The sequence below is a fragment of the Ancylobacter sp. genome (assembly GCF_965229075.1).
In the GTDB taxonomy this organism is placed as follows: domain Bacteria; phylum Pseudomonadota; class Alphaproteobacteria; order Rhizobiales; family Xanthobacteraceae; genus Ancylobacter.
On sequence record NZ_CBDDIO010000001.1, the window covers coordinates 158,777 to 214,698 of the forward strand.

A 55,922-nucleotide genomic window follows, 5' to 3' on the forward strand; every position below is an offset into this window, starting at 1 on the left:
GAGCTCTCCAAGGAGCTGCGCTGCATGGTGTGCCAGAACCAGTCCATCGACGATTCCGACGCGCCGCTGGCGCGCGACCTGCGCCTTCTCGTGCGCGAGCGCATCGCCCAGGGCGAGAGCAACCAGCAGGTTCTCGACTATCTCGTCGCCCGCTATGGCGAGTTCGTGCTGCTGCGCCCGACCTGGCACGGGGCGAATGTCATCCTCTGGCTGGCGCCCTTCGCGGTGCTGGTGTTCGGCGGGCTGGGCCTCGTCGTCGCCTATCGCCGCCGCGCGGCGCAGGCGGGGGCGAGCGAGGCGCCTGCCACGGTGCCGCTGTCGGCGGAGGAGGAGGCCCGGCTGCGGGCCGCGCTGGCGGAAGCGCCTGACGAAACGGCACGCGACGTTACGAAAGTTTAACCCGCGCGCCAGACTGCGTTAAGGCGACGGTCTCTAGGTTCTCGTTCAACGCTCCCGGTGGGGAGAGTGATTTGTCGAACGAGGAACGACACATGTCGCGCACCGCGCCCAACACGACCCGCACCCCTGCCTCCACGCTGCGCAAGAGCCGTTCCCGGCTGCTCGCCGGTGTGTTCACCCTGGCTCTGGCCGGCGGCACCGTCGGCGCCTTCGTGCTGCCCGAGATCATCACCCCCGCCCAGGCGCAGCTGACCACCAACCAGCCGGCCGGCACCTTCTCCTTCGCCGACATCGTCGAGAAGGTCTCCCCCGCCGTCGTCAGCGTGAAGGTGAAGAAGGACGAGGACAAGCTCGCCGCTAATGACGAGGAAGGCATGGGCGGCCAGAACATTCCGCCGCAGATCGAGCGCTTCATGCGCCGCTTCGGCTTCGGCCCGGGTGGCCCCGGCGCTCCCGGCGGCCCGGACATGGGCCCGCGTCGCGGCCCCGGCCATCGCGCCGTCGTCGGCCAGGGTTCCGGCTTCTTCATCTCCGCCGACGGCTATGCCGTGACCAACAACCACGTGGTCGACGGCGCCTCCGAGGTCGACATCACCACCACCGACGGCAAGACCTACACCGCCAAAGTGATCGGCACCGATCCGCGCACCGACGTGGCGCTGCTCAAGGTGGACGGCAAGTCCGACTTCCCCTGGGTGAAGCTCGCCGGCAAGGCGCCGCGCGTCGGCGACTGGGTGGTCGCGGTCGGCAACCCGTTCGGCCTCGGCGGCACGGTCACGGCGGGCATCGTCTCGGCGCGCGGCCGCGATATCGGCTCGGGCCCCTATGACGACTTCATCCAGATCGACGCCCCGATCAACCGCGGCAATTCCGGCGGCCCGACCTTCGGCCTCGACGGCGAAGTGATCGGCGTCAACACCGCCATCGTCTCCCCCTCGGGCGGCAATGTCGGCATCGCCTTCGCCATCCCGTCCGAGACCGTCTCCGAAGTGGTCGAAGCGCTGAAGGAGGGCGGCCAGGTGGCGCGCGGCTATGTCGGCGTGCAGATCCAGCCGGTCAGCGACGAGGTCGCCGAGGCGCTGAACCTGAAGGAAGCCGAGGGCGCCCTCATCGCCCAGGTGCAGCCCGGCACGCCCGGCGAGAAGGCCGGCCTCAAGCCCGGCGACGTGGTGACAGGCATCGACGGCCAGACCGTGAAGGACTCCCGCGAAATGTCGCGCGAGATCGCCCGCAAGAAGCCGGGCGTGACCGTGAAGCTGAGCGTGCTGCGCGACGGCAAGTCGATGACCATCCCGGTCACGCTGGAGCAGCTGCCGACCGATGTCGCCTCGGCCGACAAGGCCAAGGCGGACCAGGGCGACCAGGAGGACGGCAAGGGCATTCCGCGCCTCGGCCTGTCGCTCGCGCCCGCCAAGGGCGTCGCCGGTGCCGGTGACATCGGCGTGGTCGTCACCGATGTGGACCCGAACGGCCCGGCCGCCGAGCGCGGCATCAAGGCGGGCGACGTCATTCTCGATGTCGGCGGCAAGCCGGTGATGACCCCCGCCGAAGTCCGCGACGGTCTCGCCACCGCCAAGAAGGACAACCGCAAGGCCGTGCTGATGCGCGTCAAGTCCGAGCAGGGCACGCGGTTCGTGGCCATCTCTCTGGGCGACCAGAAGGGCTGAGCCTAAAGGTTCCGGTTGCGGCTCGTTCCGTCGCCCCTTGGGCTGCGGCCGGTTCGGTGGCGCGGGGAGTCCGGGAGGATTCCCCGCGTCATTACTTTTCAGGGGCACCCCGGCGGGATGCCACGATAGGCGCGAGGCGCGAAATGACGTACATGGAGACGAATCCGAATCGTACCGTTGCCTCCGATTCCGCGCGGGGCCGAGAGGGCCCGTTCATCGAGCTCGCGGAGTTCCGGAGAGCTGCCCGCAAAAACGCCGACGAGTCCCCCATGCGCCTGCTTATCGTCGAGGACGACCGCGACGCCGCCGACTACCTGCGCAAGGCGTTCCGCGAGGCGGGCCATGTCGTGGACCTCGCCGCCGATGGCGAAGAGGGGCTCATTCTCGCCCGCGACGGCGGCTATGATGTGCTCATCGTCGACCGCATGCTGCCCCGGCGCGACGGTCTGTCGGTGATCGCCGATCTGCGCGGGCGCGGCGACAAGACCCCGGCGCTCATCCTTTCCGCCCTCGGCCAGGTGGATGACCGCGTCACCGGCCTGCGCGCCGGCGGCGACGACTATCTGCCCAAGCCCTACGCCTTCACCGAATTGCTGGCCCGCGTCGAGGCGCTGGCCCGGCGCGGCGGGCCGCAGGCCGCCGACACGGTCTACCGCGTCGCCGATCTCGAACTCGACCGGCTGGCGCATCGCTGCACCCGCGCCGGCCAGGAGATCGTGCTGCAGCCGCGCGAATTCCGCCTGCTGGAATATCTCATGCGCCACGCCGGGCAGGTGGTGACCCGCACCATGCTGCTGGAGAATGTGTGGGACTATCATTTCGACCCGCAGACCAACGTGATCGACGTTCACGTCTCGCGGCTGCGCGCGAAGATCGACAAGGGCTTCGATCCGCCGCTGCTCCACACGGTTCGCGGCGCGGGGTACATTATTCGTGACGGCGCTCGGTAAGCTCATCCGCACCACAGCGTTCAAGCTGCTCGCGGCCTATCTCATCATCTTCGCGCTGTTCGCTGGATCGGTCATCGCCTATCTCGGCTGGCACACCCAGCGCCTCGTCACCCGTCAGGCGGTGGAGGCGATTGAGGCCGATACCCGCTTCATGCAGGCGCAGTTCGAGCGCGGTGGCATCAACCGGCTGGTGAACCTCGTCAACCGCCGCGCCGGCGCACCCGATGCCGGGCTGTTGCTGGTGACCAGCTTCAACGGCGACCCGCTCGCCGGCAATATGATGAACCTGCCGCTCAACTTCCTGGACAAGCAGGGCTGGCGGGAAATCGACTATGTCCGCACCGACGATTCCGCCGCGCCGCCGAGCCGGGCGCTGGTGCATGTCGTCTTCCTGCCCGGCGAGTACCGGCTGCTGATCGGCCGCGACGTGGTCGAGCGCGAAGAGCTGCGCCAGATCATCATCGGCCCCGCCGTGTGGGGGCTGGCGCTGCTGGTGGTGCTCGGCATGGCGGGCGGGCTGTTCATCACACGGCGCGTTCTCAAGCGCATCGACCAGATGACGGCGATCTCCGACGGCATCATGGCCGGCGACCTCTCGGGGCGGCTCGCTGTCTCCGGCACCGGCGACGAGTTCGACCGGCTGGCGCTGAGCCTCAACGCCATGCTCGACCGCATCGAGGCGCTGATGGCCGGGCTGAAGCAGGTGTCGGACAACATCGCCCATGACCTGAAGACGCCGCTGACCCGCCTGCGCAACCGTGCCGAGGACGCCCTGCGCACCGCCGCCTCCGACGACGAATGGCGCCTCGCCACCGAGCGCACCATCGAGGAATCGGACGGGCTGATCCGCACCTTCGACGCGCTGCTGATGATCGCCCGCGCCGAGGCGGGACAGGCGAGCGCCAAGATGCTGCGCTTCGACCTCGCCGAGACGGCGGCGGGAGTGGCCGAACTTTATGAGCCGGTGGCGGATGAGAGCGGGCTGGAGCTGAAGGTCGACATCGCCGGCCCGCTGCCGATGCATGGCGTGCGCGAATTGTTCGGGCAGGCGCTCGCCAACCTTCTCGACAACGCCATCAAATACAGCGCCCCGGAAACGCCGGGGGAGCGCCGCGAGCTCGACCTCAGCGCCAGCCGCGTCGGCGACCGGCTGCGCCTCGTGGTCGCCGATCGCGGGCCGGGCATCGCGGAGGCGGATCGCCCGCGCGTGCTGGAGCGTTTCGTGCGGCTGGAAGCGAGCCGGACGCGGCCCGGCTTCGGTCTGGGCTTGTCTCTGGTGGCAGCGGTGGTACGGCTGCACGGCGGCACACTGTCGCTGGAGGGCAACGATCCGGGGCTGCGGGTCGTTATCGACCTGCCGCTTGATCTCAGCGATGAGGCGGAGGCGGCGTAGGACGGCCCGAAGCGGACGGGCACACAAATGAAGGGGGCGAAGACGGCATGGCGGCAGGACAGAGCGGAACGCAGACGGCCCCGGACGGGAGCCTCATCGCGGGGCTGCGGCGTGCGGAGGGCTTTCCTGTTCCGAAGGGGATGCCGCCAGCGCTGGCCGATGCGATCACTGAAGCGCCCAAGCCTGTCCGTGCCCGGCTCGACGCTCTTCTGGCCGCCCATGACGAGGCGCGCGCCGTGCTGGCGGCGGTGGTGGAGCGCTCGCCCTTCCTGACCGATCTCATACGCGTCGATCCCGTCCGGCTGCTTGCCTTGCTGGAGGCGGAGCCGGTCGCCGCGCTGGCGCAAGCCCGCGCCGCGACGCAGGCGGCGGTGGAGGCCGCGTCGGATGAGGCGGAGGTGATGGCGGCGCTGCGGCGGCTGCGGGCGCTGACCGCGCTTACCGTCGCGCTGGCGGATATTGGCGGGGTGTTCGACCTCACCACCGTCACCGCCGAACTGACCGCGACCGCCGATGCCGCCATCGCCATGGCGGTGGCGTTTCTGGTGCGCGAGGGAATCGCGAGCCGCAAGCTGCGCAAGACCGGGGTGGAAGGCCTCGGCTATACCGTGCTCGCCATGGGCAAGCACGGCGCCCGCGAGCTCAACTATTCCAGCGATGTCGACCTGATCGTGCTCTACGATCCCGAAGTCGCGCCGCTAGCGAAAGATGTGGAGGCCGGGCCGTTCTTCGTGCGGATGACCCAGCGGCTGGTGCGGCTGATCCAGGAGCGGACCAGCGAGGGTTACGTCGCCCGCGTCGACCTGCGCCTGCGTCCCGACCCTGCCTCGACCCCCGCCGCGCTGTCGCTGGACGCGGCGCTCGACTATTACGAGCGCGAAGGCGCCACCTGGGAGCGCGCGGCCTATATCAAGGCGCGGCCCATCGCCGGTGATATCGCGCTTGGCCACGAATTCCTGCGCCAGCTGGCGCCCTTCGTCTGGCGCCGGGCGCTGGATTATGCGGCGATTGCCGATGTCCACGCGATGAAGCAGGACATTCATGCCTTTCGCGGCCATGAGGCGATCGCGGTCGAGGGTCACAACGTCAAGCTGGGGCGGGGGGGCATTCGCGAGATCGAGTTCTTCGCCCAGACCCAGCAGCTCATCGCCGGCGGCCGCGACCCGCGCCTGCGCACCCCGCGCACGCTGGAAGCGCTCGCCGTCCTGGCACAGACCGGCTGGATCGGCGAGGGCGCGCGCGAAGAGCTGGACGAGGCCTACCATTTCCTGCGCCGGGTGGAGCACCGGCTGCAGATGGTGGGCGATGCGCAGACCCACAGCCTGCCGGAGGATGAGGAGGCGCTGGCCGGCTTCGCCCGCTTCATGGGCTATGCCGACCGCGAGAGCTTCGCCCAGGCGCTGACCCAGCGCCTCACCCGGGTGCAGCACCATTATTCCAAGCTGTTCGAGGATGCCCCGCCCCGCGCGGCGGTGGAGGGGCGGCTCGCCTTCCCGGAAGGCGCGGACGACCGCGAGACGCTGGCGACGCTGCACCGGCTCGGCTATGCCGACCCCAAGGCGGCCAGCGCCACGGTGCGCGGCTGGCTGGCGGGCGAGCCCCGTGCCCTGCGGGTCGAGGGCGTGCGCGAGGAACTGGAAGCCATCGTGCCGCTGCTGGTCGACGCGCTGGCGCGCGGCGGCGCCCCGGATGCCGGGCTGAACGCTGCCGACCGTTTCTTCCGCGAAATGCCGACAGCGCAGCGGCTGCTGGCGGCGCTGCGGCACAATCCTGATCTCGTGCGCCTGCTCGCCACCATTCTCGGCACCGCGCCGCGGCTCGGCGAGATGCTGGCGCACCGGCCCTCGCTGCTCGACGCGCTGCTCGACCCCGCCTTTTTCGGCGCGCTGCCGGACGAGCCGGAACTCACCGCGCGGCTCGCCGCCGATCTTGCCCAGGCCGAGAACGAGGAGGACCGGCTCGACCGTGCCCGCCGCTTCCGGCAGGAGCACCATGTGCTGATCAGCGTGCGCATCCTCTCCGGCACGCTGCCGGCCGCCCGCGCCGGTGAGGCCTTCGCCCGCCTCGCCGATGTGCTGATCCGCTCGCTGGAAGAGGACGTGATCGCCCGCTTCCGCGCCGCGCATGGCACGCTGCCGCAGGCCGAGGTGGCGGTGCTCGCCATGGGCAAGCTCGGCGGCCGGGAGATGACGGCGGGCTCCGATCTCGACCTCATCGTGCTGTATGATTTCGACGAGGAGCACCCCGACAGCGACGGGCCGCGCCCGCTCTATGGCGGGCAGTATTTCGCCCGGCTGACCCAGCGCATCGTCAACGCTCTGACCACCCCGACCAATGCCGGCCAGCTCTATGAGGTCGATCTGCGGCTGCGCCCGTCCGGTCGCTCCGGCCCGGTGGCGACCAGCCTGACGCGTTTCGAGCTTTATCAGGCCGAGGAAGCCTGGACCTGGGAGCATATGGCGCTGACCCGCGCCCGCGTGGTGGCGGCCTCGCCCGCCTTCCGCGCCCGGGTGGAGGCGGCGATCGGCGAGGTGCTGGCGCGCGAGCGCGACCCGGCCCGGCTTGCCGCCGATATCCTCGACATGCGCGGCGCCATCGCCGACGAGAAGGGCGAGGACGAGCCTTGGGACCTGAAATATGCGCGCGGCGGGCTGGTCGATATCGAGTTCATCGCCCAGTATCTCGTGCTCGCCCATGCCGCGCATGAGCCGCGCATCATCGACACCTCGACGCTGCGGGTGATCGAGACCGCGCAGCGGGTCGGGCTCATCGACGTGCAGGACGGGCAGGTGCTGGCCGATGCCTGCCGGCTGCTGCACGATCTGACGCAGGTGCTGCGTCTCGCCATCACCGAGCCGTTCACGCCTGCGGAAGCGAGCCCGGCGCTGCGCCGCCTGCTGGCGCGGGCCGGGGCGATGCCGGACTTTTCCACGCTGGAAGCGCATCTGTTCGAGACCCAGCGAGCGGTGCGCACCACTTTCGAGCGGCTGCTGCGCGCCGAACCCAAAAGGCGGCGTAAGCGGGCCTAACCGAGCTTTTCCGCCACCAGATCGGCAATGGCGAGGCTGGCGGTGAGGCCGGGCGATTCGATGCCGAACAGCTGCACCAGCCCGGCAACGCCGTGCGTCTCCGGCCCATCGATGCGAAAATCCGCCGCCGGCGCGCCGGCGGGCACGATCTTCGGGCGGATGCCGGCATATCCGGGGTTCAGCGCCCCGTCCGGCAGCGCCGGCCAGTAGCGGCGGATGGCGGCATAGAACGCCGTGCCGCGCGCGGGATCGACCGTGTAGTCCGGCGCGTCGATCCATTCGGTGTCCGGGCCGAAACGGGCCTGCCCGCCGAGATCGAGGGTGAGATGCACGCCGAGCCCGGCCTGCTCCGGGACGGGATAGATCAGCCGGCTGAACGGCGCGCGGCCGGAAAGGGTGAAATAGGAGCCCTTGCAGAAATAGGCCGGCGGGATCGCTTCGACGGGAAGGCCGGCGAGCGCGCGGGCGAGCGGCACCGCGCCATGGCCGGCGGCATTGACGAAGCTGGCGCAGGACAGCCGCATCGGCTCCGTGCCGCCGACATCGAGGACGATGCCCGTCGCCGTGACCTCGCCGGCGAGGATCGGTGCGTTGAAGGCGATCATGCCACCGGCGTCTTCGAGGTCGCCGCGCAGCGCCAGCATCAGCGCGTGGCTGTCGATGATGCCGGTGGAGGGCGAAAGCAGGGCTGCCTCCGCCCTCAGTGCCGGTTCCAGCGCCCGCGCCTCGGTACCTGTCAGCGGCTGGAGATCGGTGACGCCGCAGGCGCGCGCATGGGCGTCGATGGCGGCGAGCTTGTCGATTTCCGCCGCGCTGCTGGCGACGATGAGCTTGCCGGCGCGCCGGTGCGGCAGCCCGCGCGCCTCGCAATAGGCGTAGAGCGCCGCGCGCCCTTCGACGCAGAGCCGGGCCTTGAGCGTGCCGGGGGCGTAATAGATGCCGGCATGGATCACCTCGCTGTTGCGGGCGGAGGTGTCGGAGCCGACGAGGCCCGTTGCTTCCAGCACCAGGACCTCATGGCCCTTCAGGGCGAGCGCGCGGGCGATGGCGAGGCCGACCACGCCGGCGCCGGCGACGACGCAGTCGACGGCATGTTCTTCAGGGCTGTGCATGCAAGGCTACTCGGCGACGGAAGGGCGGCCGGTACGGTATTGCAACGCCGGGCGGCCATTCAAGGGCAGGCGGATCACCACCGTGGTACCGACGCCCTCGGAGGAGCGGATACGCATCGAGCCGCCATGCAGTTCCACCAGCGACTTGGCGATGGCAAGGCCGAGGCCCGAGCCCTTGTGCGTCTTGGTGAACTGGCTTTCCACCTGCTCGAAGGGACGGCCGATCTTGGCCAGCGCGCTCTTGGCGATGCCGATGCCGCTGTCCTCGATGACCAGCAGCGCCGCATGCTTGGAGCGCCGCGTGCGCAGGCTGATGCGGCCCTGCTCGGGGGTGAACTTGATGGCGTTGGAGAGCAGGTTGAGGGTGATCTGCTTCAGCGCCCGCTTGTCGGCCTCCACCGTCACCGCGGTATCGGATTCGTCGACGATGGTGAGCTGCTTCTCGGCGGCCCGTACCGACATGACGCGGATGGCGTCGGTGACCACCTCGTCCAGCTGGACCGATTGCAGGTTGAGCTGCACACGCCCGGCCTCGATGCGCGACATGTCGAGAATGTCGTTGATCACGTCGAGCAGGTAGCGGCCGGAATCGCGGATGTCGCGGCAATATTCGTTGTACTTGTCATTGCCGAGCGGGCCGAACAGGCCGCTTTCCATCAGCTCGGAGAAGCCGATGATGGCGTTGAGCGGCGTGCGCAGCTCGTGGCTCATATTGGCGAGGAATTCCGACTTGGCGCGGTTGGCGTCCTCGGCCTTGGTCTTCTCGTCGGCATAGTTCTGCGCCAGCTCGGCGAGCTGCAGCGCCTGCAGCTCCAGCGTCTGCTGCGATTTGCGCAGATCCGCGACCAGCGCCATCAGCCGCTTCTCGCTTTCCATCAGGCGCTCTTCATGACGCTTGAGGGCGGTGATGTCGGTGCCGACGGAGACGTAGCCGCCATCCTTGGTGCGCCGCTCGGCGACCTTGAGCCAGCGTCCGCCTTCCAGCTGCGCCTCGAAGGCGCGGGCGCCTTCCTCCGGCCGGTCTTCGGTGCGCAGCGGAATGCGCACCACCGGCTGGCGGGCGAGCGAGGCGATGGTCTCGAACTCGGTGCCCTGCGTCACATGCGCGTCGCCGATGCCGTAGAGCGACTGGAAGCGCGAATTGCACAGCACCAGCCGGTTGGCCGCGTCCCACAGCACGAAGGACTCGGAAATGCTCTCGATGGCGTCGCGCAGGCGCATGTCGGCGGTGGCGGTGCGCTCGGCGAGGCGGCGCTCCTCGGTCACGTCCACCGCGATGCCGACGAGATGCGGCGGCTCGCCATTGTGCTGCGGCACGACTTCGGCGCGGGCACGCAGCCATACCCAATGGCCGTCGGCATGCTTCATGCGGAACACCCGGTCGATGGTGCGGCCGGGCTTGTCGGCGATCTCGCGGGCGATGTCGTAGAGATTGGTGTCGTCGGGATGGACGAGGCTGGTCACCTCGCCGAAGGAGATCAGGTCCTCGCGCGGCTCGTGGCCGAGCATCTCGAACATCGATTCCGACCAGAACATGCGGCCCCGGCCCATATCCCAGTCCCACAGGCCGCAGCGGCCGCGCGAGAGGGCGGTGTCGATGCGGGCGCGGACCGTCTCATAAATGCCGTCGGCCTCGCGGGCCCGCGTCGCCTGCCAGTGGAAGGCGAAGCCGAGGATCAGCAGCACCGCGCCTGTCGTGGAGAGCAGGGTGACGGTGAGGACGGTGTCGGAGCGCCAGGTGGAGAGCGCCCCGGCGAGCGGCTGCACCACCACCAGTTGGAGCGCCCCGCCCGGCAGGTTGCGCACCGTGGCGAGCGCGGCGCTGCCGTCCGGCATCACCACATCGAGCACGCCGGCATTCTCGGCGAAGATGGTCAGCGCCTGGGTGTTGGCGAGCAATTGGGTGATCTGGTCGGCGGCGGTGGCGGTCTCGTCATGGGTGGCGAGGATCTTGCCATTGCCGTCGATCAGGCCGTAGCGGCGGCCATCCTCGGCGGCGCGCGGCGGTAGGCTGTTTTTCAGCAGCGTGTCGGGGGTCGTCGCGCCGGGCGGCTGGCGTCCGGCCTCGCTGGAAATGGCGGCGGCGAACAGCGCCAGCTCGTCTTTCGCATTGGCGATGGCGTCGGCGCGGTAGGCGTGAATCTGCACGATCGCGGCGATGGCGACCGAGGCGATGAACGCCACGATCAACGCCGGGACGGCCTTGCGCATGAAAGGCTCGGCGTCGACCAATCGCTGATAAGCAGGTCGCGCCACGCTGCGTGCAAGCCCTCGCATGGCTTGTACGCGCACGGACGCGCCTGCAGCGTTGGCGCGCGCCATCGCCGGCCTCCCCCGAAGTCCCAAAACCCGTTCCCATCACGACAGGAGCGATGTGCCGCATCTCTCCGAATCACTCCGATTTGAATCGAACCGACCCCTCCCTGTCCAGAGTCCCGGAGAGTCAAGTTAACGATTCAGCAACCACCGGCGGTACCGGGGGTGCCAGGGTGTGTGGCGGCGCGGGACAAGGGGGGTGACGCTTGCCGACAACCACGCCGCATGGACGGCGCGCGGGCCCTGATGCTATGCGCTTTTGCCCGGCTGGCGGGTGGCGGCAGAAATAAAGAGGTTCACATGAGCGACATCTGGTTCCGCACCGGCGAGGCGACCGTGCTCGCGGCCGAGGGTCAGTTCACCGACGCGATGCCCGAAGTGCTGATCGGCTCGGTGCGCGGTCCGGCCGGGCAGGCCTTCGCCTCGATGATGGGGCAGGTGCAGGGTCACACCCGCATGTTCGTGGTGCGCGACCTGAACCAGCAGGTGCGCCCGGCGACGATGATGACCACCAAGGCCACCATCCATACGCTGGAATATGTCGACCTGCTTGGCGGCGTGGTGCAGGGCGCCATTGGCGACGCCATCGTCGACGCGCTGGCCGAGGGCATTCTGCCGAAGGACCAGGCGGACGAGCTGTGCATGATCGTGATGGTGTGGCTCGACCCGCGCTGCGCCGAGGACCCGAACCTCGACAAGGCGGATCTCTACCGCACCAATTACGAAGCGATGAAGCTGGCGCTGGAACGCGCCATGACCGGCAAGCCGACGGTCGATGAGCTGATCGCCAACCGCAAGACCGTCAAGCACTACGCGCTCGACGGCGTCGTCGAATACTGAGCCGCGCGCCCCGCGCCGTCCCGCCGGGCGGGTAAGTGCGGGGCGTCCGGGCGCCTCATTCCAACGAGCGGCCGACGATGTCGCTCGCATCGGGCGACAGGCCGGGCGTGGCGGCGACGCGCCGCAGCGCCGCCTCGGCCGAGGCCCGCCGCACCGGCTCCAGCGAGCGCCAGCTCTTGAAGGCAGCGAGCAGCCGGGCGGCGAGCTGCGGATTGCGCCCGTCAATGTCGATCACCGCCTCGGCCAGCAGCGCATGGCCAGCACCGTCCGCACGGTGGAACTGCGTCGGGTTGAGCCCGGCAAAACTCCCGATCAACGCACGCACACGGTTGGGGTTGGTCCAGGCGAAGGCCGGATGGCGGGTGAGGCCGCGCACCCGTTCCAGCGCCTCCGGCTCGGCGATCTGCGCCTGCAGTGCCAGCCATTTGTCGACCACCAGAGGATCGTCGCGGAACCGCTCGTGAAACGCCGCCAGCGCCGGCTCGCGCGCCTGTGGCGCGGCATGGGCGAGAACGGCGAGGGCGAAGAAGCGGTCGGTCATGTTGTCGGCCGTGTCGAAATGCGCCTGCGCCCGTGCCAGCGCATCGGGCGTTCCGCCGGCGGCGAGAAGATCGAGGCAGCTATTGCGCAGCGCGCGCCGGCCGGCGGAGGCGGCATCCGGGGAATAGGTGCCCGCGGGGGCATGGCGGTCATAGGTCGCCGCCAGTTGCGCGGCGAGCGCCGCGCTCACCGCGCGGCGCAGCCGGGTGCGGGCGAGATGGATGGCGTCGGGGTCGACATCCACCCCGATCTCGCGGGCGACATCCGCTTCGGACGGGATGGAGAGCGCCTGCGCCACGAAGGCGGGGTCGAGCGCGCCGTCCGCCAGCGTCGCACCCAGCGCCTCGACCAGCGCGTCGGGCACCGGCAGATCGGCGCCGGCGCGGGCGGCGGCGGTCGCCGCCACGAGATGGCCGAGGGCGATGGTCTGGGCGGCGTCGAAGCGGTTGAACGGGTCGCTGTCATGGCGGGCGAGGAACAGCAGGTCGGCAGTGGTCAGGTCGCTGGACAGCTTCACCGGCGCGGAAAAGCCGCGATTGAGCGAGGGCACCGGCCGCTCGGCGATGTCGCGGAAGACGAAGCTCTGACGCGGCTCGGTAATGCGCAGCACGCCCCGCTCGGCATTGCTGCCATCGTCGAGGGTGAGCGGCAGGTCGCGGCCATCCGGCCCGACCAGCCCGAGGGCGAGCGGGATGACCATGGGCTGCTTGTCGTCCTGCCCGGGGGTGGCGGGAAGGCTCTGCGCCACGTCCAGCCGGTAGCGGTGGGTCGCGGCGTCCCATGTGCCGCTGACGGCGAGCTGCGGCGTGCCGGACTGCGCGTACCAGAGTGCGAACTGGGTCAGATCGACTCCGTTGGCATCGGCGAAGCAGGCGAGGAACTCCTCTACCGTTGCGGCGTCGCCGTCATGGCGGTCGAGATAGAGGTCCATCCCGGCGCGGAAGCCCTCTTCGCCGAGCAGGGTCTTCAACATCCGCACCACTTCCGCGCCCTTCTCATAGACGGTGGCGGTGTAGAAATTGTTGATCTCGCGATAGGTGGACGGGCGCACCGGATGCGCCAGCGGGCCGGCATCTTCCGGGAACTGGTGGGATTTCAGCAGCCGGACATCGCTGATGCGCTTGACCGGGCGCGAGCGCGCATCGGAAGAGAACTCCTGGTCGCGGAAGACCGTGAGGCCCTCCTTGAGGCACAGCTGGAACCAGTCGCGGCAGGTGATGCGGTTGCCGGTCCAGTTGTGGAAATACTCGTGGGCGATGATCGTCTCGATATTGGCGTAGTCGGCATCGGTGGCGGTCTGCGGGCTGGCCAGAACATATTTGTCGTTGAAGATGTTCAGCCCCTTGTTCTCCATCGCCCCCATGTTGAAATCGGCCACGGCGACGATGTTGAACACGTCGAGGTCGTACTCGCAGCCGAACACCTCCTCGTCCCAGCGCATGGAGCGCTTGAGCGCGTCCATGGCGTAGCCCGCGCGCTCGGTCTTGCCGGGCTCGACATAGATGCCGAGTTCGACCTTCTTGCCGGTGGCGGTGACGAAGTCGTCGGCGATGCGGTCGAGCCGGCCGCCGACCAGCGCGAAGAGGTAGCAGGGCTTCGGCCAGGGGTCGTGCCACACGGCATAATGCCGGCTGGTGCCCTCCACCGGCCCGCTTTCCACCGGATTGCCATTGCCGAGCAGAACCGGCGCCTCCTCGCGCTCCGCCTCGATGCGGGTGGTGTAGACGGCGAGAACGTCCGGCCTGTCCGGGAAATAGGTGATGCGGCGGAAGCCCTCCGCCTCGCACTGGGTGCAATAGGTGCCGCTGGAGCGGTAGAGGCCCATCAGCTTGGTGTTGGCGGTCGGGTTCACCACCGTCTCGATCTCCAGCGTCAGCGGGCGCTGGGGCGGGGCGAGCAGGGTCAGCGCCTGCGGGGTGACGACATAGGCGGTGCCGGCGAGCGGCGTGCCGTCGAGGTGGAGCGCCTTCAGCTGCAACTCGTCGCCGTCGAGCACGATCGGTGCCCCCTCCCGTCCCTCCGGGTTCGGGCGCAGCGCCAGCCGGGCGCGGATGCGCGCGGCGGTCGGGTGCAGATGCACATCGAGATGCACGGTGTCGACGAGCCAGTCCGGCGGCCGGTAGTCGCCGAGACGGACAGGCGGGGGCACAGCATCGCGCGACATGGTCGACTCCGGGAAAGCGTCTGAACGTCAAGAGGTAGTCAATTCCGGCCCGCGCCGGAAGCCTGAAGCGGCGGCGCCGGCGGTTCAGCGATGGCGGGTGATCTCGACCCCGGCGTCGCGGAAAATGCCGGCGATCGGCGCGGAAGGCTTGTGCAGTTCCACCCGCACCTTCTCCACCCGGGGATAGCGGCTCAGCACCGCCTCGGCGATGGCCTGGGCGAAGGCTTCGAGAATGTGGAAGCGGTGGCTGGAGGACACTTCGTGGATGACCTCGAACACTTTCTCATAGCCGACCGTCTCGGCGTAATTGTCATGGGCGGCGGCGTCGCCGGCGTCGAGCCACCAGTCGATATCGACGATGAAACGCTGGCCGAGCCGCGCCTCCTCCTCATGCAGGCCGTGCCAGGCGTGCAATTCGACGCCCCGGAGGAAAATGCGGTCGGACATGAGCGGAATTCCCGTGGGTTCTTCGGTGGGTCAGGCAGCGTCGAGCGCAGCGGCGAGCAGGCCGACCGCCACGGCCGGGGCACAGTCCGCCGCCTGGCGGGAGAGGGCGGGATCGTCGGTCAGCACATCGGCAAGGTCGAGATAGGTCAGGTCGCGCCGTTCGGCGAGCCGCTGCGCCATGAAACGGCCGACGCCGGCGCCGACCAGCATCTCCGGCGCGCTCTCCTGCGCCGAGGCGACACAGTCGAACGCGCGCCCGATGCGGCTGAGCTGCGCTTCCGCGAGGTGGCGCGCCAGCGCCTTTGCCTGGGTCAGAAGCGGCGGCGTGAAATCCTGTCCGATCATCCGCAGCAGGCGGCGGGCGCTGGCCTCCACCGTCTTCGGCCCGCCATCGGCGCTCGGGTAGAGGTCGGCCTCCTCGGTCAGGTCGCCGGTGAGCCGGTGAATGTCCGCCGTGGTGGCGAAGAGTTCGGCCATCAGCGGCAGCCAGCGGCCCGCGAACGGTGCTTCGGCCGCCAAGGCCATCACCGGTGTGCGGGCGGCACCGGTGTAGACCAGCTCGTTGCTGGCGAGGCGTTCGGCATCAGAAAAGCCGCGCGCCGTCACCCGCCCGGCCTCGAAGGGGATGAGGTCGGCGGTGGTCGAGCCGATATCGACCAGAATGCCGCCGGGCAGGAGATGCGCGAGCACGGCGGCGGTGGCGTACCAATTGGCCGAGGCGATGCGGTCGGCATGCTCGGCCGCGCGCTCGGGCGGCACGAAGCCTTCCGGCCCGGCGAACAGCGCCAGCGGCGCGCCGGCCAGCGCCTGCATCAGCAGACCCACGGTGCCGACCACGCCGGCCGGGCGGTCCGGCCACAGATCGGCGCCCTCAGCCGTCATGGTGACGGCGGAGGGCACGCCGGGCTCGAACTCCGCCCGTAGCGCGCGCAGCGTGGCGGCGAGTTCCGCCTCGCCCTTCCACACCGGGCAGGGCGCGATGCGCACGGCCTTCAGCCGTCCGTCCTGCCCGAAGGCGGCGAGCTTCACATGGGCGCCGCCGACATCCCATCCCAGGCGGGCAATTCTCTTCACGGTCATTCCTCAGGCACGATGTCGACGGGGAGGGCGGGCGGCAGGTGCGGCAGGTCCGGCACCGCGCCGTCGCGGATGAATTCGCTCAGGAAGGCCAGCGGGTTGACCGCCAGCGACCGGCGGAGGCCGGCATAGGAGGTGGTGAGGCGCGGATTGACCTCCACCGCCACCGGGCCTTCCGCTGTGGCGATATAGTCGACCCCGATGAGGCCGTGCAGGCCCGGCAATGCCGCGCCGATGCTCTCCCCGAAAGACCGCAGCGCCTCGTCAACTGGGAACGCGCCGACGGTGACGCCGGTAAAGCGCAACGTCCCGTCGCCATGCGCGATGTGCTGGCGGTTGGCGGTCAGCACATGGGTGCGCCCATTCTGGCACAGCAAGGTAAGGCTTGCCGCCTCGCCCGCGACCAAAGGCTGGATGACATGGGCCGGCGGGTAGGGCGGCGTCGGGCGCTGGTCAATGACGCGCAGCCCGACACCGCCGGCGCCGTCATCCGGCTTCACAACGAAAGGGCCGGGAACTTCCGCCGGCAGCGCATCGAGCGGCCAGGTGGGCACCACCTTAACGCCCGCCTGCTCCAGCGCCCGCGCGGTTTCCAGCTTGCTGGCGCAGAGCGCAATGGTCTCCGGCTCCGGCGCCACCACGCGCCGGCACTGGGCGCGCAGGTCGCGGACCAGGCGTTCGAGCACGCCCGCGCTTTCCGGTGCGATCGGCCAGCAGCAATCGGCCTCCCGCGCCATCAGTCGCCACACCGAGGCGGGATCGTCGCCGAGGCGCAGCGCCGTGCTGGTGCCGCGCGGCGGGGCGGGGAAGCGCACATCATGGGTGGTGACCACCCGCACGCCGGGAAGATCTTCGAGGTCGCCGATCAGCGTGTCGCGCATCAACGCGCCTTCGGCTATCAGCGAGGCCGGCAGTTCCGCACCGAGGGCGCCGCCCCCGGTGACCGTTTCAACGACAAAGACCAGCATCTACCCGCGTACCAGAGAGGAAGGCCGAAGGTGGAACTTATACCGGTGATCGACCTGATGGGAGGTGCGGTGGTCCACGCACGGCGCGGCGCCCGCGACGCTTACCGGCCGATCGAAACGCCGCTCTCCGCCAGCGCCGCCCCGCAGGCCGTGGCCGACGGGCTGCTCACGCTTGGCCGCTTCCGCACGCTCTACATCGCCGATCTCGACGCCATCGCCGGGCGCGGGGGGCATGATGCGCAATTGCACGCCCTCGCCGGGCGCCATCCCGGGCTCACCCTGTGGGTCGATGCGGGGGAGGCCTCCCCCGAAGCGCTGGCCCGCCGTGTCGCCGGGGGGCCAGGCCGACCGGTGATCGGCAGCGAAAGCCTCACCGACCGCGCCCAGGCGGAGGCGGCGCTGGCCGCCGGCGCCGGGCTGCTCTCGCTCGACTACGGACCGGAAGGCCCGCGCGGGCCGGAGGGCCTGCACGACACTGCGGCGCTGTGGCCGGAAGCGGTGATCGTGATGACGCTGGCGCGGGTCGGTGCCGGGCAGGGGCCGGATCTGGAACGCCTTGCCGCTATTCTCGCACGGGCGGAGGGGAGGCGCGTCTATGCGGCGGGCGGGGTGCGCGACGTAGAGGACCTTCATCGTCTGGCCGGGCTCGGCGTCGCCGGTGTGCTGCTGGCGAGCGCGCTGCATGACGGGCGCCTGTCCAAGGCGGATATCGCGGCGTTCATGGGCTGAGCAGCGCTCGCGCGAACAGCGTCGCGACGGTGAGGTCGGCGCTGGTGCCGGGGTTGAGGCCGCGCGCCTTCAGGCTTGCGTCGAAGGCGTGGAGCGGCGCGCGGCGGGTCGCGGCCGGGGCGCGGAAGTCGACGGTCTCCGCGACGGACATCGCCTCGCGGCGCACCTCTTCGGCGGCGGCGTCGCCGAATTTGCGGGCGATGTGGCTGTCTGGGAACGCCGCCATGAAGGCAAGATGCACCGCCTCGGTGCGCGCTTCAGGTTCGGCATCGGCGAGGGCCGCGAGGCGGGGGAGGCCGATCTCGAACACATCGGCAAAGCCGGTGACATATTGCCGGGCGATCCGGTCGCGCCCCGCCGCCTCCGCCATGGCTTCGACCAGGCCGATACGGGCGGGCGCGCCGACGTCATGCGCCCCGTGCCGGCCGAGCCCGCCCGGATTGGCCGCAGCGATGGCGCGGAAGGCGGCCTGCGCATCGGTGATATCGAGACCGGCGAGCACGGCATCGAGTGACGCCCGCAGCGGGCCGGGCCTCTCCGCCGCCACCGCCAGAGGCGCGCAGAGCAGGAGGATGCCGAGATTGGTGTTGAGGCCCGTCGCCGCCAGCGAGGCCGCCACCGCATTCTCGATCCGCTCGCCCACACGGGTGCCGGGTGCGGTGAGGCAGGGCGCTGCCGCTTCGGCCGCGCGCTCGAAATGCGCGACCTCCATGCCGTGACCGGCGCTGAAGCGGTGGACATTACCGGCTTTCAGCGCGTCGAGCTCGGCATGGCAGGCAGCGCGGAACGCGGCCGCGATGGCGTTGGCGTTCATGCCGCCACCGTCACCGCCAGTGTCGCGGCCAGATGGCGTGCCAGAGCATGTGCGATGTCGAGCCCCGTCGCCTGCTGCAGTCCCTTCCAGGCCGGCATGGAATTGACCTCCAGCACCTGAAATTGGCCCCGCGCGTCCTCGATCAGATCCACCCCGGCATAATCGGCGCCGACCGCCGCCGTGGCGCGGATGGCGAGGTCATGCGCCTGGGCATCGCACGGTGCCGGCACACCGACGGCGCCCTGGTGGATATTGGTGATCCACACCGGCGAGCGGCGGAGCATCGCCCCCGTCACCGTGCCGCCGATGACGAAGACCCGCCAGTCCTGGTAGCTCTCGGCGGAGGGGGCGGCGACGAAATCCTGCAGATAGTAAAGGCCGCCGACCTTTTCCGGGTCGGGCAGCAGGGCGCGCGGTGAGAGGCGACGGATGCCGCGCCCCTGCGCGCCGAACAAAGGCTTGAGCACCATATCGCCCGGCGCGGCGTCGAGCAGCGCCTGCATCGCCGCCCGGTCCTCGCCGACGAAGCTGCGCGGGGTCGGCAGGCCGGCCTGGGCGATGAGGAAGCTTGTCATGGATTTATCGACGCAGCGTTCGATGGCGCGGGCATCGTTCATCACCTTCACCCCCAGCGCGGAGAGCGCGTGCAGCAGCCCGAGCCGCGCGGTGATCTGCTCGGTCGAGCCCTTGGCGATGAGGCGCACGAAGGCCGCGGCCGGAAGTGCGTCGCCGAGCCCCGGCAGCAGCAGCCCGTGGGCGGTGCCGCCAATGGCGAAGCCGCAGTCGTTGAGGGAGAGCACGAGAACGGGAAAGCCCTCGCGCTCGATCGCCGCCTTGAGGCGGCGCGTGTGCCAGTCGGCATCCTCGGTGAAGATGACGACCGTGTCGGAGCGTTCAACGCTCATGCGAAGGAGCGCTCCAGAATGTCGTCATGGAAGGCGCCGAAGGTGAAGCTGCGGCCGGTTTCCAGCGCCGTCACGGTGACGCGGGCGGGGCTGAACAGCATCGGGTCCATGGCGTAGAAATCGCCCTTATAGGCGGTGAAAATCTCCGCGAAGGTGCGACCATGGTCGCGCGAGGAAGAGCTGGGCAAGCCTTCCGCCAGCGCGCGGGCCTCGTCCTCCGGCCCGGTGACGAAGAGCTGCACGTCGCCGCCATAGAGCGTGGCGTCGTTGGTCCGGCCCATGGCGGTGACGAAGTCCGGCGCCGGCGGCGGCAGGGGCGAGGCGCCGATGCCGTCCACCACCCGGTCGAGCGGGAAATGCAGCGCATGCGTCTTGTGCAGCGCCACTTCCAGCACCCGGGCGACGATCTGCACCGTGCCGGCGAGGCTGGAGGTGGGGGTGAGGATGAGGGTGAGCTTTTCCGGCGCGATGCCGCATTCGTCGGCGATGCGCGCCACCAGCACGTCGGGCGGAAGCTTGTCGACTTCCAGCACGAGACAGGCATGATCGGCGCGGTCGCGATAGCCGAGTTCCTGGAAAAGTGCCTCCTTCGCCCACAGGGCGCGGGCGGGGCCGGAGCCGAGGGCGAAGAAGTCGCCTTCCGCGAGGCTCCAGCCGGCATATTGGCTGCCGAGACAGGCGAGGACCGGGTCGGTGGTGGTCACCGTCACCATCGTGCCCCAGCGCGCGAACCGCCCGCTGGTGGAGAGGCTGACCGAACCGAGGCCGCCGAGGCAGATTTCGGCGATGCGCCGGCCGGCTTCGAGCCCGCCGCGCGCGGCGATGCCGGCATCGACGAGGCGGGCGCCGCAGGGGCTTTGGCTCACAGCGAGCCGCAGCGTGGCGGCCTTGGCCAGCAGGTCCTCGACGAGCGGTGCCGACAATGCGGCCACGCTCAGTCCCGGCGCGTTCTGGAGGGGGGTCGACATGGGAGAGTTACTCCGCAGCAGCGCGGCCGGCTGTGCCGAGCGCGCGCGAAAGATGATCCATGCGCCGCGCCAGAACGGCGCGGGCGTCGGCAAGGTCGCGTCCGGTCGCCAGCACCGTGCAGACGGGGTCTCCCGCCGCGATGCGCGTGCCCGGGGCGGGACGGTCCGCCGCCCAGTGGGGCAGGGCGTCCCTCACCTCGATGGCGGCGGGTGCGTAAAATAGGCCGGCGGCCCGGGCTTCCACGCCCGCGCCGGGGACAAGGAGCGGAAGCTCCGGCAGTTCGCCCGCACAGGCGTCGAGGTGCAGGCGCAGAAGCGGCGGGAGCGGCGGCGCGTCGAAGATGTCGAGGGTTGCGCCGGGCCGCGGGTTGATCTCGATGAGGTGCCACGCCCCCGGGCCGAGGATGAGATCGGCGCTCGCCAGCCCCTTGAGGTCGACGCTGGTGGTGAGGCGGGACAGCGCGGAGTCCATTTCCGCAACAAGGCGAGGTTCCAGTGCGAGCGGGCCCGCGCAGCCGCCATAGCGGAAGGGCGCGGCCTCGGCCGGTGCGCACCATTGTTCGGAAAAGGCGAGAATCTGGGCTGCCTTTCCATTGCCGAGGAACAGGGCCGAGACGGCGCGCCCCTCCACCCGTTCCTGTAGATACCAGCCCGGCCCGCGCGCCTGTGGCGACGGGCGGACATGCCCCCCGCCGGAACCGCCGACGCGCTTTTCCAGTGTCGGAACACCGTCCGGGGCCGGGCCGGAAAACACCCGGGGATGCGGGATGCCGAGCGCGGCCAGGCGCTCGGCGAAATCGAAGGGCTGCTTGAGCGCGGTGATGGTCTCCGCCCCGCTGCCGGCGAGGCGATAGCGCGCGCCAAGCCGGGCAACGAGGTCGGGCGTGTCCTCGAAGCCGGTGCCGAGAACGAGCGGTGTGTCCGGACCCGCATGGCGGGCGAGCTGGCCGAGCACGTCGTCCGGGTCGAGCGCGAGCCCGTCCCGGCGATACAGCTGGAGGCTGCGTGCGGCCAGCGCGCGCGTGTCCTCGTCCGCGAACAGGTCGAGGACGAGCGCGTTGAGGCCGGCGCGACGGGCGCTCGCCGCCAGCCCGCGCGCGGCGATGCCGACAAGGACGACATCGAACGCGTCCTCAGGCCGTGAGCGATCGCGCGAGCAGGAAGGCATCTTCAAACCCGATCGTCATCGCCGCCGGGGCGACGCGCATGCGCTGCAGAAGTTCATGCTGCACGCGGTATTTGAGATGGCCGATGGTCAGGGCGCCGATGCCGAGCGCGCCATGGGCGAGCGGCGTGCCATTGGCATGGGCGTCGATGCCGGCAATGCCCGACGGCGGCACGGCGTTGACATCGGCGGCGACCTTGAGATGGGGCGCGCCGGCCAGCACGTCGGCCGAGAGGATTTCGACGCCGGCGCGGCCGCAGGCCAGCACCACCTCGGCCTCCGCCACCAAGGCCCGCTTGTCGTCCTCGCTCTTGCCGGAGGCGCTGGCGAGATCGACGCCAAAGCGCTGCTTGAAATCGCGCGCCTTGGCTTCCACCGCCTCGATTTCGCGGTGGCTGACCAGCGTCACCTCAGCACCCGCCTGGGCGGCGATGACCCCGGCGATGCCGCCGACGACGCCCGTGGCGCCATAGACCTGCACCTTCACGCCCTTGAGACCTTCCGGCCGCGCGGGGCGCAGCTTCAGCTCCACCTCGGCCACCATGGCGGCGGCGGTGGTGAAGGAGCCGGCGGGATCGACGAAGACGGAAATCTCGAAGGGCGGGAACAGGACGCTCTTCGCCTTGTTCGCCATGTCGAGCGCGAGGCCCGCATCCTTGCCGCCGATGAACAGGCCGGTGCGTGGGGCGGCGTCGGGATGGCGCGAGAACATCATGTCCTGCGTGAGGTCGCCGACCTCGTCCAGCGTGACGCCGGAATAGGGGAGAATGGTGGTGTAGCCGGCATCGACCGCCATGTTCACGTCGAACGGGCTGACATGGCGAAGCGGCGAGATGATGTGGAGGATGGGGGCGATATCCGCCATGGCGTGCGTTCCCTAGGTCAGAATCGGGCCTTGCGGCCTCTCTTGCGGAAGAGGAAGGGAGCGACGCGGGCGTTACGCCAAAACCGTCGCTAGCACTGCTCGACGCAGGCAAGCCATTCGATCCGCGCCCCGGCATTGCTGCCGCGCGCGCAGTCGAAAGCCAGAGCGGGCCGGTCGCCGAAGCGGACCCGGGCCTCGCTGAGAAGCTGGTCGGCCTCCTCGGGGCTGCCGACAATGGCGAAACCCGTGGGACCCCAGGAACTCTGGCCGAGGCCGCGCAGACCGCGCACCTCCAGCCACTCCATCACCTCGGCGACGGATGAACTTGTATAGCGGCCACCTTGGGCGCTCGCATAGTGGTCTCCGAGCAGTCGCTGCATTTCCCCGACCGCGGCGGCGAAGTAATCCACATCGCCTTCCGCCAGCGCCGGCAGCGCCACCATGACCGCGAGCCGCGCCATGTGCCCGGCCAGCGTGTCGGCGAAGGGCGGCAGCCCTGCCATCGCCTGCACTTCCTCGGGTCCGCTAAGTCCCTGATGGCCGTGGTCATATACCAGCAGGATGCGCCAGTTCTCGGGAAAGGGCAGGCGCGAGAGGATGGGCGGCGGGGCGTCGGAGCCGCGCTTCTTGCCGCCATCGAGGATCACCCCGCCCTCGGTGAAGGCGCCGATGCCGATGGCCGAGCGCGCGCCGCGACCCAAAGCCGCGCCGACCTCGCGCGGGGAAAGCTCCAACCCGTTGATGAGGCAGAGCCCGGTCGCCACGGCGAGGCCGAGCTGGGTGCCGGAGCCGAGGCCGGAATGCGGCGGCAGCGCCGCTTCGACCGTTACCTCCACCCGCGTGTCGAGGCCGAAGCGGGCTGCCGCTTTCTCAACGGCGACAAGGGCTCGACCGGCATCCGGCCCGCTGGCGGAAAGTGTGGCCGCGCGGCGCAGGCGCACGACGGTCGAGGGGCGGTCCAGCGTGATGCCGAGGCTGCCGAAACGCCGGCCGAGCGTGCCCGCGAGATCCAGGAATCCCAGATGCAGGCGCCCCGGCGCGGTGATGCGCACCGTCGCCCGGTCTTGGGGCTCGTTTGCCGAGCGCAATTGGCGTGTCGTGGTGTTCACCAGCGTTTCCTCGTCCGCCATCGTAAGGCCCGGACGCCGTCGGGGACAAGCGCGGTGATGATTTCCGGGTTTGCCGGATGCCGCGCTTGCGTGCTACCGAATCGTTAACCGACGCCCGCAGCAGAACGGGCACATGCCGCCAGGAGGACGCCAGGGATGGCGCTGGATCCCAAAAAGACCTTCACCGACAAGGAGGTGGAGGAACGCCTTGCCGCCTGCCTGCCGCAGTGGAAGCTGCAGGAGGGCTGGATTCGGCGTACCTATCGCATGTCCAGCTGGAAGGGCACGCTGATGGTGATCAACGCCGTCGGCCATCTGGCGGAGGCCGCCTGGCACCATCCTGACATCACCGCTTCCTATGCCTGGGTCGAGGTGCGGCTGATGTCGCACGACGCCAAGGGCATTACCGAGCGCGACTTCCAGCTGGCGAAGAAAATCGAGGAAGTCGTCGGCTGGCAGCCGGGGACCGAGCCCGACAGCGCGCTGGAAGGCACGCCGCGCGGCGACCTGCGTTTCGCCTACATCAAATACGACTGATTTTTCAGGTAATTAGCAATGGCCGATGTTCAGACGATCGAGAATGTGGCCTGCGGCTTCTGCGGGCTCGGCTGCGACGACCTGACCGTCGAGGTCGAGGGCCGGCAGGTGCGGGCCAAGGCCCCGGTCTGTCCCGAGGCGGCGCGTCTTCTGCGGCGTCTGGATACCGCCGATCCGGTGGCGCGCGTGGCCGGTGAGACCGCCAGTGAGACCGAAGCGACCGACGCGGCCCGCCAGATTCTGGCGGCGGCCCGCGCGCCGCTGATCGGCGGGCTCGGTGTCGACATGGCCGGCGCCGGGGCGGCGGTCGATCTCGCCATCCGCTTTGGCGGGGTGCTGGATCATTACGCCTCCGAGGGGCTGTTCCGGAACTATGCCGCCGCCCAGCGCACCGGCTGGCTCTCCACCACGCTGGCGGAGGTGCGCAACCGCTGCGACCTGCTGATCGTCGTCGGCGACGACCCCAGCGCGACCTGGGGCCGGCTGTTCGAGCGCTTCTTTCCCGCGACGCCGCTCTTCGCCGGCGCTAACCGCCGCGTGGTGTTTCTCGGTGCCGCGCCGGGGGAGAAGGCGCGCGGGCAGCTTGCGGGCGCGCAGGTCGTCCACCACGCCACCGAGGACCCGGTGGCGGCGCTGGAAGCGCTCGGCACGCTGGTGGCCGGCCGCCGCCCGCCGGGGGAAAGCTTCGGCGGCATCGGCGCCGACACGCTCGCCGCGCTGGCCGAGGATCTGCGCAACGCCCATTACGCGGTCGTGACCTGGAACGCGGCGGAACGTGCCGATGGCGATCTCGTCGCCACGCGCGCCACCGCGCTGGTCGACCGGCTGAACGTCACCACCCGGGCCGGCGTTTTTCCGCTCGGCGGGCGCGACAACCTCATCGGCGTCAACCAGCTGATGCTGTGGCGGCTGGGCTATCCGCTGCGCACCGCCGTGCGCGGGCAGGCGAGCACGCATGACGGCACGCTGTTCGCCACCGAGGCGGCGCTCGCCGATGCCGATGTGCTGGTGTGGATTTCCGCCTTCCGGCCGGAGCCGCCGCCGGCCTTCGCGGGCAAGATCATCGCTCTTGCCCATCCCGAGACAATATTCGACAAAGAACCGGATGTTCTGATCCCCGTGGGCACTCCCGGCGTCGACCACGCCGGCACCGTGTTCCGCATGGATTCCATCGTAAGCCTGCCGCTCGGCGCCTTGCGCGTCGCGACGCTCCCCAGCGTCGCCGAGGCTGTGCGTCGCATAGCGGAGGGGTAAATGAGACTGCGGCTGAAGGGCGGGCGTGTGCTCGACCCGGCCAATGGCGAAAACGGTGTCGCCAGCGGCGCCGTGCGCGATATCGAGATCGAGGATGGGCGCATCGTCGCCGCCACCGATCTCAAGGCCGATGCGGAATACGACCTTGGCGGCGCCGTCGTCATGGCGGGCGGCATCGATCTGCACAGCCATATCGCCGGCGGCAAGATGAACCTCGCCCGCCTGCTGATGCAGGAAGACCGGCGGGCCTTCCCCGAAATGCCCGGCAATTTCTGCGGCTGCGGCGGCGGCCGCGCGGTGCCCACCGCCCACGCCACCGGCTGCCGCTACGCCGAACTCGGCTACACCACCGTGTTCGAGCCGGCCATGGTCGGCGCCAATGCGCGCGGCGCGCATCTGGAAATGGCCGACATCCCCAATCTCGACACCGGCGCCTATCTGGTGCTGGGCAATGACGATTATTTCCAGCGCCTGCTGGCCGCCGGGGCCGCGCAGGAGCAGGTGAACGCCTATGTCGGCTGGATGATCGAGGCGACGCAGGCCTTCGCCATCAAGATCGTCAATCCCGGCGGCATCAACGCCTTCAAGTTCAATGCCCGCAAGATGGACCTCGACGAGGCCAACCCGCATTACGGGGTGACGCCGCGCAAGGTGCTGACCACGCTGATCCAGGCGGTGACGGAACTCGGCATTCCGCACCCGATCCATCTGCATGGCTGCAATCTCGGCGTGCCGGGCAATGACGACACGACGCTCGCCACCATGCTCGCCACCGAGGGGCGGCGGCTGCATCTGACGCATCTGCAGTTCCATTCCTACGGCACGGAAGGCGACCGGCGCTTCTCCTCCTCGGCGGCGCGCATCGCCGAGATGGTCAACGCCAACCCGAACATCTCCGTCGATGTCGGGCAGGTAATGTTCGGCCAGACCATCACGGCTTCCGCCGACTACATGTCGCAATACCGCAATCGCGGCCTCGCCAGCCCGAAGAAATCCATCGGCATGGATATCGAGCTGGACGCCGCCTGCGGCGTGGTGCCGTTCGAGTACAAGGACAAATCCTTCGTCAACGCGCTGCAATGGGCGATCGGGCTGGAACTGTTCCTGCTGGTGGAAGACCCCTGGCGGATCTTCCTCACCACCGACCATCCCAATGGCGGGCCGTTCACCACCTATCCGCACCTCATCCGCCTGCTGATGGACCGCGATTTCCGCAACGCCCAGCTGGCGACGCTGAACAAGGCGGCGCAGGCACACACGCTGCTGGGGCAGATCGCCCGCGAATATACGCTGGAGGAGATCGCCATCCTCACCCGCGCCGCGCCGGCCCGCATTCTCGGGCTGACCGACAAGGGCCATCTCGGCCCCGGCGCGGTGGCGGACATTGCCGTGCACACCGAGGACGCCGACCGCGAGGCGATGTTCTCGACCACCCGCATGGTGTTCAAGAACGGCCGGCTGATCGTCAAGGACGGCGTGGTGGTGGAACTGGCGCAGGGCACCACCCATGTCGCCCGCCCCGAATTCGACCGCTCGGTTGACAAGGACATGCAGCGCTGGTTCGACGAGGCGGTGGGGCTGAAGGCGCAGCATTTCCGTATCAGCGACGGTGAGCTGCGCAATGGCGCCGGCCCGACCATCCTGAAATGCGAAGGGGGTGCGTCGTGAGAGCGATCGACGGACTTCTCACCTCTCCCCGTGGGGGAGAGGTCGGCGCGGAGCGCCGGGTGAGGGGGCACGCGCTCCGCACGTCCGGGCGTCCCGGCCCCTCACCCCAACCCTCTCCCCGTCGCGGAGAGGGAGCAGGGCGGAATGATTGCCGCGTGCTGTCGACGCTGCGGGAGGGCGCCCGATGATCCTCAATGGCGTCGAAATCCGCGACACTTTCGCGGAAGCCTTTCCGATGGTGGGCACGCGGCTCATCGTCACCGCCGACACGCCGGAATGGGCGCTGATCGCCGGGCGCACCACCACGGGCTTCGCCACTTCCGTCATCGGCTGCGGCTGCGAGGCCGGAATCGAGCGCACGCTCGCGCCCGAGGAGACGCCAGACGGGCGGCCGGGCGTGTCCCTGCTCATCTTCGCGATGGACTTCGGCTCGCTGAAAAAGGTGGTGCCGCTGCGGCTCGGCCAATGCGTGCTGACCTGCCCGACCACGGCTTGCTATGCCGGCATCGAGGGCGGCAAGCGCGTGCCGCTGGCGAAGACCATCCGCTATTTCGGCGACGGGCACCAGATTTCCAAGAAGATCGGCGATAAGCGCTTCTGGCGCGTGCCGGTCATGGAAGGCGAGTTCGTCTGCGACGAGGACACCGGCTCGGTGGAAGGCGTCGGCGGCGGCAATTTCCTCGTCCTCGCCCGCTCGCGCGGTGAGGCGCTCAAGGCCGCCGAGGCGGCGGTGGCGGCCATGGTGCAGGTGCCGGGCATCATCCTGCCCTTCCCCGGCGGTGTGGTGCGCTCCGGCTCGAAGGTCGGCTCGAAATATAAGGGCCTGTTCGCCTCCTCGAACGATGCCTATTGCCCGACGCTGCGCGGCACGGTGCCGAGTCAGCTTCCCCCCGAGGTCGGCTCGGTGCTGGAGATCGTCATTGACGGGGTGAGCTTCGAAGCGGTGGCGGAAGCGACAAGGGTGGGCATCACCGCCGTCTGCGCGCTGGGCGCGGAAGCGGGGGTGGTGGCGATCGACGCCGGCAATTATGGCGGCAATCTCGGGCCGTTCCATTTCAAGCTGCGCGAGATCATGCAGGGCGCGGGAGAGACGGCATGAGCGGGGTTTCTCTCAAGCCGCGCGCGCCTTTCGAGGCCCGCGTCGACCTCTCGGGCCTGACGCCGGAAGTGACCTGCCCGCTGCCGCTGCGCGAGCTGGAGCACCTTGAGGTGCCGTGCGGCGGGCGCAGCGTGAAGCTGGCGGAGCTGTTCTTCATCGAGGGCGCGCCTGACGGCGTGCTGCTGATCGAGATCGGCGATATCAGGCTCGACGGCGTCGGCGCCGGCATGACGACGGGCGAACTGATCGTCGACGGGCGGGTCGGCGCCTTTGCCGGGCGCGGCCTGAGCGGCGGCGTGCTGCGCATCGCCGGCGACGCCGGGGATTTTCTCGGCAGTGAAATGTCCGGCGGGCGGATCGAGCTGGCCGGCAATGCCGGCTCGCATGCCGGCGCGGCGGGATCGGGTTCGCGGCGCGGGCTTTCCGGCGGGGTGCTGGCCATCGGCGGCGATGCCGGCCCGCGCGCGGCCGAGCGGCAGCGCGGCGGGCTCATCACCATCGCCGGCCAGGCCGGGGAAGGGCTCGCCACCGACATGATCGCCGGCACGGTGAGCGTCGGCGGCGCCATCGGCCCGTTGATGGGGCGCGGCATGAAGCGCGGCACGATCTTTGTCGACGCCGTGCCGGAATTGCCGGCCGGCTTTGTCGACACCGGCGCGCATGAACTCGTGGCGCTGCGCCTCATCGCCCGCCGCGTGCCGGAGCTTTCCGCCCGGCTGGAGGGCTGGAACTATGCCCGCCGCATCGTCGGCGACACGCTGATCGGCGGGCAGGGCGAGGTGCTGGCGCGGGGGTGACGAGCCGGGCGCCTGACGATGCCGGGCGAACCCACACTCTCCTCATCCCCGGGCTTGACCCGGGGATACCTTATTGCGTCGGAGGCCATCCGTCTCTGGGTGACCGGGACAAGCCCGGCCATGAGGGCGCGCCTTACAGCAGCGTGCCCTTGAGGATGACCAGCGCGACGGTGAAATAGATCACCAGGCCGGTCACATCGACGAAGGTCGCGACAAAGGGCGCCGAGGCGCTGGCGGGGTCGAAGCCGAGCCGGCGCAGCACGAAGGGTAGCATCGAGCCGATCAGCGAGCCGAAGGTGACGATGGCGATCAGCGCCGCGCCCACCGTTGCCGCCACCAGCATCCAGCGCTCGCCATAATCGTGGAAGCCGGCGACCTGCCAGACGGTGATGCGGGTGACGCCAAGCACGGCCAGCATGGAGCCGAGCGCGAGGCCGGAGGGCAGCTCGCGCAGGGCGACGCGCCACCAGTCCTTCAGCTTGATCTCGCCCAGCGCCAGCGCGCGGATGATGAGCGAGGTCGCCTGCGAGCCGGAATTGCCGCCGGAGCTCATGATCAGCGGGATGAACAGCGTGAGCACGATGGCGCGCTCCAGCTCGTCCTCGAAATGCTGCATGGCGTTGGCGGTGAGCATTTCGCCGAGGAACAGGATGGACAGCCAGCCGCCGCGCTTCTTCAGCATGTTGAAGAAGCCGATTTCCATATAGGGCTCGTCCAGCGCTTCCATGCCGCCGAATTTCTGCGCGTCCTCGGTGCCTTCCTCGATGATGGCGTCGATCATGTCGTCGACGGTGACGATGCCGAGCACATGCTCGTTGGCGTCCACCACGGGGACGGCGAGCAGGTCGTATTTGGTGATGAGGCGCGCGACATCCTCGCGGTCCATCAGCGGGTCGGCGGTGATCGGGTCGTGCTTGGGGGCGACGGAGAGAATGGGGTCGTCGGGCTCGCCGGTGATCAGGCGGCGCAGCGTCACCGCCTTGAGCAGCTTCTGCGTCGCGGGGTCGAGCACATAGATGGCGTAGATGGTCTCGCGCGTGCGCTCGATCTCGCGCAGATGGCGCAGCGTCTCGCCCACCGTCCAGCTCGACGGAACGGTGACGAATTCCGTGGTCATCAGCCCGCCGGCGCTGTGCTCGGGCCAGGCCAGCAGCTTGTTCAGCTCGACCTGCGTCTCGTGCGGCAGGCGGGCGAACAGATGCGAGCGGGCCGGCTCGTCCATCCAGCGGAACAGGTCCGCCGCGCGGTCGGCCGACATGTCGGAGACGAGGCGCACCGCCTCCTCGACCGGCAGCGCCTCGATCAACTCGCTGGTGAGATCGACATCGGGGCCGTCCAGCACCTCCACCTGCTGCTCGCGCGGCAGGCTGGCGAGCAGGGCCGAGGCGGTCCTCGGCTCGTGCTCGTCCAGCGCTTCGGCGATATCGGCGGGGTGTTCCTCGGCGAGTTCCGCCGCCAGGGCCGCGGTATCCACGAGCGCGTCGTCGCGGCGGTCTTCCGTCCGTTCGTCCATTTCGGCTCTCTTTCCGCTGTCCGGCCCTTGGCGGGCGGCGCGGGGAGCCGAAACCGGGTCAGGCCCGATGCCGGATCACAGCGCCGGCCGCGGCCGGCCGGACAATCGACTGGTACTGTCGCTGGGCATGGTTAGGGGATTCCAATTGCGCCGCGGTGACACGCGGCGGGCGGGGGAATGAACCTGCAAGGTGGTAAAGTCAAGGCGGCCGCGTCATCACCCCGCGCCCTGACCGAGCCGTCATCCCCGACGGTCCGTCAGGGCCGATCCGGGATCGCGTGCCGAAAACGATTGGTGGACGATCCCGGCTCTCCGCTGCGCTACGGCCGGGATGACGGCGCCGCGCTAATGGTCGCTCGGTTCGCGCAGGCGGGCGTGGACCTGGCCGAGGCGCGCGGGGTCGAGCGTGCCGGTGCGCCCGCCCTCGCACAGCGCGCCGCGAAAGCCGAGATAATCGGCGCCGACGCCCACCAGCGCCGGAATGTCCTCCAGCCGCAGCGAGCCGGCGAGGCCGGTCATCAGCCCGTGCCGGCGCGCCTCGGCGACGAATTGGCCGAGGGTGAGCGGGTCGAGATGGGCGGTCAGCGGGCCCGCCTTCTTGTCGGCGGTGTCGATCATCACCCCGGCGAAACCGGCACGCCCCAAGGCGGCGAGCACGGCGAAATCCGGCGCTTCGTCGGCGAACAGCACGCCGATCAGCCGCACTCGGCTGGCGAGCGGGGCCAGCGCCTCGATGCACTCATTGGCATGGGGGGAGACGAACAGGCCGACCTTGACCAGCGGCACGCCGGTGTCGGACACACGCTCGGCGGCGGCGCGGATGAGGCCGGGCACCATGGGCTGGTCGCCCACCGTGGCGCTGAGCGCCGGGCGCCCGGCCGTGCCGAGCTGCTCGCCCCAGGCGCTCCACAGCATGACGGCGGCGGTGAGCGCCTGCGTGCTCCAGGCCCCCAACGCGCCGAAGGCCGGCTGCTTGAGATCGACGATATCGGCGCCGCCGGCCCGCGCCAGCTCCATTTCGTGCAGATCGGTGACGCTGGCCAGCAGGCCGGGCGCGGCCGGGCTCACGAGGCGCGCCGGCGGCGGTGTTCCGCCACGGCCTCCAGCATCCAGCCCCAGGCTTCCAGCTCGTCCGGCCCGGCGGTCTTCTCCACCGCGATGGCGAGATAGGCCATCTCCTGATCGACCTTCTCATCCGGCAGCATGTTCAGCCGGCTGACCAGCACGGCGGCTTCCAGCACCGCCGCCTTGGCGCGGTTCATGCCGTCGAAGCGGGTGTGGCCTTCGGAATGATAGGTCTTGCAGAAGAATTTCGGCCGCTGCGGGTCGTCCTCCGCGCGCTCTACCGTCACCTCGTCATGCGAGAGGGCGTCGGCGAGGCGGGGGCAATCGATATAGGTCGCCTTCTTCACATCCACATTCAGCCGGCGGCCGACGACGCAGCTGGCGAAGATGCGCACATCGTCGGTGAAATTGACCACGGCGATGCGGGTGCTGGCGAGATTGTCCAGCGTGCGCGAGGGGCGGAAGGGCATGAGCAGATAGCCGCCCTCGATCACCGTCGCGCCCATTGGGGCGATGTGCGGCTCGCCATTGAGCGAGCGGGTGGTGACGATGGCTTCACGGATCACGGCGTCTCTCCGGCTTTCGGCGCGGCCTTGCTGCTCGCTTTGGCCTGCAAGGTCGTGCCGGCCTCCTTGAATGTCAAACGGTGAGCCGCCTCCGGGCTGCCGGCGATCTCGCCCGCCGCGCCCCATTTCAGCCCCTCATCCTGCGCGTAGCGCTTGCCGAGCTTGGAGGCAATTTCCGCCCGCGCGGTCTCGACGCCGAGATAGAAGGCATGCGCGCCGTCCGCCTCCACGCCGAGATGGGGAAACAGCGCGAAGGGCTCGCTGGCCACATGGTGGCCGTCGCGGTTGTAGATGTGGATGCCCGCCTCGGTGACATCGATGCGGAAATTGCGGTCGCGCACCTCGCCCGCCAGCCGGGCGATCTCCTCGGGCGAGGCGGCATAGGGCTTGCGGTCGCGCAGCGCCATCAGCCCGCCACCGAAGCCTTGCGGCAGCGCGCCGGCCTGGCGGGCGGCGAAATATTCCCGCCGCGCCCGGTCGAATTCGCGCACCGCCGTGCGGCAATGCGGGCTTACCTGCACCGCCAGCACCGCTTGAATGCGCAGCTCCGAAATCATCCCCATGAGAATGGCGTTGATGCCGGTCGTATCGGCGTCCGTCAGCTCGGTGACATTGCCGATGCCCATGAGCATGGGAATGTCGGGGTAGCGGCGGCGCAGCTCGGCATAGCGCACCACGGAGGCGGTGTAGCCGTAATGGATCGGGTCGAGGATCGGGTCGGCATAGAAGCGCTGGCCGGAGGAGAGGCAGGCGTCCACCGCGCGGCAGAGCGAAGAAAGATCGCCCTGCGTCGCCGGCACGAGAATGGGAATGGCCGGGCCTTCCTTGGCCACATCGAGCGTAGTCTCGTTGAGGCTGAGCAGATAATCCGCGCCGGCGCGGGTGGCGCGGGTGAGTTCCGTGAGATCGAAGGAATCGACGCTGACCTTCAGCCCCTGTTCGTGCAGGGCGGCGATGGCCTCTTCCAGATGCGGGAAGGGCGTGTCCGGCAGGCAGCCGAGATCGATCACATCGGCGCCCTCGCCCTTGAGGAACAGGGCGCGGGCAATGAGCGCGTCGATATCGAGCACGGTGGCGTCGACGATCTCGGCGAAGATGGTGACATCGTGCTGCGAGAGGTCCGCCGCGCGGCGCTTCTGACCGAAATAATCCGGCAGGTCGGCCATCTCGTCCGGGCCGCGGGTGAAGGGCACGCCGAAAAAGCGCTCCAGCCGGTCGAGATCGCCGCGGAAGCGGCCGGGCATCAGCACGCGGTCGGTGCCCTCGGGCAGCTTCAGCCGGCGCTCGACGATCTCCGCCGTCATCAGCGCCGCGACCTTGACCCCGACATTGACCACCACCGGGTGCAGCGTCGCGTCGGTAATCTCGCCGGCGATCTTCGTCAGGCGCGGCTCGGCCAGCGAGCCTGTGACGAGGGCGACCTTTTCCGGCCGGCCGGGCGGGGCGGGGTTCTCCGCCATGTCAGGTGGCGGCCTTTTCCGCGAGGTGGAGGCGCCGCGCGGCGATGGCGGCTTCGAGATCGCCGATGGATTCCACCACCACCGTGTCGTCGAATTCCTTCAGCTTGGCGGTGTTCTCCAGGTCGATCCGGCGGGGATAGACCGAGACGGGGCCCTTCGGCGCCATGGTGATCATCTCAGGCGCGGTGTCGCAGGCGAAGACGATAGCGTGGACGCGGCACTTGCCGGCCTGAGCGAAGCAATTGGTCACCAGCGTGTCGGAAATGCCGAACACCGCCTTCGCCACCGTGTTGGAGGAGGCGGGGGAGACGATGAGCGTGTGGTACAGCCCCTCGTAGAACCGCCCGACCGGGGCGGAACTGGCCGTCGTCTCCTTGAAGATGCGGGTGTCCTTGGGCAGGTCCTGCTTGTACATGCGCAGCACCTCGTCCGCCGCCTTCGAGACGAACAGGTCCACCGCGTCCAGCGCTTTGATCAGGGCGATGGATTCGGTGAAGTAATGGCCGGAGCCGGTGAGCGCCCAGGCCCAGCGCGGATAAAGTCCCTTGGTCGCGCTCATGCGGCGATGTCCTTCTGGGCGGAGGCGGCGGTGAGCGCCGCCGGCAGGGTCACCTCGACCGGGCCGCCGAGGCGGGCGGCGAAGGCGGGAAACAGCGGATCGACCAGCCCCGCCGCCGCCCAGTCCGCCGGGCCGCTGCCGGTGGGGGCGGGGGCCGACTTCACCAGCGTCAGCCGCGTGGCGTTGAGGGCGTGGGCGAGCCAGGCGGCGAGGCTGTCGGACGTCAGCTCCCAGCTTTCCGGCAGATCGCGGGCGGCCAGCGCCATCGCGGCGGGCAGCCACAGCGCGGCGCGGCCTTGGGCGTGCGCCTGCGCGATCTCTGCCGGCGTGGCGGCAAGAGCGAGGCCGGGTGCGAGATCGGCGAAGGCGTGGGCGGTCTGTTCCATGGCGAGGATCGCCATGCGGTGGCAGGCGGCATCGGACAGGCCGAGGCGCGGCTGCAGCGCCCGCACGCCATCCGCCAGCGGGCCGCCGCCGGCGACGAGAACGAGCGGCGCGCCCCGGCCGGCCAGCGCCGCCAGCAGCGGCGTCAAGGCGGGGTCGCGGACAAGGCTGCCGCCGAGCTTGATGACGGCAGGGCGGGGAGGGGGGAGGTGGTCCGGCATCGTTCAGCTTCCGTTCGGGCCGTCGGGCCGGCCGCGTCGCTCAGGCGTCAGCCTAAGCGGTTCCGCCGTCCGGCCAAGGGCACGCCGCGCATCTGCCGCCATACCAGCAAAAGCGCTGCTGCCAAAGCGGGCGGGGCCAAGAAAAAAGGCCCGAGGACATGCCTCGGGCCTTTGGAAGTTGACGATCAATCAGACGGCGTGCCGCCTGTAGAAGTGCAGCTGAGGATGCGCCTCGGCCCCCGAATTGTCGAGCGTTGATTCGCTTCTCACGCGTGGTTTACCGGCCACGCGCAAGCGCGTGTAGCGCGATACCGCTCGTTGTCGCGACATTGAGGGAATCGAAGCCGCCGCGCATGGGGATGCGGATCGTGCGGGTGCGGGCGAGGATGGAATCGGGCAGGCCCGGCCCTTCGGCACCGAGCAGCAGCGCGGTGCGCCGGGCGGGGCGCACCTCGTCCAGCGTCGTCGTCCCGGCGGGGCTGAGCGCCAGAATCGCGAAACCGGCGGCGGCGAGGAGGTCGAGCAGCGCTTCGGCCGAACCCTCGCGGGCGAAGGGCACGATCAGGCTGCCGCCGACCGAGACGCGGATCGCCTTGCGGTACAGCGGATCGCAGGAGGCGAAATCGAACAGCGCCGCATCCGCCCCGAAAGCGGCGGCGTTGCGCATGATGCCGCCGACATTGTCATGATTGGTGATGCCGAGCGGCACCACGACCAGCGCCTCGTCCGGCAGGGCCGCGATGGTGGCCGCCATGGACGGCATCTCGCCGCGCAAACCTATGCCGAGCAGCCCGCGATGGATGTGAAAGCCGGTGATGCCGTCGAGGATCGCCTGGCTGGCGGTGTAGACCGGCAGGTCTTGCGGCGCCTGCGCCAGCAGCGGGCCGAGCGCCTCGATCCGGCTTTCCGCCAGCAGCAGCGATTCCAGCGCGAATCGGTTGCGGGCGGAGAGCGCGACATCCAGCACCGTGCGGCCCTCGACGATGAAGCGCCCGCCGCGCCCCACCAGATCGCGCTCCTTGATGACGCGGTAGGCGTCGATGCGCGGGTCGTCGGGGGAGGTGAGGGGGATGAGGCGGGGCATGGCGGGTTCGGGCGTGTTCGACAAAGACGCCTGCGCGGGGGGCAGGCGCGGGAAGGGTGTGCGTCCTTCGAGGCCCGGCTGCGCCGGGCACCTCAGGATGACGAAGAAAGCTCAGGTCTTGTAACCCGCGCTCGTCATGCTGAGGAGCGGCGCGCCGCGCCGCGTCTCGAAGCACGCCGGCTTCAGGCCCCACGCAGAGGGGTTCACCCCTCCAGCTCTTCGCGCCGCATTTCCAGTTCCAGCCATTCTTCCTCGGCCTTGGCGAGTTCGGCCTGGGCCTTGGTCAGCTCGGCGGTGGCCTTCTGGAAGCCGGCGGGGTCGCGGGTGTAGAAATTCGGCGTGTGCAGCGTGTTGTTGAGCCGGGCGATGTCCGATTCCAGCTGCGCCATGCGCTTGGGCAGCTGGTCCAGCGCGTGCTTTTCCTTGAAGGAGAGCTTGCGCTTGGTGCCGGAGGCCGCCGGGGCGGCGCCCGCCTTGGCGGGGGCGGCTTTCGCGCTGGCCGCCGCGGCCGCCGCCTTCGCCTTCACCCCATGGCCGCGCTGGGCCACCATGTCGGAATAGCCGCCGGCATAGACTTCCCAATGACCGTCGCCCTCATAGGCGATGGTGGCGGTGACGGTGCGGTCGAGGAAGTCGCGGTCATGGCTCACCAGCAGCACCGTGCCGGCATAATCGTCGATCATCTCTTCCAGCAGGTCGAGCGTCTCCAGATCGAGGTCGTTGGTCGGCTCGTCCAGCACCATGAGGTTGGACGCCTGCGCCAGCGCGCAGGCCAGCAGCAGCCGCCCGCGCTCGCCGCCCGAGAGCTTGGAGACGGCGGTGCCGGCCTGTTCCGGCGTGAACAGGAAGTCCTTCATATAGCCGATGACATGACGCGGATTGCCGCCGACGAACACCTGGTCCCCGCGCCCGTCGGTGAGCGTGTCGCGCACCGAACGGTTGGGGTCGAGCGCGGCGCGGCGCTGGTCCAGCGTCGCCATCTCGATGTTGGTGCCCATCTTGGCCTTGCCGCTGTCGGGGGCGAGTTCCCCGGTCAGCATCTTCAAGAGCGTGGTCTTGCCGGCGCCATTGGGCCCGACAATGCCGATGCGGTCGCCGCGCTGGATGCGGATGGACAGATCGCGCACGATGACGCGATCGCCATAGGCCTTGGAGATGTGCTCGGCCTCCATCACCAGCTTGCCGGAGACTTCCGCCTCGGTGGCGGTGACGGAAATGGTGCCGACGGCGCCGCGATGCTCGCGGTATTGCGCGCGCAGGGCGGCGAGCTCGCCGACGCGACGCACGTTGCGCTTGCGCCGTGCGGTGACGCCGTAGCGCATCCAGTGCTCTTCCGCGACGATCTTGCGGGCGAGCTTCTGCTGGTCGCGCTCTTCCTCTTCCAGCACCTGGTCGCGCCATTCCTCGAAGAAGCCGAAGCCGCGCTCCATGCGCCGCGTGCGTCCCCGGTCGAGCCAGACGGTGGCGCGGGTGAGATCCTGCAGGAAGCGGCGGTCATGGCTGATGAGCACGAGGGCGGAGCGCAGCGAGGCGATCTCCGCTTCCAGCCATTCGATGGCCGGCAGGTCGAGATGGTTGGTCGGCTCGTCGAGCAGCAGAATGTCCGGCTCCGGCGCCAGCACGCGGGCAAGCGCTGCGCGGCGGGCCTCGCCGCCGGAGAGATTGGCCGGGTGCTCCGTGCCGGTGAGGCCGAGTTCGCCGAGCAGATATTGCGCGCGGTACTCCGCATCGCCCGGCCCCATGCCGGCCTCGACATAGGCGAGCGTGGTCTCGAAGCCGGAGAGGTCCGGCTCCTGCGGCAGATAGCGCACCGTCGCACCGGGCTGCACGAAGCGCGCGCCGCTATCGGCGGCGACAAGGCCGGCGGCGATTTTCAAAAGGGTGGATTTGCCCGAGCCGTTGCGGCCGACAAGGCCGACGCGCTCGCCGGCGGAAACGGAAAGCTCCGCCCCCTCCAGCAGCGGCGTGCCGCCGAAGGTGAGCTTGGTATCTTGAAGCAGAAGGAGAGGAGGCGCCATGGCGCGGGGATAGGGGCAAAGACGCGCGGGGGCAAGGGGTGGGGGCGCGGCGGGGCGACAATGGAGCCATGTCCGCGATGAGCGTCGCACCGGGCGGGCGCGCGCGCCTTGCCATTGCGGGGCAATGATGTACATAAATCATGTACATGTTTCAGGAGGCAGGCTCATGAACGCAAGGATCGTCCCGGCTGCGCAGTTCAAGGCCGAATGCCTGCGCCTGATCGACGAGATGAACGAGACCGGCGAGCCGGTGACCATTACCCGCCGGGGCAAGCCGGTGGCGGTGCTGAGCCCGGTTCCGGCCTCGCCGGCGCGGTCACTGATCGGTGCTTCCCGCGGGGTCGTCACCCGCTATGACGATCCGTTCGCCCCGGTGTCGGAACCGGGCGACTGGGCCGCCGCTTCGTGATCCTTCTCGACACGCATGTGCTGATCTGGGCGCTGGACGATGACGCCCGCCTCGGCAGGCAGGCACGCGCGGCCATTGACGAAGCGGGCGAGGCTGGCGGCGTTTTCGTCTCCGCCATCACGCCGTGGGAAATCGCCATGCTTGTGCACAAGGGCCGGCTGGCGCTGGCCGACGATGTGGGCGCCTGGCTGCAAACGGTTCTCGCCCTGCCGGCCCTGCGGCTCGCCGCGCTGGAGCCGGCCATTGCCGTCGACTGCGTGCGTCTGCCCGGCACGCTGCATGCCGATCCCGCCGACCGGCTGATCATCGCCACGGCGCGGCATCTGGGTTTTCCACTGCTCACCGCCGACCGTGCCATTCTCGATTATGGTAACGCCGGCCATGTCCATGTCATCGACGCTTCCCGCTAGCTCCAGGGTTCTTCATGTCCCCCCTCTCCCCCCTGCTTGCCACCCTCGCCCAGCGCATCGGCGCCGCGCATGTGCTCACCGATCCGGCCGACATGGCGCCCTATCTGCACGAGGAGCGCGGGCTCTATAAGGGCGAGGCGCCGGCGGTGCTGCGGCCCGGTTCCACCGAAGAGGTGGCATTCGTGGTCGAGACCTGCGCGCGGGCCGGCGTGCCGCTGGTGCCGCAGGGCGGCAATACCGGGCTGGTGGGCGGGCAGATGCCCTTCGGCCAGATGCTGCTCTCCCTCTCCCGCATGGATCGCATCCGCGCCGTCGACCCCGTCGACATGACGATGACGGTGGAGGCCGGCTGCATTCTCGACAAGGTGCACGCGGCGGCGGAGGAGGTGGGCTGCCTGTTCCCGCTGCATATCGCTTCACAGGGCTCCTGCCGCATCGGCGGTAACCTCGCTTCCAATGCCGGCGGCACCGCCGTGCTTCGCTATGGCAATGCGCGCGAGCTGGCGCTGGGGCTGGAAGTGGTGCTGGCCGACGGGCGGGTGTGGAACGGGCTGAAGCGGCTGCGCAAGAACAATGCGGGTTACGACCTCAAGCAGCTTTTCCTCGGCAGCGAAGGCACGCTCGGCATCATCACCGCCGCCGTGCTGAAGCTGTTCCCGCAGCCGGCGCAGCGCGCCACCGCCTTCCTCGCCGTGCCGGACCCGGCGGCCGCGCTCGCTCTGCTCAAGCGGCTGCGCGGGGAAGCGGGCGACGCGCTCACCACCTTCGAACTGATGGCCGCCTTCGGGGTGGAGACGGTGCTGAAGCATATGCCGGGGACCGTGCGTCCGCTGCGCGAGACCTATGACTGGTACGTGCTGGCCGAGCTTTCCTCGCCCACCCGCGCCTTCGACCTCGCCGCGCTGATGGAAGAGGGTCTCGGCGCCGCCATGGAGGCGGGCGAGGTGCTGGACGCCGCCATCGCCACCAGCGAGGCGCAGGCGGCGAATATGTGGCGGCTGCGCGAGGACATGTCGGAAGCGCAGAAGCATGAGGGCGGCTCGATCAAGCACGATGTCTCGGTGCCGGTCTCGCGCGTGCCGGAATTTCTCGAGCGCGCGCTGCCCGCTTGCCTCGCGGCGCTGCCGGGACTGCGCCCGTGCCCGTTCGGCCATGTCGGCGACGGCAACATCCATTTCAACCTCAGCCAGCCCGTGGGCATGGAAAAGGCCGCCTTCCTGGCGCTGTGGGAGCGGTTCAACCGCATCGTCCACGACATCGTCGACGATATGGACGGCTCCATCGCCGCCGAGCATGGCATCGGCCTTTTGAAGCGCGAGGAACTGGTGCGCTACGCCGACCCCGTGGCGCTCGACCTGATGCACCGGCTCAAAGGCGCGCTCGACCCCGCCGGCACGCTCAACCCCGGCAAGGTGATCGGTGTCTCGGTGGGATGAAGTCTTAGTCTAGAATAATGTAAAATTGTACAATCCTGCTTAACTCCAGTTTTGAAGGGTTCTACATTTGTATTTGTGAAGGATTTTGTGTTGTCGACTTAGTCGTCGCAGGTTTATGGAAGCCGGGACTGAGGACGTCCCCGTGGACATCTCCGCCTGTGGGCTGGAGCGCCGGGGAAGACCGGAGCTTCGGGAAGCCATGCCGACGACACCCAAGACCACCGCCCTGCGCCGCGCGCTGAACCTCGTTCTGGCGCTGGCGCTGCTGGTCGCCGCCCCGGTGGGGGCGTGGGCGCAGGAAACGGCACCGGCGTCGCCCGCCCTCTCGGCGCCGCCGGCGGCGACCACACCCTCCGCCCCGGCGTTTGATCCGCTGGTGCCGCCGGCCAGCGAGGCCACGCCAGTTGCCACGCCCGCCGACGCTCCCTCGGCCGCTATTCCTGCCACCGGGGATGCGGCCGCAGACCCGGCGGCGGGCGTTGCGCCGGAGGTGGGCGAGGATTCGAGCGTCGCCGCCCAACTCCCGCATGACCTGTCCCCCTGGGGCATGTTCATGGCGGCGGATTGGGTGGTGAAGGCGGTCATGATCGGCCTTGCCTTCGCCTCGGTGGTGACCTGGACCGTGTGGCTGGCCAAGACGATGGAACTCGCCGTCGCCAAGGGCCGGCTGCGGCGGGCGCTCAAGGGCTACCTCGCCAGCGCGACGCTGGAGGAGGCGCGCCGCGTCGATCCGCGCGGCCCGGCAGGCGCCATGCTGCGCGCCACCGATCTGGAACTGAAGCGCTCCGGCCCCTTGCCGGCCGACGGCATCAAGGAGCGCGTGTCGATCTCGCTCACCCGTATCGAGGTGGCGGCCGGGCGGGCGATCACCCGCGGCACCGGCCTGCTCGCCACCATCGGCGCCACCGCGCCCTTCGTCGGCCTGTTCGGCACGGTGTGGGGCATCATGAACTCGTTCATCGGCATCTCGAAGGCGCAGACCACCAATCTCGCCGTGGTGGCGCCGGGCATTGCCGAGGCGCTGCTCGCCACCGCCATCGGCCTCGTCGCCGCCATTCCGGCGGTGGTGATCTACAATCATTTCTCGCGTCAGGTGTCGGGCTATCGCGTCCTAATGGGCGATGCCTCGGCCGAGGTGCTGCGGCTGCTCTCGCGCGATCTCGACCGCCGCGACGCCGCCCGCGCGGCCCCGCAGCGCGTGCGCGCGGCGGCGGAGTGACCCGCCATGGGCGCCAAGCTGCAGAGCACGGACACGGACGACCTCGTCGAGAACCACGAGATCAACGTCACCCCGTTCATCGACGTGATCCTGGTGCTGCTGATCATCTTCATGGTGGCGGCGCCGCTTTCCACCGTCGATGTGGCGGTGGACCTGCCGGCCTCGAATGCGCAGGTGCAGCCGCGCCCGGACAAGCCGGTCTATCTCACCGTCAAGAGCGACCTCGTGCTCGCCATCGGCAATGACGACGTGGCGCGCGAGACGCTGGGGGCGACGCTGGACCGCACCACCGAGGGCAAGCGCGACACCCGCATCTTCCTGCGCGCCGACAAGAGCGTCGACTATGGCGCGCTGATGGAGGTGATGAACCTGTTGCGCGCCGCCGGCTATCTCAAGATCGCGCTGGTCGGCATCGAGATGGCGGGCCAGCAGGCTGCCGCCGCGCCGGTTCCTGCCGCGCCCGCCACCGGGACCGCGCCCGGCACCGCGCCTCTGCCGGCCCCGGCCGCACCCGGAGCGCCGGCACCCGGAGCGCCGGCGCCATGAGCCTGCTGCTGGTTCGCGGCGGTGGCGGGCATCGCCTGCGTGAGGCCGGGCTGTGGCTCGGCTGCGGCGCCGTGGTGCTGGTCCTGCATGGCGGCGCGCTCGGCTATATGCTGACCGACCCCCCGACCGTCATGACCGAGGAGCCGGCGGCGATCATGATCGAACTGGCGGAAATGCCGGTGGCGCCCGCGGCCGAGCCGACCGAACTGCCGCCCGGCCCGCAAATGGTCGAGGCGCAGGAGAAGGTGGAGGAAGAGACCCCGCCCGACCCGCTGGCCGAGGAAGTGGAGGACACCCCGCCGCCCGAGCCGCTGCCGCCGGAAGAGCCGATACCCGAGGTTGCCGAAAGCCCGGCCAAGGATATCGAGGTGCCGCTGCCGCCGCCCCCGCCGCTGGTGCAGGAAATTCCCCCGCCGGAGGAAAAGCCGGATCCGCCCAAGGAGCAGCCGAAGCCCAAGCCGAAGCCGAAGCCGAAGAAGGAAAAGAAGAGCGATCTTCCCCCCGCGCCGCGCACCTCGGCCGCGCCGGCGATGGACGCGCAGAATTCCGAGCGCATCGCCGCGCCGACGGCGGGCGCGGCGACCTCCAACAGCCGGGTACCGGCCAATTGGCGCTCGCGGCTGATGGCGCATCTCAACCGGCACAAACGCTATCCCGGCGGGGAGAGCGCCAGCGGCAAGGCGCGCGTGGCGTTCTCGATCAACCGGGCGGGGCAGGTGCTCTCGGCGCGGCTGGCGGGCTCGTCCGGCAATCCGCGCTTCGACGAGGAGGCGGTGGCCATGGTGCGCCGCGCCTCCCCGGTGCCGCCCCCGCCGCCGGAAGTCGCCGGCAGCACCATCACCTTCACCGTCCCGGTGCTGTTCAGCCTGCGGTGAGTGAGGGATTGGCGGCCGGCGCGTCGGCGCCAGTGACCCAGCAGGCGACGCGCTGCGCGCCCTTGGCGGCCAGCGGCGGCATCTCCACCCGGCAGCGCTCCACCACCAGCGGGCAGCGCGGGTTGAAGGGGCAGCCGCGCGGCGGGTTGAAGGGCGAGGGCAGTTCGCCCTCCAGCACGATGCGCTCCTTCTTCGCTTCCGGGTCGGCGACCGGCGTGGCCGAGAGCAGCGCGCGCGTATAGGGGTGCAGCGGCGCGTCGAAAATGGCGTCGCGCGGCCCATGCTCGACGGCGCGGCCGAGATACATCACCAGCACCTCGTCCGCCATGTGCCGAACCACGCCGAGATCATGGCTGACGAAGACATAAGCGACGCCGAGCTGTTCCTGCAGTTCCGCCAGGAGGTTCAGCACCTGCGCCCGTACCGACACGTCGAGCGCCGAGACCGGCTCGTCCAGCACCAGGATTTTCGGCCGCAGCACCAGCGCGCGGGCGATGGCGATGCGCTGGCGCTGGCCGCCGGAAAACATGTGCGGGTAGCGGCCATGGTGTTCGGGCCGCAGCCCGACCCGGGTCATCATGTCCAGCGCCCGCGCGCGGCGCTCGGCGGCGGAAAGCGACGTGTTGACCAGCAGCGGCTCTTCGATCGCCTTGCCGATGGTCTGGCGCGGGTTGAGCGAGCCGAACGGGTTCTGGAACACCATCTGCACTTCGCCGCGGTAGCGCCGCAGCGTGCGGGCATCGGCCTCGGCGACATCGACGTCATCAAGCCGCAGCGAGCCGGCGCCCGGCCGCTCGATCAGGGTGAGCATGCGGGCCAGCGTCGACTTGCCGGAGCCGGATTCGCCCACCACCGCCAGCGTCGAGCGCGGGGCGAGGCGGAAGCTGATGCCGGCCACCGCCTTCACCGTGGCGGATTTGGCGAACACGCCGCGCGAGACCTCGTAGCTCTGGGCGAGATCGATGGCTTCCATCACCGCCTCCGCCGGCGGGGTGGCGTGGGACAGGGGCGCGTTCATGCCGCGAACTCCCGGCGCTGGGGCACACCGGCAAGGAGCGGCGTGTGGCAGAGGGCGAGGCCGAGTTCCGCCCCCGCGCGCGGCGGCGGCACGGTGCGGCAGGTCTCGGTGGCGAAGCGGCAGCGCGGCGAGAACAGGCAGCCCGCCGGCCGGTCCGCCAGCCCCGGCACGATGCCGGGAATGGAAGGCAGCAGCCGGCCCTGCGCCCGCTCCGGCAGTGCCGCCAGCAGCGCGGCGGTGTAGGGGTGGTGCGGGTCGCGGAACAGGCCGCGCGTGTCCTGCATCTCCACCTGCTGCCCGGCATAATGCACGCAGACGCGCTGCGCCGTTTCGGCCACCACGCCCATGTCATGGGTGATGAGCACGAGGCCGACGCCGCTCTCCTTCTGCAGCTTCAGCAGCAGATCGAGAATCTGCGCCTGGATGGTGACATCGAGCGCGGTGGTCGGTTCGTCGGCGATGATGAGCTTGGGGTTGCAGGCAAGCGCCATGGCGATCATCACCCGCTGGCTCATGCCGCCGGAGAGCTGGTGCGGAAACGCCTTCAGCCGCCGCTCCGGCTCGGGAATGCCGACGAGCTCCAGCAGTTCCACCGCGCGCGCCTGACGCTGGGCGCGGGAGAGATCGAGATGCGCGGCCATGGCTTCGCGGATCTGGAAGCCGACGGTGAAGCACGGGTTGAGGCTCGACATCGGCTCTTGGAAGATCATGGCGAGGTCGCGCCCGATGATCTTGCGCCGTTCGCGGGCGGAGAGGGCGAGCAGGTCGCGCCCGTCGAACATCATCCGGTCGGCGGTGACGGTGGCGATCCAGGGCAAAAGCCCCATCACCGCCAGCATCGCCACCGACTTGCCCGAGCCGGATTCGCCGACAATGGCGACGAGTTCGCCCGGGGCGACATCGAGATCGACCTTGTCCACGGCGCGGAACGGCCCGCGCCCGGTGGCGAAGGTGACGGAGAGATTGCGGATGGAGAGCAGGGACATCAGCTCCGCCTCAGCTTCGGGTCGAGCGCGTCGCGCAGGCCGTCGCCCATCAGGTTGATGGCGACCACGGTGACGAGAATGGCGAGGCCGGGCAGGGTGACGATCCACGGGGCGGAGCGGATGAATTCGCGCGCATCGGCCAGCATGGCGCCCCATTCCGGCGTCGGCGGCTGCGCGCCGAGGCCGAGAAAGCCGAGCGCCGCCGCTTCCAGAATGGCGTCGGAAATGCCCAGCGCGGCCTGCACGATGAGCGGGGCAAGGCAGTTCGGCAGCACGGTGACGAACATCAGCCGCAGCCGGCCGACGCCGGCCACCTGCGCGGCGACGACATATTCCTTCGACAGTTCCGCCAGCGCCGCGGCGCGCACCAGGCGCACATAGCGCGGCAGATACACCACCGTCACCGCCACGATGGTGTTGGTGAGGCTTGGGCCGAGCACGGCGACGATGAGGATGGCGAGCACCAAGCTCGGGATCGCCACCACCATGTCCATGACGCGCATGATCACCACCTCGACGAGGCCGCGCAGGAAGGCGGCGGCCAGGCCAAGGACGATGCCGAGCGCCACCGAGACCACCATCACCGACAGGCCGATGCCGAGCGAGATGCGCGCGCCATAGATGAGGCGGGAGAGCACGTCGCGCCCCACCGCATCCGTGCCGAACGGGAAGGTCCAGTTGCCGCCGGCCCAGACCGGGGGCAGCAGCACGCTCTGGCGGAACTGCTCGATCGGCGAATGCGGCGCCACGAAAGGCGCGAACAGCGCCAGCAGGGTGATGAACACGACGACGGCGAGGCCGAGAACCGCGCCGCGATTCTCGCTGAAGGCGGACCAGAAGGCCCGCAGCGGCGAGGGCTCGGCGCCCACCGGCTCCACCTCCGCCACGGCGGCGGCGCTGAGGCTGAGGCCGGAATCGCTGACCAGCAGCCGCTCGGGCGCGGTCGGCATCGGATCGTCGATGGCGTTTTCCTCAGCCATGCCGGATCCTCGGGTTGATGGCGACATAGAGCATGTCGACAATGAGATTGACGAGGATGACGATGGCGGAGATCAGCATGATGCCGCCCTGCAGCGCGGGATAATCGCGGCGGGAGATCGATTCGATCAGCCATTTGCCCACCCCCGGCCAGGCGAAGATGGTCTCGGTGAGCACCGCGCCGGCGAGCAGCGTACCGGTCTGCAGGCCAACCACGGTGACGACGGGGATCAGGGCGTTGCGCAGCGCGTGCAGCCCGACCACGCGCAGCGGCGAGAGGCCTTTGGCGCGGGCGGTGCGCACATAATCCTCGCCCAGCACTTCCAGCATGGAAGACCGCGTCATCCGCGCAATCACCGCCAGCGGAATGGTGCCGAGCACGATCGTGGGCAGGATGAGATGCGCCACCGCCGCGCTGAAGGCGCCGTCCTCGCCCGACAGCAGGCTGTCGATCAACATGAAGCCGGTCACCGGCTCGAAATAATAGTTGATGAGGTCCATGCGGCCGGAAACCGGGGTCAGGCCCAGATATTCCGACATGAACATGATGAGCAGCAGGCCCCACCAGAAAATGGGCATGGAATAGCCCGCCAGCGCGACCGCCATCACCGAATGGTCCAGCACCGAGCCACGCCGCACCGCCGCCAGCACGCCGGCGGGCACGCCGAGCACCACGGCGAAGACGAGGGCGCAGAGCGCGAGTTCCAGCGTCGCCGGGAACAGGATGAGGAATTCGTGCAGCACCGGCGTCTTGGTGACGATGGAGACGCCGAAATCGCCGTGCAGCAGGGCGTATACGTAATCGAGGAACTGCTTCCACACCGGCTGGTCGAGGCCGAGCTCATGGCGCAGCGCCGCCAGCCGCTCGGGGTCGATGCCGCGTTCGCCGGTGCGCGCCTCGATGGGGTCGCCGGGCACGAGGCGCACGGCGACGAAGGTGACGAACATCAGCGCCACGAAGGTGGGCAGCGTCAGCGCGACACGGCGGAGGATGAGTTTCAGCATGTGCGGGGCGTACCCATGGGTCGGGCCTGTCCCGGCAAGGCGTCATCGTCCCGGATACCGCGCGGCGGTGATCCGGGATCGCGCGACGGAAATGCGCCTTGGCGGGTGGCGATCCCGGAACGCGGCTTGCCGCGTCCGGGAGGCGGGGCGTGCCGGGGCTTGCGGCCCCGGCCGGCCGGTCACTTCAGGTCGACGCCGTAGAATTCGTGGCGGCCGAGCGGGCTGACCTTGTAGTCCACCACTTCCTTGCGGGTCGGCTCGTACACCACCGAATGGGCGATGGTGAACCAGGGCGCCTCTTCCTTCACGATGACCTGCGCCTGCTCATAGAGCTTGGTGCGCTCGGCGGTGTCCGAAATGGTCTTCGCCTTGTTGATCAGCGCGTCGAAGTCCTTGTTGCACCATTTGGACAGGTTCTGGCCGCCGGGACGGGCCGCAGCGCAGCCGAGCAGGAAGAAGAAGTTGTCCGGGTCGCCATTGTCGCCGGTCCAGCCGAGCTGGCCGGTCATGTGCTCTCCCTGCTGCAGCCGCTTGCGGTATTCGCCCCACTCATAGGAGACGAGCTTGGCATTGACGCCGATCTTGGCGAGGTCCGCCTGCATGATCTCGGCGATGCGCTTGGCGTTCGGGTTGTAGGGGCGCTGCACCGGCATCCACCACAGGTCGATGTCGAGCGGCGTCTTCACCCCCGCATCGGCCAGCATCTTTTTGGCCTTCTCGGGATCGTAGGGATAGTCCTTGATCGCGGTGTTGTAGGACCAGATGGTCGGCGGGATCGGGTTGATCGCCGCCTGGCCGGCGCCCTGATACACGTCCTTGATGATGGCGGCCTTGTCGATCGCCATGTTGAAGGCCTGCCGGACTTCCTTCTTGTCGAAGGGCGGCTTCTGCGTGTTGAAGGAGAGATAGCCGATATTGAGGCCCGGCTGGGAGATCAGGTTGACCACCGGGTCGGTCTTCATGCCGGCGATGTCGGCCGGGTTCGGCGCGATCATCACATGGCACTCGCCCTTCTTCAGCTTGGCGTAGCGCGCGGTCGGGTCCGGGGTGATGGCGTAGACGAGATTGTCCAGCGCCGGCTTGCCGGCGAAATAGGCCGGGTTGGCCTTGTAACGGATCACCGCGTCCTTCTGGTAGTTGACGAAGGAGAACGGGCCGGTGCCGACCGGGATCTGGTCATACTGCTCGGGCGTGCCCTTCTTGAGCAGGAAGTCGGCATATTCCTTCGAGGTAATAGTGCCGAAATCCATGGCGAGGTTCGCCAGCATCGGCGAATTCGGCTCGGTGAGGACGAATTTGACGGTGTAGTCGTCCACCTTGTCGATCGACTTGAGCAGGTCGGGCATGCTCATGTCGTTGAAGTAGTCATACGCGCCGCCGGTGACCTTGTGGTACGGGTTTTCCGGCTTCCACTGGCGCTCGAACGAGAAAAGCACGTCGTCCGCGTTGAAATCGCGGGTCGGGGTGAAACCGTTCACGCCGGAATGAAACTTCACGCCCTTGCGCAGCTTGAAGGTGATTTCCTTGCCGTCGTCGCTCACCGTCCAGCTCTCGGCGAGGGAGGGAACGACCTTGGTCGTGCCACGCTCGAACTCGACGAGCTGGTTGTATACCGGGCGGGCGGCGTCGAAGCTGGTGCCGGTGGTGTTCAGGGCGGGGGTGAAATTCTCCGGGCTCCCTTCGGAGCAATAGACCAGCGTCTTGGCGGCGTAGGACGGCGCGCACAGCGCCACGAGCATTGCAGCCGCAAGGGCGGCCTTGGCAGGAAAAGCCGACATCTCTGAATTCCCCTCTCATGAACCGCGCGAGGCGTGCCCATTGTTTGGGCCGGCCTATTGCGTCATCGCGACGGTCCGATTTCACAACTGAAACACGTGTCCCATTATTGCGCAATCGTACCCCACCCCCCGACCTAAGTCGTATTCCCTAACGTCACTCACGGGATCGCGGCTTCCGTCGAAGGGCGGATGCACAGCGCCGCGCGACGTTGTAAGAGAGGCGGCCGGCCTCGGGTGCCGGTACGTCCGGGAGAAGTCGCATGAGTGCCGCGCCGTCCGCCGCCAAGGTTTCCTTCGACTGGGCCGATCCGGTCGATTTCGATGCGCAGCTGACCGAGGAAGAACGTCTGGTGCGCGACACGGCGCGTGACTATGCGCAGGAAAAGCTGCTGCCGCGCGTGACTGCCGCCTATATGGAGGAGCGCTTCGATCGCGAGATCATGAGCGAGATGGGCGCGCTCGGTCTGCTCGGCCCCACGATCCCCGAGGAATATGGCGGGGCGGGCCTCGGTTACGTCTCCTACGGGCTGGTGGCGCGCGAGGTGGAGCGGGTCGATTCGGGCTATCGCTCGGCGATGAGCGTGCAGTCCTCGCTGGTGATGCACCCGATCAACGCCTATGGCAGCGAGGAGCAGAAGCGCAAATTCCTGCCGAAGCTCGCTACGGGCGAGCTTGTCGGCTGCTTCGGCCTGACCGAGCCGGATGCCGGCTCCGACCCCGCCGGCATGCGCACCCGCGCCGAGAAGATCGACGGCGGCTACCGCCTCTCCGGCGCCAAGATGTGGATCACCAATTCGCCGATCGCCGATGTCGCGGTGGTGTGGGCCAAGTCCGCCGCCCATGGCGACGAGATTCGCGGCTTCCTGGTCGAGCGCGGCATGAAGGGGTTCACCACCCCGAAGATCGAGCACAAGCTCTCGCTGCGCGCCTCCATCACCGGCGAGATCGTGCTGGATGGGGTCGAATTGCCGGAAGAGAACCTGCTGCCGAATGTCTCCGGCCTGAAGGGTCCGTTCGGCTGCCTCAACCGCGCCCGCTTCGGCATTGGCTGGGGAACGATGGGGGCGGCGGAAGCCTGCTACAGCGCCGCGCGCCAGTACACGCTCGACCGCAAGCAGTTCGGCAAGCCGCTGGCGGCGACGCAGCTGATCCAGAAGAAGCTCGCCGACATGGCGACCGAGATCACGCTCGGCCTGCAGCTCGCCCTGCGCGCGGGCCGGCTGTTCGACGCCGGGCAGCTGCCGGTGGAGACCATCTCCATGCTCAAGCGCAACAATTGCGGCAAGGCGCTCGACATCGCCCGAGCCGCCCGCGACATGCATGGCGGCAACGGCATTTCCGGCGAATTCCCCGTCATGCGCCACATGGTGAACCTGGAAACGGTGAACACCTATGAGGGCACGCACGACATCCACGCGCTGATCCTCGGCCGGGCCATCACCGGGCATCAGGCGTTCTTCTGAGCGCGACTTGTTCGTCATCCGACAGCCGTCATCCCGGAAGGACCGACAGGTCGTCTCCGGGGTGACAGGCGTGAGTGCAAGGCGGCCGGAGGCCGCCTCCGCTCAGATGCTGTACATCAGGTCGGCATTGGGGGCGTGGGAGAAGATGACCATGTCGTGCAGCGACATTCCGTCGAGAATGTCCGACATGGCGTCGCGCACCTTGCTCATGGTGATGCGCACCGAGCAGGTGGCGAGGTCCTCGCAGTCGTCGCAGGCCACATAGGCGCTCTTGCTGGCGCAGCTGAGCGGGGCCAGCGGGCCGTCGAGCACGCGGATGATATGGCCGATGCGGATCTCGCGCGGGGTCTTGGCCAGCGCATAGCCGCCACCCGGCCCCTTTTTGGAGCGCAGCATGCCGGCGTTGCGCAGTTCCAGCAGAATGGCGTCGAGGAATTTCTTCGGAATGTGGTTGGCGGTGGCGATCTCCTGCCCCATCGCGCTCGCGCCGGGTTCGAGCCGGGCGAGATAGAGCATCGCCTTCAGGCCGTATTTGCCCTTGTTGGTCAGCATGTCCGCTTCGTCATGTCGCCGCCCCCGGGGTTGGATGGAAGGGCGGGCGGAGCCGGGCACCGCCGTCCTGCCGGCAAAATGCGCGACCGGCGCCGATTCGGCCAGTGCCGTGCCGGCGGTCAGCGCGGGGCGGCACCCGCCTCGACATTGGCCGCGAGCTTTCCGGCGTCACGCGCTTCCGGCACGGGATGCAGGAACAGCACGGCGGCGATGACGGCGCCATAGGCCAAGGCGAATAGCAGCTTGTCGCGGGTGCGGCGGAGGCCGGTCTGGCTCATGGTCACTCTCCAGTCGGAGAGTAATCTATCGACCATATAGGAATATGTAAAGGGTCAGTCGTCGTCGAGGCCGCGCGCGGCGGTCATCAGATTGCCATTGCCCTCGAAGGCGGCGGTGAAGGCGGCGACGCGGCGGTCGATGCGGATGTCGGAGGCGCGCAGCGGCCGGGCCAGCGACAGCCCTTCCAGCGAGCGGGCGCGCGAGAGGGCGACATAGGCCTGGCCGGCGGCGAAGGCGCCGGCGTCGAAGTCGATCCGCACATCTTCCAGCGTCAGTCCCTGCGCCTTGTGCACCGTCACCGCCCACGCCGGCACCAGCGGCAGCTGGGTGTAGGTGCCGACCACCTTGGCCGCGACCTTGCCGGTGGCCTCGTCCCAGTCATAGCGGATGCGCTCCCAGCTGGTGCGCTCGATCTCGACGATGCCGCCACCGTCGAGCCGGACATAGGCGCGGTCCGGGGCAAGGCCGGTAACGGTGCCGACCGAGCCATTGACCCATTGCCGCTCGGGGTGGTTGCGCACCGTCATGACGCGGGCGCCGACCTTCAGCGCCAGCGTTTCCGGCACCGGCAGGCGGTCATTGGCGAGGTCGAACTCGCCCTCGCTCTTGCCCTCGAACAGTCGGCCGTCGTCGTACAGCGCTTCCATGCCGCGCCGGTTATAGGCGTCCACCCGCGCATTGGTCGGGGCGAGCACGACCGGGATGCGCCCGGGCCGGTGGTCGCGATGCGAGGCGGCGTTGATGGCGGCGATGGCATCACCGACAAAGCGGCCGGTGCGCAGTTCCGCCAGATGCTGGACGAAGGTGTCGTCGGTCTGGCGGTAGACGGTGAGGAAGGGCAGCCGCGCCGGCTCCACCTCGCGCAGCACGCGGGCATCGAAGGCGAAGGGGCCCTCATAGCCGAGATGGCCGAGGATTTCCCGTTCGGCCTGCGGCACGACCGGCGGCAATTGCAGGAAATCGCCGACCAGCACCACCTGCACCCCGCCGAACGGCTCGGGATTGCCGCGGGCAATACGCAGGCTGCGGTCCACCGCGTCGAGCACATCGGCGCGGACCATGGAAATCTCGTCGATGACGAGGCGTTCCAGCTTCTTCATCAGCGTGCGCTTCGGCGAGCGCGGGCGCACCTGGTCGGGGTCCATCAGCCGGGGCGGCAGGCCGAAGAAGGAATGGATGGTCTGTCCGCCCAGTTGCAGCGCCGCGACGCCGGTGGGGGCGAGAAACGCCTGCTTGCCGCCGCCATGCTTGCGCAGCGCGTGCAGGAAGGTCGTCTTCCCCGTGCCGGCGCCGCCCAGCACCATGATGAGCGGCGCGCCGGAGCCGACCAGCGCGAGCGGCCCGGCAAAGGCCTCGGCGGGGAGGGAAGGGCGAATCGGCAGGGCGGCTTTCTCGTTCATCGGCGCAATGGAGCACAGGAGGCCCGGCGGGGCGACTGGCGCGCGCGGGCGGTCAATCCGAGGCCGTCAATGCAGCTTGATCAGGACCAGCCCGGCGACGATCAGCGCGGCGGCGATCAGGCGTTCGCGCCGCAGCGGCTCGTGCAGCACCACGACAGCGATCACCGCGCCGAACAGCACGCTGGATTCCCGCACAGCCGCGACGAGCCCGATCGGCGCCTTGGTCATCGCCCAGATGGAGATCCAGTAGGCGGCGAGCGACATCGCCCCGCCGGCAAGGCCCGGGCCGAGGAAGGAGAGAGTGGGCGCCAGCGCGCGCGGCCCCTTCCAGGCGAGGCCGAACAGGGTGATGACCAGGCTGTCGGCGACGAACAGCCAGGAGGTGTAGACATGCGCCGAGCTGGCGCTGCGGGCGCCGAGCCCGTCCACCAGCGTGTAGGCGCTGATCGACACGCCGCACATCAGCGCGAGGCGCAGCGCGGTGCGGTCGATGGCGGCGATGCCGGCGCGGGGCCAGGCGAGGGACAGGATGCCGAGCGCCAGCAAACCGACCCCGAGAAAGCCCTGCGCATCCACCGCCTCGCCCACCAGCGTTACCGAGAGCACGGTGGTGAGCAGCGGCGCGCTGCCGCGCGCCAGTGGGTAGACCTGTCCCATATCGGCGCGGCGATAGGCGCCGGAAAGCGTGAGGTAATAGACGAGATGGATGGCGACGGAGGCGGCGATCCACGGCCACACATGCGCCTCCGGCGGGCCGAGATGCAGGGCCACCGGCAAGGCGAGCACGCCGCAGGCGGCATTGACCAGCACCACGGCGAGAAACGGATCGAGCCGGATCTTCAGCACCGCATTCCAGCCGGCATGCATCGCGGCGGCGGCGATGACGGCGAGGAAGACGGAAAGGTCCATGGGGCGACCGGCCGGAGGAAGGAGGCCGGGCTCTAGCCGATTCCGTCCGTCCTGCCGAGAATTATCGCGCCATGCCGCTTGGTCAGCGTCACGCCGGCGACGACGAGGGGCGCGCTGTCCGAGCCCGTCAGGGGCTCGGCTCCGGCAGGCGGAGCAGAGCCTTCAGCCGCTCGAACGCCGCATCGGATGACTGCGCGCTAAGGGCGGCGACGCAGAGCGGGTGGTAGGAGTCGCGCCACAGCCACGTCCAGGGGTGGAACGTGGCGCCCGAAGCCCGCACCTGCCCGTCGATCCTCTCCGCCGCATCGAGCCAGGAACCGTTTATCGGGATGCCGTCCCCCACATGCGCGACGGTGCCGTCATCGAAGGTGACATTGTAGATGATGCTCTCTTTGACGCCGTGCTTGTCCGATATGTGGTTGCATCCCGTTTCGACCGAGACCGCCGAGGTCCATTCGCGCGGCGGCGATGCGTTCCAGGGAAGGAGAGGCTCCACGACATAGGCCGTCGGGGTGTAAATTTCATAGGCCCGCGTTTCGCGATGGGCCACCCAGGCGCTGATCGCCAACAGGAATGCCGCGATGGCTGCGCCGATCAGAACCGGATCAAGAACGACCCTTCGAACATAGCGCGCGGAGTTGCACTCGAATCTTAAATGATGCAGCCGCTTTTCGGTCATCCACTTCGACGATAGAGAGTTCTTTGGGTCCAATATCGCTAGAACAAAAAACTTACCATTGCACGCCGAGACAGCAGTGCTGTCAAACCCACTATGGCGAAAGCTGGAAAGAGCATGCCGAAGATGGAGATGATCAGCCAGATGCCAGGACTGAGGTGATACAGAATGCCGTCGGTGGACGCAGCGACGGAGCGAGCATTTTTACGAGCGGCGACATTTAGTATACTCATAAAGTATAAAGATATACTGAGGCCGGCTATTTGAACAGCTGCGAACAGCAATACGAAAAACCAACGATGGATCGGAATGGCTCGGTAACGCGCGACATAGTCGATGACATGGCGGGGGACGCCGGCGTCGCTTAACGCGCGCGCGGTGTCGTCACTTTGTTGCGTTCCCAAGTCGTGCCCCCGCAGATGCTAGCGCCTCAACCCTAGCGCCACCTGTCAAGCGCCGGCAACGCTGCGTGCGTGCTTGGGCACCATCTGGCGGGGCGGCAGTCCTTTCCTCAATGCAGCTTGATCAGCGTCACCCCGGCCACCACCAGCACGGCGGCGAGGAGGCGTTCGGGGCGCAGCTTCTCCTGCAGCACCCAGACGGCGAAGCCGGCGCTGAACAGCACGCTGGCCTCGCGCACCGCTGCCACCAAGCTGATCGGCGCCCGCGTCATCGCCCAGACGCACAGATAATAGCTGACGAACAGCATGGCGCCGCCGATCAGCGCCAGAGCCCAATGCCGCCGCACCGGCGCGAAAAAGGCGGTGCCCTTCCACAGCATCAGGCCCAGCGCCACCAGCACGGCGTCGGCGACGAACAGCCACGCCGTATAGACCGAAGGTGAGCCGAGCCGCCCCGCCGTGCCGTCGATGAGCGAAAAGGCGGTGACCGCCACGCCCGAGCCGAGCGCCAGCGCGAGCGCGGCGGCCTGCGCGGCTTCGCCCCGGCTACGCCAGCCGGTGACCAGCACGCTGGCGGAAAGAAGCGCGATGCCGGCCACGCCGATGGGACGCACCGGCTCGTGCAGCACGAGAATCGCGACGGCGGCCGTCATCAGCAGCGCGCCGCCGCGCGCCACGGGATAGACAAGGCCGAGATCGGCCCGGGCATAGGCGCCGACGAGGCAGCCATAATAGGCAAGATGCGCGCTCATCGAGCCCGCCATCCACGGCCACAGCGCCGGCTCCGGCGGGCCGAGCGCCAGCGCCACCGGCAGCGCCACCACCCCGCCGCCAAGCACGACGAGGGTGAGGGCCGAGAGCGGATCGAGCCGCAGCTTCAGCAGCACGTTCCAGCCGGCCTGAAGCAGGGCCGACAGCAGCACGACGAGAAGAACGGTGAGGTCCATGACAGGGCCGCGATGGGGACACTACGTCGTTACCCCACATCGCGGCCGCTGGCGAGGGCGCGTCAGACCCCGAGCTGGGTGACGAACTTGGTGTTCACATAGGCTTCCATCGCCTCGGTGCCGCCTTCCGAGCCATAGCCGGAATCCTTGATGCCGCCGAACGGCACTTCAGGCAAAGCGAGGCCGTGATGGTTGATCGACACCATGCCGCTTTCCACCCGGCGGGCGAACTCGTCGGCACGGGCGGAGGAGGTGGTGTAGGCATAGGCCGCCAGGCCATAGGGCAGGCGGTTGGCCTCGGCGATGACCGCCTCGGTGGAGGTGAAGGGCATGATCGGCACGACCGGGCCGAACGGCTCCTCATTGAGGATGCGCGCATCCGGGGAAAGGCCGGTGAGCACGGTCGGCGCGAAGAAATAGCCCTTATTGCCGATGCGCGACCCGCCCGCGTGCAGGGTGGCGCCCTTGGCGAGGGCGTCGGCGGTCAGCGCCTCCATCGCCTCGACCCGGCGCGGATTGGCCAGCGGACCCATGCGCACGCCGTCCTCAAGCCCATTGCCCACCTTCATCGCCTGCACAGCCTCGGTGAAGCCGTCGACGAAACGGGAATACAGGTCCTCATGCACGAGGAAGCGGGTCGGCGAGACGCAGACCTGGCCGGCATTGCGGAACTTGGCGCCGGAGAGCAGCTTGATCGCCACTTCCACATCGGCATCCTCGAACACCACGGCCGGGGCATGGCCGCCCAGTTCCATGGTGACGCGCTTCATATGCGCGCCGGCCAGCGCGGCCAGCTGCTTGCCGACCACCGTGGAGCCGGTGAAGGAGATTTTCTTCACCACCGGGTGCGGGATCAGATACTGCGAAATCTCCGCCGGCACGCCGAAGACCAGATTGACCACGCCCGCCGGCACGCCGGCATCGGCATAGGCGCGCACCAGTTCGGCGCAGCT

General features: G+C 69.1%; 52 protein-coding genes (2 of these 52 running past the window's edge). 19 read left to right on the plus strand and 33 right to left on the minus strand.

Annotated elements, in window-relative coordinates; genetic code table 11:
• From ACO07Z_RS00995 to ACO07Z_RS01015, 5 genes are all read left to right on the plus strand, one after another.
• Positions 1-399, plus strand: the 3' portion of a protein-coding gene (locus tag ACO07Z_RS00995; RefSeq protein ID WP_421696990.1) for a cytochrome c-type biogenesis protein. It extends 114 nt beyond the left edge of the window; 399 of the gene's 513 nt are visible here — the last part of the coding sequence; its start codon lies beyond the left edge, outside the window; the stop codon is at positions 397-399.
• A 92-nt stretch (positions 400-491) separates the two neighbouring features.
• A complete protein-coding gene (locus ACO07Z_RS01000) occupies positions 492-2,066 on the plus strand; it encodes a Do family serine endopeptidase (RefSeq protein ID WP_421696991.1) in 1,575 nt (524 codons plus the stop codon).
• A gap of 269 nt (positions 2,067-2,335) precedes the next feature.
• Positions 2,336-3,016 carry a winged helix-turn-helix domain-containing protein gene (locus ACO07Z_RS01005; protein WP_421696992.1) on the plus strand — a complete coding sequence of 227 codons (681 nt, stop codon included), beginning with the start codon at positions 2,336-2,338 and terminating at the stop codon, positions 3,014-3,016.
• Positions 3,000-4,409, plus strand: coding sequence for an ATP-binding protein (locus ACO07Z_RS01010; RefSeq protein ID WP_421696993.1), 1,410 nt, complete (start codon positions 3,000-3,002; stop codon positions 4,407-4,409). The genes ACO07Z_RS01005 and ACO07Z_RS01010 overlap by 17 nt, the downstream gene beginning before the upstream one ends.
• 47 nt (positions 4,410-4,456) lie before the next feature.
• Positions 4,457-7,438 (plus strand): bifunctional [glutamine synthetase] adenylyltransferase/[glutamine synthetase]-adenylyl-L-tyrosine phosphorylase, encoded by a 2,982-nt coding sequence (locus tag ACO07Z_RS01015; RefSeq protein ID WP_421696994.1) that lies wholly within the window; start codon positions 4,457-4,459, stop codon positions 7,436-7,438.
• Here the strand turns inward: ACO07Z_RS01015 and ACO07Z_RS01020 are convergent.
• Positions 7,435-8,550, minus strand: a complete 1,116-nt coding sequence (locus tag ACO07Z_RS01020) for an NAD(P)/FAD-dependent oxidoreductase (RefSeq protein WP_421696995.1) — start codon at positions 8,548-8,550, stop codon at positions 7,435-7,437. The genes ACO07Z_RS01015 and ACO07Z_RS01020 overlap by 4 nt on opposite strands.
• A gap of 6 nt (positions 8,551-8,556) precedes the next feature.
• Complete coding sequence (locus tag ACO07Z_RS01025) at positions 8,557-10,761, minus strand: PAS domain-containing sensor histidine kinase (protein WP_421696996.1); 2,205 nt, start codon at positions 10,759-10,761, stop codon at positions 8,557-8,559.
• Positions 10,762-11,166: 405 nt separating this feature from the next.
• On the opposite strand from ACO07Z_RS01025, the gene fae reads away from it, so the two are divergent.
• Positions 11,167-11,706, plus strand: a complete 540-nt coding sequence (gene fae / locus ACO07Z_RS01030) for a formaldehyde-activating enzyme (RefSeq protein WP_421696997.1) — start codon at positions 11,167-11,169, stop codon at positions 11,704-11,706.
• 55 nt (positions 11,707-11,761) lie between these two features.
• Here the strand turns inward: fae and pepN are convergent, their stop codons facing one another.
• The 4 genes from pepN to ACO07Z_RS01050 form a co-directional block, all read right to left on the minus strand.
• Entirely contained in the window at positions 11,762-14,410 is a 2,649-nt protein-coding gene (gene pepN / locus ACO07Z_RS01035; protein ID WP_421696998.1) for an aminopeptidase N, read from the minus strand.
• 84 nt (positions 14,411-14,494) lie between these two features.
• Complete coding sequence (gene folB / locus ACO07Z_RS01040; protein WP_421696999.1) at positions 14,495-14,857, minus strand: dihydroneopterin aldolase; 363 nt, start codon at positions 14,855-14,857, stop codon at positions 14,495-14,497.
• 30 nt (positions 14,858-14,887) lie between these two features.
• Positions 14,888-15,931 (minus strand): hydantoinase/oxoprolinase family protein, encoded by a 1,044-nt coding sequence (locus ACO07Z_RS01045; protein ID WP_421697000.1) that lies wholly within the window; start codon positions 15,929-15,931, stop codon positions 14,888-14,890.
• Between the two features lie 2 nt (positions 15,932-15,933).
• Positions 15,934-16,902, minus strand: coding sequence for an ATP-grasp domain-containing protein (locus ACO07Z_RS01050; protein WP_421697001.1), 969 nt, complete (start codon positions 16,900-16,902; stop codon positions 15,934-15,936).
• Positions 16,903-16,932: 30 nt separating this feature from the next.
• Between ACO07Z_RS01050 and ACO07Z_RS01055 the strand changes: the two genes are divergently transcribed.
• Positions 16,933-17,631, plus strand: coding sequence for a HisA/HisF-related TIM barrel protein (locus tag ACO07Z_RS01055; RefSeq protein WP_421697002.1), 699 nt, complete (start codon positions 16,933-16,935; stop codon positions 17,629-17,631).
• Here the strand turns inward: ACO07Z_RS01055 and ACO07Z_RS01060 are convergent.
• The 6 genes from ACO07Z_RS01060 to ACO07Z_RS01085 all read right to left on the minus strand — a co-directional run bounded on the left by ACO07Z_RS01060 (position 17,621) and on the right by ACO07Z_RS01085 (position 23,457).
• Positions 17,621-18,445: a triphosphoribosyl-dephospho-CoA synthase gene (locus tag ACO07Z_RS01060; RefSeq protein WP_421697003.1), complete on the minus strand. Its 825-nt coding sequence runs from the start codon at positions 18,443-18,445 to the stop codon at positions 17,621-17,623. The genes ACO07Z_RS01055 and ACO07Z_RS01060 overlap by 11 nt on opposite strands.
• Positions 18,442-19,350 carry a RimK family alpha-L-glutamate ligase gene (locus ACO07Z_RS01065; RefSeq protein ID WP_421697004.1) on the minus strand — a complete coding sequence of 303 codons (909 nt, stop codon included), beginning with the start codon at positions 19,348-19,350 and terminating at the stop codon, positions 18,442-18,444. Before ACO07Z_RS01065 ends, ACO07Z_RS01060 begins: the two co-directional genes overlap by 4 nt.
• The gene (gene mch, locus ACO07Z_RS01070) at positions 19,347-20,318 is read right to left on the minus strand and encodes a methenyltetrahydromethanopterin cyclohydrolase (protein WP_421697005.1); all 972 of its coding nucleotides are present in this window, start codon (positions 20,316-20,318) and stop codon (positions 19,347-19,349) included. The genes ACO07Z_RS01065 and mch overlap by 4 nt, the downstream gene beginning before the upstream one ends.
• A gap of 7 nt (positions 20,319-20,325) precedes the next feature.
• Positions 20,326-21,486, minus strand: a complete 1,161-nt coding sequence (locus ACO07Z_RS01075; RefSeq protein WP_421697858.1) for an ATP-grasp domain-containing protein — start codon at positions 21,484-21,486, stop codon at positions 20,326-20,328.
• Entirely contained in the window at positions 21,452-22,348 is an 897-nt protein-coding gene (locus ACO07Z_RS01080) for an NAD(P)-dependent methylenetetrahydromethanopterin dehydrogenase (RefSeq protein WP_421697006.1), read from the minus strand. Before ACO07Z_RS01080 ends, ACO07Z_RS01075 begins: the two co-directional genes overlap by 35 nt.
• A gap of 89 nt (positions 22,349-22,437) precedes the next feature.
• Positions 22,438-23,457, minus strand: coding sequence for a beta-ribofuranosylaminobenzene 5'-phosphate synthase family protein (locus tag ACO07Z_RS01085; RefSeq protein WP_421697007.1), 1,020 nt, complete (start codon positions 23,455-23,457; stop codon positions 22,438-22,440).
• A 156-nt stretch (positions 23,458-23,613) separates the two neighbouring features.
• Here ACO07Z_RS01085 and ACO07Z_RS01090 point away from each other — a divergent pair, with 156 nt between their 5' ends.
• From ACO07Z_RS01090 to ACO07Z_RS01110, 5 genes are all read left to right on the plus strand, one after another.
• Positions 23,614-23,994 (plus strand): 4a-hydroxytetrahydrobiopterin dehydratase, encoded by a 381-nt coding sequence (locus ACO07Z_RS01090; RefSeq protein ID WP_421697008.1) that lies wholly within the window; start codon positions 23,614-23,616, stop codon positions 23,992-23,994.
• A gap of 18 nt (positions 23,995-24,012) precedes the next feature.
• Positions 24,013-25,248 carry a formylmethanofuran dehydrogenase gene (locus tag ACO07Z_RS01095; RefSeq protein ID WP_421697009.1) on the plus strand — a complete coding sequence of 412 codons (1,236 nt, stop codon included), beginning with the start codon at positions 24,013-24,015 and terminating at the stop codon, positions 25,246-25,248.
• Positions 25,249-26,916 (plus strand): formylmethanofuran dehydrogenase subunit A, encoded by a 1,668-nt coding sequence (locus ACO07Z_RS01100; protein WP_421697010.1) that lies wholly within the window; start codon positions 25,249-25,251, stop codon positions 26,914-26,916. It begins immediately after the preceding gene.
• Between the two features lie 184 nt (positions 26,917-27,100).
• Positions 27,101-28,015, plus strand: coding sequence for a formylmethanofuran--tetrahydromethanopterin N-formyltransferase (fhcD, locus tag ACO07Z_RS01105; protein WP_421697011.1), 915 nt, complete (start codon positions 27,101-27,103; stop codon positions 28,013-28,015).
• Positions 28,012-28,812, plus strand: coding sequence for a formylmethanofuran dehydrogenase subunit C (locus ACO07Z_RS01110; protein WP_421697012.1), 801 nt, complete (start codon positions 28,012-28,014; stop codon positions 28,810-28,812). The genes fhcD and ACO07Z_RS01110 overlap by 4 nt, the downstream gene beginning before the upstream one ends.
• Before the next feature lie 133 nt (positions 28,813-28,945).
• On the opposite strand, the gene mgtE is transcribed toward ACO07Z_RS01110, so the two are convergent.
• From mgtE to ACO07Z_RS01150, 8 genes are all read right to left on the minus strand, one after another.
• On the minus strand, positions 28,946-30,325 hold the full coding sequence (gene mgtE, locus ACO07Z_RS01115) for a magnesium transporter (RefSeq protein ID WP_421697013.1): 1,380 nt from the start codon (positions 30,323-30,325) through the stop codon (positions 28,946-28,948).
• A 345-nt stretch (positions 30,326-30,670) separates the two neighbouring features.
• A complete protein-coding gene (locus tag ACO07Z_RS01120; RefSeq protein WP_421697014.1) occupies positions 30,671-31,393 on the minus strand; it encodes a (5-formylfuran-3-yl)methyl phosphate synthase in 723 nt (240 codons plus the stop codon).
• Positions 31,390-31,956: a DUF447 domain-containing protein gene (locus ACO07Z_RS01125; protein WP_421697015.1), complete on the minus strand. Its 567-nt coding sequence runs from the start codon at positions 31,954-31,956 to the stop codon at positions 31,390-31,392. Before ACO07Z_RS01125 ends, ACO07Z_RS01120 begins: the two co-directional genes overlap by 4 nt.
• Positions 31,953-33,416: a DUF6513 domain-containing protein gene (locus ACO07Z_RS01130; RefSeq protein ID WP_421697016.1), complete on the minus strand. Its 1,464-nt coding sequence runs from the start codon at positions 33,414-33,416 to the stop codon at positions 31,953-31,955. The genes ACO07Z_RS01125 and ACO07Z_RS01130 overlap by 4 nt, the downstream gene beginning before the upstream one ends.
• A 1-nt stretch (position 33,417) precedes the next feature.
• The gene (locus ACO07Z_RS01135) at positions 33,418-33,975 is read right to left on the minus strand and encodes a flavoprotein (protein WP_307020428.1); all 558 of its coding nucleotides are present in this window, start codon (positions 33,973-33,975) and stop codon (positions 33,418-33,420) included.
• Positions 33,972-34,580: an aspartate kinase gene (locus tag ACO07Z_RS01140; protein WP_421697017.1), complete on the minus strand. Its 609-nt coding sequence runs from the start codon at positions 34,578-34,580 to the stop codon at positions 33,972-33,974. Before ACO07Z_RS01140 ends, ACO07Z_RS01135 begins: the two co-directional genes overlap by 4 nt.
• A 277-nt stretch (positions 34,581-34,857) precedes the next feature.
• The gene (locus ACO07Z_RS01145; RefSeq protein ID WP_421697018.1) at positions 34,858-35,664 is read right to left on the minus strand and encodes a TrmH family RNA methyltransferase; all 807 of its coding nucleotides are present in this window, start codon (positions 35,662-35,664) and stop codon (positions 34,858-34,860) included.
• A 203-nt stretch (positions 35,665-35,867) separates the two neighbouring features.
• On the minus strand, positions 35,868-37,682 hold the full coding sequence (locus ACO07Z_RS01150) for an ABC-F family ATP-binding cassette domain-containing protein (protein WP_421697019.1): 1,815 nt from the start codon (positions 37,680-37,682) through the stop codon (positions 35,868-35,870).
• A gap of 166 nt (positions 37,683-37,848) precedes the next feature.
• Here ACO07Z_RS01150 and ACO07Z_RS01155 point away from each other — a divergent pair, with 166 nt between their 5' ends.
• The 6 genes from ACO07Z_RS01155 (at position 37,849) to ACO07Z_RS01180 (ending at position 42,577) form a co-directional block, all read left to right on the plus strand.
• Complete coding sequence (locus ACO07Z_RS01155) at positions 37,849-38,091, plus strand: type II toxin-antitoxin system Phd/YefM family antitoxin (RefSeq protein WP_421697020.1); 243 nt, start codon at positions 37,849-37,851, stop codon at positions 38,089-38,091.
• Positions 38,088-38,501, plus strand: a complete 414-nt coding sequence (locus ACO07Z_RS01160) for a type II toxin-antitoxin system VapC family toxin (protein WP_421697021.1) — start codon at positions 38,088-38,090, stop codon at positions 38,499-38,501. Before ACO07Z_RS01155 ends, ACO07Z_RS01160 begins: the two co-directional genes overlap by 4 nt.
• Positions 38,502-38,515: 14 nt before the next feature.
• Entirely contained in the window at positions 38,516-39,937 is a 1,422-nt protein-coding gene (locus tag ACO07Z_RS01165; protein WP_421697022.1) for an FAD-binding oxidoreductase, read from the plus strand.
• Between the two features lie 199 nt (positions 39,938-40,136).
• Positions 40,137-41,156 carry a tonB-system energizer ExbB gene (gene exbB, locus ACO07Z_RS01170; RefSeq protein WP_421697023.1) on the plus strand — a complete coding sequence of 340 codons (1,020 nt, stop codon included), beginning with the start codon at positions 40,137-40,139 and terminating at the stop codon, positions 41,154-41,156.
• A 6-nt stretch (positions 41,157-41,162) separates the two neighbouring features.
• The gene (gene exbD, locus ACO07Z_RS01175) at positions 41,163-41,702 is read left to right on the plus strand and encodes a TonB system transport protein ExbD (protein ID WP_421697024.1); all 540 of its coding nucleotides are present in this window, start codon (positions 41,163-41,165) and stop codon (positions 41,700-41,702) included.
• On the plus strand, positions 41,699-42,577 hold the full coding sequence (locus tag ACO07Z_RS01180; protein WP_421697025.1) for an energy transducer TonB family protein: 879 nt from the start codon (positions 41,699-41,701) through the stop codon (positions 42,575-42,577). The genes exbD and ACO07Z_RS01180 overlap by 4 nt, the downstream gene beginning before the upstream one ends.
• On the opposite strand, the gene ACO07Z_RS01185 is transcribed toward ACO07Z_RS01180, so the two are convergent.
• The 5 genes from ACO07Z_RS01185 to ACO07Z_RS01205 form a co-directional block, all read right to left on the minus strand.
• On the minus strand, positions 42,564-43,595 hold the full coding sequence (locus tag ACO07Z_RS01185) for a dipeptide ABC transporter ATP-binding protein (RefSeq protein ID WP_421697026.1): 1,032 nt from the start codon (positions 43,593-43,595) through the stop codon (positions 42,564-42,566). The genes ACO07Z_RS01180 and ACO07Z_RS01185 overlap by 14 nt on opposite strands.
• Positions 43,592-44,581, minus strand: a complete 990-nt coding sequence (locus tag ACO07Z_RS01190; RefSeq protein WP_421697027.1) for an ABC transporter ATP-binding protein — start codon at positions 44,579-44,581, stop codon at positions 43,592-43,594. The genes ACO07Z_RS01185 and ACO07Z_RS01190 overlap by 4 nt, the downstream gene beginning before the upstream one ends.
• Positions 44,581-45,561 carry an ABC transporter permease subunit gene (locus ACO07Z_RS01195; RefSeq protein ID WP_421697028.1) on the minus strand — a complete coding sequence of 327 codons (981 nt, stop codon included), beginning with the start codon at positions 45,559-45,561 and terminating at the stop codon, positions 44,581-44,583. The genes ACO07Z_RS01190 and ACO07Z_RS01195 overlap by 1 nt, the downstream gene beginning before the upstream one ends.
• Complete coding sequence (locus ACO07Z_RS01200; protein ID WP_421697029.1) at positions 45,554-46,564, minus strand: ABC transporter permease subunit; 1,011 nt, start codon at positions 46,562-46,564, stop codon at positions 45,554-45,556. The genes ACO07Z_RS01195 and ACO07Z_RS01200 overlap by 8 nt, the downstream gene beginning before the upstream one ends.
• 179 nt (positions 46,565-46,743) lie before the next feature.
• Entirely contained in the window at positions 46,744-48,342 is a 1,599-nt protein-coding gene (locus ACO07Z_RS01205; protein ID WP_421697030.1) for an ABC transporter substrate-binding protein, read from the minus strand.
• A 260-nt stretch (positions 48,343-48,602) separates the two neighbouring features.
• Between ACO07Z_RS01205 and ACO07Z_RS01210 the strand changes: the two genes are divergently transcribed.
• Entirely contained in the window at positions 48,603-49,805 is a 1,203-nt protein-coding gene (locus tag ACO07Z_RS01210) for an acyl-CoA dehydrogenase (protein ID WP_421697031.1), read from the plus strand.
• Positions 49,806-49,907: 102 nt separating this feature from the next.
• Here the strand turns inward: ACO07Z_RS01210 and ACO07Z_RS01215 are convergent, their stop codons facing one another.
• From ACO07Z_RS01215 to ACO07Z_RS01250, 8 genes are all read right to left on the minus strand, one after another.
• Entirely contained in the window at positions 49,908-50,357 is a 450-nt protein-coding gene (locus ACO07Z_RS01215) for an RrF2 family transcriptional regulator (protein WP_421697032.1), read from the minus strand.
• A 119-nt stretch (positions 50,358-50,476) separates the two neighbouring features.
• Positions 50,477-50,635, minus strand: coding sequence for a hypothetical protein (locus tag ACO07Z_RS01220; protein ID WP_421697033.1), 159 nt, complete (start codon positions 50,633-50,635; stop codon positions 50,477-50,479).
• A 54-nt stretch (positions 50,636-50,689) separates the two neighbouring features.
• Positions 50,690-52,036: an ATP-dependent DNA helicase gene (locus ACO07Z_RS01225; protein ID WP_421697034.1), complete on the minus strand. Its 1,347-nt coding sequence runs from the start codon at positions 52,034-52,036 to the stop codon at positions 50,690-50,692.
• A 66-nt stretch (positions 52,037-52,102) separates the two neighbouring features.
• Positions 52,103-52,945, minus strand: coding sequence for an EamA family transporter (locus ACO07Z_RS01230; RefSeq protein ID WP_421697035.1), 843 nt, complete (start codon positions 52,943-52,945; stop codon positions 52,103-52,105).
• A gap of 127 nt (positions 52,946-53,072) precedes the next feature.
• The gene (locus ACO07Z_RS01235; protein WP_421697036.1) at positions 53,073-53,624 is read right to left on the minus strand and encodes a hypothetical protein; all 552 of its coding nucleotides are present in this window, start codon (positions 53,622-53,624) and stop codon (positions 53,073-53,075) included.
• 38 nt (positions 53,625-53,662) lie between these two features.
• The gene (locus ACO07Z_RS01240; protein ID WP_421697037.1) at positions 53,663-54,025 is read right to left on the minus strand and encodes a hypothetical protein; all 363 of its coding nucleotides are present in this window, start codon (positions 54,023-54,025) and stop codon (positions 53,663-53,665) included.
• Between the two features lie 107 nt (positions 54,026-54,132).
• Complete coding sequence (locus ACO07Z_RS01245; RefSeq protein ID WP_421697038.1) at positions 54,133-54,969, minus strand: EamA family transporter; 837 nt, start codon at positions 54,967-54,969, stop codon at positions 54,133-54,135.
• Positions 54,970-55,031: 62 nt separating this feature from the next.
• Positions 55,032-55,922, minus strand: partial view of an NAD-dependent succinate-semialdehyde dehydrogenase gene (locus ACO07Z_RS01250; protein ID WP_421697039.1) — the 3' portion only. The gene runs 570 nt beyond the window's last position; the window shows 891 of its 1,461 coding nt (coding positions 571-1,461); its start codon lies beyond the right edge, outside the window; it ends in the stop codon at positions 55,032-55,034.

Excerpts from the sequence above, each read along its gene's own strand:
- ACO07Z_RS01000 (WP_421696991.1), top strand. The coding sequence starts at position 492 with ATGTCGCGCACCGCGCCCAACACGACCCGCACCCCTGCCTCCACGCTG.
- ACO07Z_RS01005 (WP_421696992.1), top strand. The coding sequence starts at position 2,336 with ATGCGCCTGCTTATCGTCGAGGACGACCGCGACGCCGCCGACTACCTG.
- ACO07Z_RS01015 (WP_421696994.1), top strand. The coding sequence starts at position 4,457 with ATGGCGGCAGGACAGAGCGGAACGCAGACGGCCCCGGACGGGAGCCTC.
- ACO07Z_RS01020 (WP_421696995.1), bottom strand. The coding sequence starts at position 8,550 with ATGCACAGCCCTGAAGAACATGCCGTCGACTGCGTCGTCGCCGGCGCC.
- ACO07Z_RS01025 (WP_421696996.1), bottom strand. The coding sequence starts at position 10,761 with ATGCGCAAGGCCGTCCCGGCGTTGATCGTGGCGTTCATCGCCTCGGTC.
- fae (WP_421696997.1), top strand. The coding sequence starts at position 11,167 with ATGAGCGACATCTGGTTCCGCACCGGCGAGGCGACCGTGCTCGCGGCC.
- pepN (WP_421696998.1), bottom strand. The coding sequence starts at position 14,410 with ATGTCGCGCGATGCTGTGCCCCCGCCTGTCCGTCTCGGCGACTACCGG.
- folB (WP_421696999.1), bottom strand. The coding sequence starts at position 14,857 with ATGTCCGACCGCATTTTCCTCCGGGGCGTCGAATTGCACGCCTGGCAC.
- ACO07Z_RS01050 (WP_421697001.1), bottom strand. The coding sequence starts at position 16,902 with ATGCTGGTCTTTGTCGTTGAAACGGTCACCGGGGGCGGCGCCCTCGGT.
- ACO07Z_RS01060 (WP_421697003.1), bottom strand. The coding sequence starts at position 18,445 with ATGAACGCCAACGCCATCGCGGCCGCGTTCCGCGCTGCCTGCCATGCC.
- ACO07Z_RS01065 (WP_421697004.1), bottom strand. The coding sequence starts at position 19,350 with ATGAGCGTTGAACGCTCCGACACGGTCGTCATCTTCACCGAGGATGCC.
- mch (WP_421697005.1), bottom strand. The coding sequence starts at position 20,318 with ATGTCGACCCCCCTCCAGAACGCGCCGGGACTGAGCGTGGCCGCATTG.
- ACO07Z_RS01075 (WP_421697858.1), bottom strand. The coding sequence starts at position 21,486 with ATGCCTTCCTGCTCGCGCGATCGCTCACGGCCTGAGGACGCGTTCGAT.
- ACO07Z_RS01080 (WP_421697006.1), bottom strand. The coding sequence starts at position 22,348 with ATGGCGGATATCGCCCCCATCCTCCACATCATCTCGCCGCTTCGCCAT.
- ACO07Z_RS01090 (WP_421697008.1), top strand. The coding sequence starts at position 23,614 with ATGGCGCTGGATCCCAAAAAGACCTTCACCGACAAGGAGGTGGAGGAA.
- ACO07Z_RS01095 (WP_421697009.1), top strand. The coding sequence starts at position 24,013 with ATGGCCGATGTTCAGACGATCGAGAATGTGGCCTGCGGCTTCTGCGGG.
- ACO07Z_RS01100 (WP_421697010.1), top strand. The coding sequence starts at position 25,249 with ATGAGACTGCGGCTGAAGGGCGGGCGTGTGCTCGACCCGGCCAATGGC.
- fhcD (WP_421697011.1), top strand. The coding sequence starts at position 27,101 with ATGATCCTCAATGGCGTCGAAATCCGCGACACTTTCGCGGAAGCCTTT.
- ACO07Z_RS01110 (WP_421697012.1), top strand. The coding sequence starts at position 28,012 with ATGAGCGGGGTTTCTCTCAAGCCGCGCGCGCCTTTCGAGGCCCGCGTC.
- mgtE (WP_421697013.1), bottom strand. The coding sequence starts at position 30,325 with ATGGACGAACGGACGGAAGACCGCCGCGACGACGCGCTCGTGGATACC.
- ACO07Z_RS01130 (WP_421697016.1), bottom strand. The coding sequence starts at position 33,416 with ATGGCGGAGAACCCCGCCCCGCCCGGCCGGCCGGAAAAGGTCGCCCTC.
- ACO07Z_RS01135 (WP_307020428.1), bottom strand. The coding sequence starts at position 33,975 with ATGAGCGCGACCAAGGGACTTTATCCGCGCTGGGCCTGGGCGCTCACC.
- ACO07Z_RS01140 (WP_421697017.1), bottom strand. The coding sequence starts at position 34,580 with ATGCCGGACCACCTCCCCCCTCCCCGCCCTGCCGTCATCAAGCTCGGC.
- ACO07Z_RS01145 (WP_421697018.1), bottom strand. The coding sequence starts at position 35,664 with ATGCCCCGCCTCATCCCCCTCACCTCCCCCGACGACCCGCGCATCGAC.
- ACO07Z_RS01150 (WP_421697019.1), bottom strand. The coding sequence starts at position 37,682 with ATGGCGCCTCCTCTCCTTCTGCTTCAAGATACCAAGCTCACCTTCGGC.
- ACO07Z_RS01155 (WP_421697020.1), top strand. The coding sequence starts at position 37,849 with ATGAACGCAAGGATCGTCCCGGCTGCGCAGTTCAAGGCCGAATGCCTG.
- ACO07Z_RS01165 (WP_421697022.1), top strand. The coding sequence starts at position 38,516 with ATGTCCCCCCTCTCCCCCCTGCTTGCCACCCTCGCCCAGCGCATCGGC.
- exbB (WP_421697023.1), top strand. The coding sequence starts at position 40,137 with ATGCCGACGACACCCAAGACCACCGCCCTGCGCCGCGCGCTGAACCTC.
- exbD (WP_421697024.1), top strand. The coding sequence starts at position 41,163 with ATGGGCGCCAAGCTGCAGAGCACGGACACGGACGACCTCGTCGAGAAC.
- ACO07Z_RS01180 (WP_421697025.1), top strand. The coding sequence starts at position 41,699 with ATGAGCCTGCTGCTGGTTCGCGGCGGTGGCGGGCATCGCCTGCGTGAG.
- ACO07Z_RS01185 (WP_421697026.1), bottom strand. The coding sequence starts at position 43,595 with ATGAACGCGCCCCTGTCCCACGCCACCCCGCCGGCGGAGGCGGTGATG.
- ACO07Z_RS01190 (WP_421697027.1), bottom strand. The coding sequence starts at position 44,581 with ATGTCCCTGCTCTCCATCCGCAATCTCTCCGTCACCTTCGCCACCGGG.
- ACO07Z_RS01195 (WP_421697028.1), bottom strand. The coding sequence starts at position 45,561 with ATGGCTGAGGAAAACGCCATCGACGATCCGATGCCGACCGCGCCCGAG.
- ACO07Z_RS01200 (WP_421697029.1), bottom strand. The coding sequence starts at position 46,564 with ATGCTGAAACTCATCCTCCGCCGTGTCGCGCTGACGCTGCCCACCTTC.
- ACO07Z_RS01205 (WP_421697030.1), bottom strand. The coding sequence starts at position 48,342 with ATGTCGGCTTTTCCTGCCAAGGCCGCCCTTGCGGCTGCAATGCTCGTG.
- ACO07Z_RS01210 (WP_421697031.1), top strand. The coding sequence starts at position 48,603 with ATGAGTGCCGCGCCGTCCGCCGCCAAGGTTTCCTTCGACTGGGCCGAT.
- ACO07Z_RS01215 (WP_421697032.1), bottom strand. The coding sequence starts at position 50,357 with ATGCTGACCAACAAGGGCAAATACGGCCTGAAGGCGATGCTCTATCTC.
- ACO07Z_RS01220 (WP_421697033.1), bottom strand. The coding sequence starts at position 50,635 with ATGAGCCAGACCGGCCTCCGCCGCACCCGCGACAAGCTGCTATTCGCC.
- ACO07Z_RS01225 (WP_421697034.1), bottom strand. The coding sequence starts at position 52,036 with ATGAACGAGAAAGCCGCCCTGCCGATTCGCCCTTCCCTCCCCGCCGAG.
- ACO07Z_RS01230 (WP_421697035.1), bottom strand. The coding sequence starts at position 52,945 with ATGGACCTTTCCGTCTTCCTCGCCGTCATCGCCGCCGCCGCGATGCAT.
- ACO07Z_RS01235 (WP_421697036.1), bottom strand. The coding sequence starts at position 53,624 with ATGACCGAAAAGCGGCTGCATCATTTAAGATTCGAGTGCAACTCCGCG.
- ACO07Z_RS01245 (WP_421697038.1), bottom strand. The coding sequence starts at position 54,969 with ATGGACCTCACCGTTCTTCTCGTCGTGCTGCTGTCGGCCCTGCTTCAG.